This window comes from Corynebacterium lemuris, from assembly GCF_024919295.1.
GTDB lineage: Bacteria > Actinomycetota > Actinomycetes > Mycobacteriales > Mycobacteriaceae > Corynebacterium > Corynebacterium lemuris.
On record NZ_JANWTC010000001.1, the window covers coordinates 621,890 to 670,057 of the forward strand.

The following is a 48,168-nucleotide window of genomic DNA, read 5'->3' on the forward strand; positions in this document are numbered from 1 at the left end:
TCGTCGACGGTGTCCCGGCCCACGGTGGCCCGGCGGGCTCCGCCACCGAACGGGATGTGCTGGCCGACTACGGTGCCTACCTGCGGGGACTGGTGGACCTGGCTGACATCCGCCCGCTGGTCGTCGCCGTCGACGCAGCCAACGGCATGGGCGGGCACACCGTGCCGGAGGTGTTCAAGGGCCTGCCGCTGGACATCCGCCCGCTCTACTTCGAGCTGGACGGCACCTTCCCCAACCACGAGGCCAACCCGTTGGATCCCAGGAACCTCGTCGACCTGCAGAGGTTCACCGTGGAGCAGGGGGCGGACATCGGCCTCGCCTTCGACGGCGACGCCGACCGCTGTTTTGTCATCGATGAAAAGGGCGAGCCGGTGAGCCCCTCGGCGATCTGCGCGATCATCGCGAAGCGCTACCTCGCGGAGCACGCGGGGGCGACCATCATCCACAATCTCATCACCTCGAAGTCGGTGCCGGAGATCATCGCCGAGGAGGGCGGCATCGCCGTGCGCACGCGCGTGGGCCACTCCTTCATCAAGTCCACCATGGCCGAGACCGGCGCCGTCTTCGGCGGCGAGCACTCCGCCCACTACTACTTCACCGAATTCTTCAACGCCGACTCCGGCATCCTCGCCGCCATGCACGTCCTGGCTGCCCTCGGTGCCCAGGACCGCCCGCTGAGTGAGATGATGGCCGAATACAACCGTTACGAGGCCTCCGGGGAGATCAACTCCACCGTCGCGGACCAGGCGGCCAGCACCCGGGCCGTGCTCGACGCCTTCGCGGACCGCATCGTCTCTGTGGATCACCTCGACGGGGTCACCGTCGAACTCAAGGGCACCAGGGCGTGGTTCAACGTGCGTGCCTCCAACACCGAACCACTGCTGCGTCTCAACGTGGAGGCCCCCACCCGCGGTGAGGTCGACGAACTCGTCGCCGAGATCCTCGCCGTCATCCGCGCCTGAGACACGCACAGCCTGTTGACAGACAGGTGAGGATATCCTGGACCGCATGGATAACAGCTCCCTTGAGGCCTACATGGACGGCTCCACCTACAACCGGGAGACGGTGAAGTTCTACGACGTCGCCCACGAGGGCGCGCAGATCCGCGCCGTGGCCGGCGCGATCCCGGCGCTGCAGGGGATCCACGGACTGGCACCACGCAGCGTGGTGGTCATCGCCTCCGACCATGTGGCGGACGCCTCCGCCCGCTTCGTCTCCCGCATGCGTTCCCCCCTGCGCGTGCCGTTGGTGATCACCGACGGCCTGCCCAGCTACGTCGGTGCCCTCGACATGGTGGTGATCCTCGGTGACCGCGCGGATGCCCCGGACATCTCCCAGGCGATGATCAACGCCGACCGCCGGGGTGCAACCACCATCCTCGTCGGCCCGCCCCGCGGTCCGATCCTGGAGGACGCGCCCGATGACACTGTCGTCATCCCGGCACTGCCCACCGTCTACGGGGCCTCCCCGGCGCGTTCCATCACAGCCCTGAGCACCGCGCTGGACCTGCTGGAGGAGAACCCCGACCTCGTCGCCCAGCGGCTGGCGGATACTGCCACCTGTGTCGATGACGAGCTCGAACAACTCTCGCCCGAGCGCGACGCGGTGGTCAACCCCGGTCGGCAGCTGCGTGAATACGCCGACCTGGCGCGCGTGGTGCACACCGGCCAGGGCCGTCCCGGCTTCGCCATCGCTGAACTCATGGCCGTGATCTGGTCGCTCAAGGGCATCCCCTCCGGTGCGGCCGCCCTGGAGGAGATCGAACTGCCCCCGCCGGCGCCCGCGCACGACCTCTTCCATGATCCGCTGCTGGATGGTCCGACTGATTTGCTAGCCTTGAAGGCTGTTGTCTGGGCCGAGGACCCGGAGGTGGCCGCCACGCTGCCCAACGCCCTCGCCGCCAACTGCGACACCCCGGGCACGGGTCCGTTGGCCGCCGCACTGAAACTGATCACCAGGGGCCTTGCGGCAACCGCCTATGACCTGCCCGAAGCACCATCGGAGGACTAAACTAGATGCAGAAGCTGACCGGCACGCTCCGGAGCTACCCCTGGGGATCCCGCACCCTCATCCCGGAGCTGCGCGGACTCCCCTCACCCTCCAGCCGGCCAGAGGCGGAGCTGTGGTTCGGAGCCCACCCGGTCGGATCGTCCACCATCGCTGACCGTGCCCTGACCGAGATCATCGCCGAGGACCCTGTCTCGGCCCTCGGTGAACGCGTGCACCGGCAGTACGGGGACAGCCTGCCTTTCCTGCTGAAGCTCCTCGCTGCCGCCGAACCGCTCTCCCTGCAGGCCCACCCCTCGGCGGAACAGGCCCGGGAGGGTTTCGAGAGGGAGAACGCGCAGGGCATCCCCCTCAACGCCGGCAACCGCAACTACCGCGACCCGCGGCATAAACCGGAGCTGGTCGTGGCGCTCACGGATTTCCACGCCATGGTGGGTTTCCGTCCCCTCGACCAGACTCTCGAGCTCTTCTCCGTGCTGGACTGCCCGCAGCTGGACCGCTACCTGACCATCCTCGACCCGGGGTCCGAGTCCGACAGCCTGCGCGGGTTGTTCACCACGTGGATCACCATCCCCACGTCCGCCCGCACGAAGCTCATCGACGCCGTCGTCGAGGCGGCACGTGGCCGGCTCGACCGCGGGGACTGGATCTCCGGGGTGCTGGCCACGGTGCTGGAGCTGGAGGAGCGCTACCCCGGGGACATCGGTGTCCTGGGTGCGCTGCTGCTCAACCACATCCACCTCAGCCCGGGGGAGGGCGTCTATCTGGATGCCGGGCACCTGCACGCCTATGTCAGAGGCCTGGGGGTGGAGGTGATGGCCAACTCCGACAACGTCCTGCGCGGGGGCCTGACCTCAAAATATGTCGATGTGCCGGAGCTGGTGCGCATCCTCGACTTCGCCTCGGTGGACAGCCCCGTGGTCACCTCCTGCGGAGGTGAGTACACCGTCCCTGCAGAGGAGTTCACTCTCCTGCACTGCCTGGTCTCGGCTGGGTCACCCCGGGAGATCGACCACGATGGTCCCACCATCGCGCTGTGCACCTCCGGCACCGTCCGGATCGGGGATCTGGAGCTGACCCCCGGTGAGGCGGCGTGGATTCCTGCTTCTGCTTCGGCATGCGTTGCCACGTCCACGGGGACGGGCGAACTGTTCATCGCGAGTGCCTGAGGCGGCTCCCGGGACCGCCTAATCCGGGAGGCTGGATCCTGCGGGGGCGGGCTGCGGGGTTGTGGTTGCCGGGGTGGTCGGGGTCTGCGTGGGCGCCGTGGCAGGTGCGGCAGGTTCCGGGGCCGCCGGCTCTGCGGGGGTGGGGGTGCCGGCATCCGGCGTCGGGGTGGTCTGCGTCTGCTCCGGCCCCGGGGGCGTGGTGGTGGTCCCGGTGTCCTCGGGCCTGCCGGAGACGGTCCCCGCCCCGGTGGGGGTCGGTGTCGGCGTCGGCTGAGCGGTGGACGGCTCCGTGGTGGTGGGCGTGTCCATGATGTTGTCCGGCCGGTAGATCACCGTGGGGCCGATGTCGGTGGGTGCTGACTGGACCACCGCGTTGGGTGCCAGATAGGGATCATCGGCGGTGGCTGCGGCTGGCGCGGGTGGGGTGCTCGCCGTGGAGAGTCCGGATTCCCCGGGGTCCGGAGTGGGCACGATCTGACCAGCGGTATCGGAATTTGTGGATACCTCGGCGGTGACCGTGGCAATATCAGAGGCGGAAGGAGTGGAGGGCGTGCTTGCGCGCCATACTCCGTACCCGACGGCGGCCGCAGCGAGCAGGCCAACGGCGATAAAGAGGTAGACGCGACGCTTCTCGGTGTTCACCTGGCCCTTTGTCCCTTCCATGAAACGTACTGGTAACAACTCGGTAACAACATAGCAGAAAACATGTGCGCGGACGCTTATTCCGCGGGATCACCACCGGTCCCGCACGCGCATTCGGAGAGGACGTGGACGAAAATGACCACCTGGGATGTCGCCATCTTCGGCGAGGACGACAACATCGATTTCCTTGATGAGCTCGCGGATCTCGATGACGAGGACATTGTGGAGGCGGTCCGTGACGCCTGCCTGCTGGTGCTGAAACAGCCGAAGGTCACGGAGGTTGAACGGCTGAATGGATTGGCGGCAGCGACGATCGCCGCCATCTGGGCGGGCGCGCCCTTCTCCGCCGGCGAGGTCGCCGATTCCTACCCCTTCATCCGCGAGCTCATCGGCTCCGGAGACGAGACCCTCAACGAGGCTGCGGCCGAGCTGCTGGAGACCGTGGGGGAGGAGGAGGACGTGGAGGCCTTCGTCGAGGCGGTCTCTTAGCGCCGGTGAACAGCGCTAGGGTGTGAGGGACCCGTTTCTTCCCGGAGAAGGAGTTCCCCATGCCCACCCCGCCGCCGGCAACCGACTTCAAGGTCGCCGACCTCTCCCTGGCCGAGGCCGGACGCCACCAGATCCGTCTGGCGGAGTATGAGATGCCTGGTCTGATGGCCCTGCGGGAGGAATACGGCGCGGAACGGCCCCTGGCCGGCGCACGTATCGCCGGTTCCATCCACATGACGGTGCAGACGGCAGTGCTCATCGAGACGCTCACCGCGCTGGGGGCGGAGGTCCGCTGGGCCTCCTGCAACATCTTCTCCACCCAGGACGAGGCCGCTGCCGCAGTGGTCGTGGGCAAGGAGGGCACCCCGGAGAACCCGCAGGGGGTGCCGGTCTTCGCCTGGAAGGGCGAGACACTCGAGGAGTACTGGTGGTGCATCGACCAGATTTTCCGCTGGGGCGACGTCGAAGCCAACATGATCCTCGACGACGGCGGGGACGCCACCATGGCCGTGATCAAAGGCCTGGAGTTCGAGCAGGCCGGCACGGTACCGGAGGCCCAGGAGACTGACGCCGACGAGTACACCGCCTTCCTGGGCATGCTGCGCGGCACCCTGGCGGAGGATGCCGGGCGGTGGACCCGGACCGCGGCGGCGGTCAAGGGCGTGACCGAGGAGACCACCACGGGAGTGCTCCGCCTCTACCATTTCGCTGAACAGGGGTTGCTGCCCTTCCCGGCGATGAACGTCAACGATGCGGTGACCAAGTCCAAATTCGACAACCGCTACGGCACCCGCCACAGCCTCGTCGACGGCATCAACCGTGCCACGGATATGCTCATCGGCGGCAAGAACGTCCTCATCTGCGGCTACGGTGACGTGGGCAAAGGCTCCGCGGAGGCCATGGCAGGCCAGGGTGCGCGCGTGAAAGTCACAGAGATCGACCCCATCAACGCCCTGCAGGCCCTCATGGACGGTTTCCCCGTGGTCACCGTGGAGGAGGCGATCGCGGAGGCGGACATCGTCATCACCGCGACGGGAAACAAGGACATCATCACCTTCGACCACATGCTCCAGATGAAGGACCACGCCCTGCTGGGCAACATCGGCCACTTCGACAACGAGATCGACATGGCCTCCCTCCTGCGCCGGGCGGATGTCTCGCGCACCACCATCAAGCCGCAGGTCGACGAGTTCCACCTGCCCAACGGCAGGGCGATCATCGTGCTGTCCGAGGGCCGTCTGCTCAATCTGGGCAACGCCACCGGGCACCCCTCCTTCGTCATGTCCACCTCTTTCGCCGACCAGACGATCGCCCAGATCGAGCTGTTCACCAGGGCGGGGGAGTACACCAATGACGTCCACCGCCTGCCCAAGATCCTCGACGAGAAGGTTGCCCGCATCCACGTGGAGGCTCTCGGTGGCCGGGTCACCGAACTGAGCAAGGAACAGGCCGAGTACATCGGCGTGGATGTGGCGGGTCCCTACAAGCCGGAGCACTACCGATACTGATGATCATCGCAATTGAAGGAATCGACGGGGCAGGCAAGAACACCCTCGTCCGCGCAATCCGGGAACAGGCGGGTGTCCCCGTCGACGTCCTGGCCTTCCCCCGTTATGAAGTCTCCGCCCCGGCCCAGCTGGCGGCGGAAGCCCTGCACGGCCGGATGGGAGATCTCACGGACTCCGCCTACGCCATGGCCACCCTCTTCGCACTGGACCGGTATGGTGCGCGTGAACAGCTGCTGCCCTACGTGGACTCAGAGCGGATCATCCTGCTTGACCGCTATGTCGCCTCCAACGCGGCCTACTCTGCGGCCCGGCTGCAGGATGATGCGGTGATGGACTGGGTCCATGATCTGGAGTTCGACCGGCTGGGTCTGCCGCTTCCGGATCTGCAGGTGCTGCTGGCCACGGAACCGGTCACTGCGGCGCAGCGGGCGATCTCCCGGGAGGCGCAGGATACGTCCCGGGAACGGGATCGTTATGAAACTGACTCCGGCCTGCAGAAACGCACCTATGATGCATATCAGAGGCTTGCTCAGCGCGGCTGGGCGGGTCGTTGGGTTGTCACCACCGATCCGGCGGATATCCTGCAAGAACTCAGATGATCATCAAAGGACAGTGATTCTCCATGGCGCACAAGATTCTGGTCGTCGACGACGATCCATCGATCTCCGACATGCTCACCCTCGTTCTCGAGACCGAGGGCTTTGAGCCACACGCCGTCATGGACGGCAATGAGGCCGTGCCCGCCTTCCGTCAGCATCAGCCGGATCTCATCCTCCTGGACCTCATGCTCCCGGGTATGAACGGGGTGGACATCTGCCGGGAGATCCGTCAGGAGTCCTCGGTACCCATCGTCATGCTCACCGCCAAGACGGACACCGTCGATGTGGTGCTCGGTCTGGAATCGGGCGCGGACGACTACATCACCAAGCCCTTCAAGCCGAAGGAGCTGATCGCGCGCATCCGGGCGCGTCTGCGCCGGACGGAGGCCACGCCGAACGAGATCATCGAGGTCGGTGACCTGGTCATCGACGTCCCGGAGCACACCGTCAAGCGCGGCAGCGAGGAGATCTCGCTGACCCCGCTCGAATTCGACCTGCTGCTGGAGATGGCCCGCAAGCCCCGCCAGGTGCACACCCGCGAGGAGCTGCTGGAGAACGTGTGGGGTTACCGCCACGCCTCCGACACCCGCCTCGTCAACGTGCACGTGCAGCGGCTGCGCGCGAAGATCGAGAAGGACCCGGAGAACCCGCAGATCGTGCTCACCGTGCGTGGCGTGGGCTACAAGACAGGCATGGGGGAGTAACTCATAGTCCAGAAGCTCGTCGCCTATTTCCAACGGGTGGTTGACCGCATCAGCGAGACGTGGCGGACCTCGCTGCAGGTGCGGGTCATCGGGTCGATCTTCCTCGCCTCGGCGGTGGTCATGTTCATCCTGGGCATGGCGCTGATCTCCGTGGTCACCTCGCGTCTGGTGGATTCGAAGCTGGACATCGCGAACTCGGAGATCGACCGTGCCCGTGTGACCGTCGAACAGCAGATTGACGCGACCGCGGCCACGTCGACGCTGCAGGTGCGCATCACCTCGGCCCGTGCCTCGTTGACGCAGCGCACCTCCCAGTCGGATATTGCGGCTGTCTATGAGCCGGTGCTGCTGGTGGACAACCCCGACGGGACGGTCATCTCCGCGCCGGAGGGTTACCGCATCCCGGAGAAACTGCGGCGCTTCGTCTCCGAGGACCAGGTCTCCTACCAGTTCGCCAACGTCAGCCGCACCGACGGCTCGACCTATAATGCGCTGGTCATCGGCACTCCGACGGACACGGACATCCCGGACCTGCAGGTCTACCTGGTCATGTCGATGGAATCGGACGAGTCGACCCTGGCGCTGCTGCGTGGCCTGCTCTCGGCGGCCGGTGTGGTCGTCGTCGTGCTGCTCGTCGGCATCGCCTGGCTGGCCACACAGCAGGTGACGGCGCCGGTGCGCTCGGCGTCGAGAATCGCCCAGCGCCTGGCCGCCGGGCACCTGCGTGAGCGCATGGCCGTCGACGGTGAGGACGAGATGGCGCGACTGGCCATCAGCTTCAACGACATGGCCGAGAAGCTGTCCAGCCAGATCCACCAGCTGGAGGAGTACGGCGACCTCCAGCGACAGTTCACCTCGGACGTCTCCCACGAGCTGCGCACCCCGTTGACCACGGTGCGCATGGCCGCCGACATGATCGCCTCCGACCCGGACAGCCTCGAGCCGCACACGAGGCGCGCCTCCGGGCTGATGATCCGCGAGCTCGACCGCTTCGAGGAGCTGCTCACGGATCTGCTGGAGATCTCGCGCCACGACGCCGGCGTCGCCGACCTCTCCGAGGCGCGTATCGACGTCCGCTCCTGCATCACCTCCGCCTGGGAACAGACCGAACACCTGGCGACGAAGCTCGAGGTCGACGTCCGCTTCGCCATCCCGGAGGAGCCGGTGCTGATCACGGGCGATTCCCGCCGCATCGAGCGCGTCCTGCGCAACCTCATCGCCAACGCCATCGACCACTCCGAGGGCAACCCGATCGACGTGGTGCTGGCCGAGAATGAGAACGCAGTGGCCATCACGGTGACCGACCACGGCGTGGGCCTCAAACCGGGTCAGGAGGAGCTGGCCTTCAACCGTTTCTGGCGTGCCGACGCCTCCCGCCGCCGCCACTCCGGCGGCACGGGCCTGGGTCTGGCGATCGCCCGCGAGGACGTCATCCTCCACGGTGGACAACTCGACGCCGCCGGCACGATCGGGGTAGGTTCACAGTTCCGGGTGCTGCTGCCGCGGGAGCCGCAGCAGACGATCCTCCAGAGCCCCCTCGAGCTGGAGGCCCCGGCAGCAGAAGCTCCGACAGAAGAGGCTCCGACGACATGAGACGCCTACGGACACTGAGTGCAGGAATGGCCGCCGCCGCCCTGCTCACCGCATGCACCACCCTGCCCACCAACACCGAGCCGCAGGCGTTGCGCTCCTTTGAACCCCAGGTGGTCGAGCAATCCGATCTGGGCCCGGCGGAGGGCCAGGAGCCGGACCTGCTGCTGCGGGACTTCTACACCGCCTCCGCGCACCCCACGCAGGACTACCAGGCGGCGCGTTCCTTCCTCACCCCGGAGGCCGCCGAACGGTGGAATCCGAGCGAGTCGGTGCTGGTGGTTGACCGCATCGACCTGGTCACCCAGCCGGGTTCCACCATCGGGCAGCACTCCTTCAGCGTGCGTGGCGCGGTGGTGGGCAGACTGGCCGCCGGCGGTTCCTATGAGCCGGAGAACGGCGTCTACGAGGCCACGATCGAGATGGTCCGGGAGAACGGTGAGTGGCGCATCTCCGCCCTGCCGGCCGGCGTGGTCCTGGAGCGCACCGAACTGCGCAACCAGTTCCAGCCGCACCGGGTTTTCTTCACAGCGCCCTCCGGTCAGGCCCTCATCAGCGACCGCCGGTGGATCTACTCCGGCCAGCAGGGACTGGACACCGCCCTGATCACCCTCATGATGGAGGGGCCCTCCCCGGCGCTGGCCCCGGCCGTGGACCCCCTGCTGCCCCCGGAGGCCACCTTCGCTGGCGTCGTCGATGGTGCCTACCAGTTCACCGGCTTCACTGATGTGGACGTGGAGGCCCGCCGGCTCTTCTCCGCCCAGCTGGTGTGGACCCTGGCCGTGGCGAACATCCCCGAGCCCTACACCGTGCTGGTCGACGGGGCCCCGCTCTCACCCGGCTATGAGCGTCTGACCACCGATGACTTCGCCGAATTCAATCCGCTGATCAACACGAACGCGATCATCCCGCTCTTCGCACTCACCGACGGCGTGGTCCGCCGTGTGGCCGATGAGCAGGTCCTGCCCGTCGAAGGCGAGCTGGGCAGCCTGGAGAACATCGAGTCGGTCGACATCACCGCCGACGGCGAGGTCGCCGCCGTACAGAAGAACGGCACCGGTCCGGACAGCTCCGTGCTGCTGGCGGGCACCCTGGAGGGGGGCCTGGATGAGGCGTTGCGGGCCGAGACGATCTCACGGCCCACCTTCGAGGTGGACTCGCGGAGCCAGTGGGTCGTCGTCGACGGCGACACGATTGTCCGCGTCGTCTACTCCGGCCCCAGCGGGGAGTTCAGCCGCTCCACGGTCGACTCCTCAGAGCTCGACGGGCTCGAAGGCGACATCTCGGTTCTCCGGCTCTCGCACTCGGGTGCCCGGGTGGCCATGATCATCAACGGCCGCGTCCACGTCGGCGTGGTCCAGCGCGTCGGCCCCGCGGACAAACGCATCGTCAACGTCCGCGAGCTCGCCCCGCAGCTGGGTGGCACCGCCCTGTCCCTGGACTGGCAGCCCGACGGTTCGCTGCTGGTGGGCACCTCCACCCCGGAGACCCCGATCTGGCGGGCGGAGCAGGACGGCTCAGCAGTGACCTCCCTGCCCTCCGGCAACATCACCGCCCCTGTCGTGGCGGTTGCCGCGACCCCGTCGATGATCTACCTGACGGACGCGAACGCGGTCCTCCAGCTGCCGGGCACGGGCGGCGACAACGTCTTCTGGCGTGAGGTCGCCGGCCTGCAGGGCGTGCGTTCCGCGCTGGTCGCCGCCTACTGACCCGCCGCTGACGATGACGGACCTGCTGCTGCCGCGCCGCTGCGCCGGCTGCGGCGCGCCGGGTGGTGATCTGTGCCGGAGGTGCCGGATGATCCTGCGCACCCCGCCGCAGCGGATCCACACCCGCGTTGATCCGCATGTTCCGGTCTGGTCGCTGGGTGCCTACGCCGGCCCCCACCGCCGTGTGGTCCTGGCGATGAAGGAGCACCGGCATCTGGCGGTGCGCCGGTTCCTCGGCCCGGTGCTCGCCGCTGCGGTCACCCACCTGCAGGCGCGTGGTGAGCTTGCTGACGCCCCCGTGCTCGTCCCCGCGCCGACCAGGGCGGCGTCGGCACGCATGCGCGGCGGGGATCCGGTGACCGACGTCTGTGCGGCCACGGGGCTGCCGGTGAGCGTGGCGCTGCGTCACGGCCGACGCATCAGCGACCAGGTCGGACTCGGCGTCGAGGGCCGGCGGGCCAACCTCTCGGGTGCGCTGGAGCTGCGCCGGATCCCCACCGGCCCGGTGCTGCTGGTTGATGATGTGGCCACGACGGGATCCACCCTCGCGGCCAGTTCAGAGGCACTTTTCGCGGCCGGCTGCGAGGTGGTCGGGGCGCTCGTTATCTGCCATGCATGATTCCCGGGGTGGTGGGGCACTGGTTGTGACCGGCGATGTAGCATGGGAGGTGACTTGAGTTGTCCCACCAAATAAGGGAGGAAGCAGATGACATCACCTGCTGAGAACACCGATGTCCTGAGCCCCGAGGCACAGGTCACCATCACCGGTCGGAATGTCGAGGTCCCGGAGCACTTCGCTGAGCGTGTCAACAGCAAGCTCGCCAAGATTGAGCGCCTCGACCCGACCCTGACGTTCTTCCACGTGGAACTCCAGCACGAGCCGAACCCGCGCCGTGACTCGGAGTCCGACCGTATCCAGATCACCGCCACCGGCAAGGGCCACCTGGCCCGGGCCGAGGCCAAGGAGGACAGCTTCTACGCCGCCCTGGAGACCGCTCTGGGGAAGATGGAGCGCTCCCTGCGCAAGGTCAAGGCACGTCGCTCGATCTCCCGTTCGGGACACCGTGCACCCACCTCGACCGGTGTCGCAGCCGCCGAGATGGTCGCTGAGGCTGAGAAGGCCCGTGAGGCCCAGGACCAGTACGACGTCGATCCGTACGCCGATTCCGTCAAGGATGTCGTCCCGGGTCAGGTCGTGCGCAGCAAGGAGCACACCGCCACCCCGATGAGCGTTGACGACGCCCTGTCGGAGATGGAGCTCGTCGGCCACGATTTCTACCTCTTCATCAACGAGGAGAACAACCGCCCGTCGGTGGTGTACCGTCGCCACGCCTTCGACTACGGTCTGATCTCCCTCGCCGAGGAAGAGAAGTAGGAATTCCTGCCTGAGCACCGCCACCGCCGCCTCCACAGGCCCTTCCGGGCCGCTGGGGCGGCGGTGTCGTCGTTGTTGCGTACAATGACGCAGAAACTAGTTTCCATATCGACCACAAAGGACGACTGCACGTGTTTGGACTGTCCAAGCTGCTCCGCGTCGGTGAAGGGCGCACCGTCAAGCGACTCAACAAGATCGCGCAGGATGTTCTCGCCCTCGAGGACGAGTACGCTGCGCTGAGTGATGAGGAACTCAAGGCGAAGACCGACGAGTTCCGGGCGCGCCTCGCCGACGGGGAGACCCTCAACGACCTGCTCCTGGAGGCCTTCGCCACCGCACGTGAGGCGGCCTGGCGTGTGCTGGGTCAGAAGCACTACCTGGTCCAGGTGATGGGTGGCGCCGCCCTGCACTTCGGCAACGTCGCCGAGATGAAGACGGGTGAGGGCAAGACCCTGACCTCGGTGCTGCCCGCCTACCTCAACGCCCTCGAGGGCCGGGGCGTGCACATCGTCACGGTCAACGACTACCTGGCCAGGCGAGACGCCGAGATGATGGGTCGCGTGCACCGCTTCCTCGGTCTGTCCGTCGGCGTGATCCTCTCCGACATGGATCCGGATGAGCGGGAGGAGGCCTACGACGCCGACATCACCTACGGCACCAACAACGAGCTGGGCTTCGATTACCTGCGTGACAACATGGCCCGCTCCCTGGACGACCTCGTCCAGCGTGGCCACCACTACGCCATCGTGGATGAGGTCGACTCGATCCTCATCGACGAGGCGCGTACCCCGCTGATCATCTCCGGTCAGGTCGACGGTTCCTCGCAGTTCTACAACGTCTTCGCTGAGCTGGCTCCGCGCATGCGGGTGGGCATCCACTATGAGCTGGACCAGCGTCAGCGCACGGTGGGTGTGCTGGAGGAGGGCGTGGCCTACGTCGAGGACCAGCTGGGCATCGACAACCTCTATGCCCCGGAGAACTCCCAGCTGGTCGGTTACCTCAACAACGCGCTGAAGGTGAAGGAGCTCTTCGAGCGTGACAAGGACTACATCGTGCGCAACGGTGAGGTCATGATCGTGGACTCCTTCACCGGACGTGTGCTCTCGGGCCGCCGCTACAGCGAGGGGCTGCACCAGGCCATCGAGGCCAAGGAGAAGGTGGAGATCCAGAGCGAGAACCAGAGCCTGGCCACCGTCACCCTGCAGAACTACTTCCGTCTCTACGAGAAGCTGGCCGGCATGACCGGTACCGCCGAGACGGAGGCCGCCGAGCTGCACCAGATCTACAAGCTCGATGTGGTGCCGATCCCGACGAACCGGGACAACCAGCGTGAGGACATGGTCGACCGCGTCTACAAGACGCAGGAGGCGAAGTTCGCGGCCGTAGCCGAGGACATCGCCGAGCGTGTGGAGAAGGGCCAGCCGGTGCTGGTGGGCACCACCTCGGTGGAGCGTTCCGAGTATCTCTCGCAGTTGCTGCAGCGCCGCGGTATCCCGCACAAGGTCCTCAACGCCAAGCACCACGAGGAGGAGGGTGAGATCATCGCCCAGGCCGGTGTGCCGGGCGCGGTGACCGTGTCCACCAACATGGCCGGCCGTGGTACCGACATCGTCCTCGGCGGCAACCCCGAGGTCATGCTGGACATCCGTCTGCGGGCGCGCGGTCTCGACCCCTTCGAGGATGAGGAGGCCTACCAGGCCGCCTGGGACGCGGAGCTGCCGAAGGCGAAGAAGCGGGCCCAGGAGCTGGGTGACCAGGCCCGCGCGGCCGGCGGTCTCTATGTGCTGGGTACCGAGCGCCACGAGTCGCGCCGGATCGACAACCAGCTGCGTGGTCGTGCCGGCCGTCAGGGTGATCCGGGTGCGACCCGTTTCTACCTGTCCATGCGTGATGAGCTCATGGTGCGTTTCGTGGGCCAGTCCATGGAGAACATGATGAACCGTCTCAACGTGCCGGATGATGTGCCCATCGAGGCGAAGATGGTCACCAACTCCATCAAGGGCGCGCAGGCGCAGGTGGAGAACCAGAACTTCGAGGTGCGCAAGGACGTCCTGAAATACGATGAGGTGCTCAATGAGCAGCGCAAGGTCATCTACGCCGAGCGCCGCGAGATTCTCGAGGCCAAGGACATCCGCCAGTACATCCGCAACATGATCGACGAGACCATCGGCGCCTACGTGGATGGTGCCACCGAGGTCGGTTATGTCGAGGACTGGGACCTGGCCTCCCTGTGGAAGGCACTCGAGTCGCTCTACGGCCCGAGCTTCACGTGGCAGGAGCTTGTCGACGGCTCGGAGTACGGCTCCCCGGGTGAGCTCACCGCCGAGCAGCTCCGCGAGGCGCTCACCGCCGACGCCCAGCGTGAGTACAGTCAGCTGGAGGAGAATGTCTCCGCCATCGGCGGCGAGGCGCAGATGCGCAACCTGGAGCGCATGGTCATCCTGCCGGTGATCGACACCAAGTGGCGCGAGCACCTCTACGAGATGGACTACCTCAAGGAGGGCATCGGTCTGCGCGCCATGGCACAGCGTGATCCGCTGGTCGAGTACCAGAAGGAGGGCGGCGACATGTTCAACGCCATGAACGACGCCATCAAGGAGGAGACCGTCCGCCAGCTGTTCATGCTGCGCAAGCAGTTCGAGCCGCAGCCGGCTCCGCAGGTCACCGAGGCCTAGCCCGTCAGAGGACCCGGAAGCTCACGAGCTGCCGCCCGGACATCCGGGCGGTGAAGGCGTGGGCCCGGCCGGCGGAGACGGCGGTGCCGAAGAGTTCTCCGCCGGAACGCAGGTGGAGGGTGTCCACCCGCACGGGCCCGCGGATGCCCTGCCGTTGGCGGGCCGCCGCGTGCAGGCGCACCGGGGTGGCGAACTGCGGGGCCTTGAGCTGGGGGACCGGGCGCATTCCGAAGGCCGTCTCCAGGGCGATGCGCACGAGTGTCTCCGCGCGGTGCCGGGAGCCGTCGACGGCCGGTGGCGGGGGCGGGGCGAGGTCGGCAAGCGGGGGCCGGGGGACGAGCACCTTCAGGTGTGTGAGACCGGGTACGGGGGACAACATGACTGCTCCAGTGAGGACACTCGGGGCAGACGCGGGATGGGCTGGGTATCATTGTGACACGCAGACAGCGATAACACATCTGAGGGAGCAGCGAGTGCGTGGACTGATCGTCGATTTTGTCGGAGTACTGGACGGGCCGGAGGAGGACCAGCGCCGCTGGAAGAACCTCTTCGCGGCGGCGAAGGCCAACGGTGTGGCCACGGCCATCCTCTCCAACGACCCGGGGGGCCCGGCCGCGGAGCACATCCGTGAGTGGGAGTACCGCGGCATCGTCGACGCCGTCCTGCTCTCCGGTGAGATCGGGGCGGAGAAGCCTGAGCCGGCGGCCTTCGCAGCGGTGGCCGAGGCCATCGACCTGCCGGTCAACGACTGTGTGCTGGTCGACGACTCCATCCTCAATGTCCGTGGTGCCGTCGAGGCTGGTCTGGTGGGCGTGCTCTACCAGGTCTTCGACCGCGCGGTCATCGAGATCTGCGCCATCTTCGACATCGAGGGCGAGTTCTAGGTGCGCGTCTACCTGCCGGCGACCTTCGCCATGCTGACCGGCCTCAACGAGACGGGGACAATGCCCGTCCGTTCCGGCTGGGGTTTCGCCGCCACGCCCGCCCTGGTGGAGTTCTACACCGCCGGTGACGAGGAGGAGATCGGCTACGCCGCCTACCTCGACGCAGCGGAGGCGTCCCTGCGACTGCTGGCCATCGGCGACGAGGAGGCCTTCCCGCACCGCCGGGTGGTCGTCTCCGTCGACGTGGATGACTCAGCGGTGACCCTGGCCCCGGAGAACGGGGAGTCCGTGGTCGCGCTCTCGCCCGCGGTGATTGAGCTGGCCGATGTCGCGGCCATCCACATCGACATCGAGGAATCGGAGGAGGCGACGAAGGCCGCGATCAAGGTCATCGACGCCTCCGACCTCGGTGATGAGGACGCCGAGCTGACAGTGGGGGATGCCCAGGAGAATTTCATGGCATTCTACGATCCCACTGAGCTCCCTTTCCTGATCGAACTGCTCTAGGAAACTGCCGCGGGAATCCTGCGGCGTGGCGATGGACAACAAGGTTACGTTGGCGTAGGCTACGCGATCGTAACCAAATGCTATTCCTTCTGAGGAGGGGTCGATGACCGAATCGCCCGACGGACTCGCCCGCTTCCGCGGCATCCTGAGACGTTTCACCACACCGCTGCTGCCGGACGACTACACCGTCCTGGCCAACCCGCTGTGGTCCCGGCGTGAACTGCGCGGAAAAATCGAGAGCGTCGAACGTTTCCCCGACGACACCATCCACCTGGTCATCCGCCCCGGCTGGGGCGTCCCGGTGCACTTCAAGGCCGGCCAGTACATCGGTATCGGCCTGCGTGTGGACGGGCGCTACACCTGGCGCAGTTACTCCCTGACCAACACCCCCGACACCCGCGACGGACTGTTCTCCATCACCATCCGCGCCGTGGAGAAGGGCAGGCTGTCCACCCACCTCATCGGCACCGCCAGGCCGGGCATCAACGTCCGCCTGGCCGCCCCCGCCGGTGACTTCCACCTCACCGACCCGCTGCCGGAGAAGCTGCTCTTCGTCACCGCCGGTTCCGGCGTGACCCCGGTCGTGGCCATGCTGCGCAGCCTGGAGGAACGCCGCGGGGAGAGCGACATCAAGGTCGTCCACTCCGTGCGCAACCGCGCCGATCTCATCTTCGAGGACGTCCTCGAGGACTTCGACGCCCACACCCAGGTCACCTCCCAGGACGGGCGCGTCTCCCCGAAGGTCCTGGAGCAGCTCGTGCCCGACTACGCCGAGCGCGTCGTCTACGCCTGCGGCCCGGCCACCATGCTCGATGAGCTGGAGACCTGGGCCGAGGAGCGCGGCGTGGAGATCCGTGTCGAACGCTTCACCCTCGACCGCGTCTCCGACGCCAAGGGCGGCACCATCACCTTCGCCCGCCAGGGCGTGGAGACCACCGTCGACGGCGCCACCACCATCCTCGAGGCCGGCGAGGCCGCCGGCGTGCAGATGCCCTTCGGCTGCCGCATGGGCATCTGCCAGACCTGCGTCCGTGAGCTCGTCGACGGCCACGTCCACGACCTGCGCACCGGCGACACAAAGGAACCCGGTTCCCGCATCCGCACCTGCGTCGGCGTCGCCGCCGGCGATGTCACCATCGACGCCTAGGAGACCCACATGGCAATCGACAACATCAAGGCATACTCCCACCTCACCGACGAGGACATCCGCGAAATCGGCAGCCGCCTCGACGCCATCAAGGAGGAGTTCGAGGCCGACCTCGGCGAGAAGGACGTCCGCTACATCAAGGGGCTGATCCGTACCCAGCGCTACATCGAGATCGCCGGCCGCGGCGCCCTCCTCTTCTCCGGGAAGAAGCCCTTCTGGCTCGCCGGCGTCGCCCTGCTCTCCCTGTCCAAGATCCTCGAGAACCTCGAGATCGGCCACAACGTCATGCACGGCCAGTGGGACTGGATGAACGACCCGGAGATCCACTCCACCACCTGGGAATGGGACAACGTCTGCCCCTCCTCACAGTGGATGCACACCCACAACTTCGCCCACCACAAGTACACCAACATCCTGGGCATGGACACGGACGTCGGTTACGGTGTCCTGCGCGTCACCCGTGACCGCAAGTGGTCCGCGATGCACGCCTTCCAGCCGCTGATCAACGTCACCCTGGCTTCCCTGTTCCAGTGGGCCGTGGGCTTCTATGACGTCGAGCTGGGCAAGCTCGCCGCCGGCCGCACCACCTGGAAGGAGACCGCCCCGAAGTTCTGGGAGACCGCCCGCAAGGCCGGCACCCAGGGGCTGCGTGACTACCTCCTCTTCCCGGCGCTGTCCGGCCCCAACTTCCTCCACACCGTCACCGCCAACGCCACCGCGAACTTCATCCGCTCCGTCTGGGCCTACGCCGTGATCTTCTGCGGACACTTCCCGGACGAGGCCGAGACCTTCACCAAGGAACAGTGGAAGAACGAGACCCACGACGAGTGGTACCTGCGCCAGATGCTCGGATCCGCCAACTTCCGCGGTGGCAAGATCCTGACCATCCTGTCGGGCAACCTCAACTACCAGGTCGAGCACCACCTCTTCCCGGACATGCCCTCGAACCGCCTGTCGGAGATCGGCAAGCGCGTCGAGGCGATCTGCGAGGAATTCGACCTGCCCTACAACACCGACTCCTTCCCGGCCCAGCTGCTCAAGGTTCAGCGCACCCTGCTGAAGCTGTCCCTGCCGAACAAGCTCCTGGCCGCCGACCGCGACAACGCGCCCGAGGTCCGCTCCAACGCAGCCTTCACCAAGTACCCCGAGCTGGAGGACAAGGTCTGGGTCGGCGAGAACGAGGCCGGCCAGCGCTCCGGACTGCGCTCGGGCCTGGACTTCCTGGCGAAGCTGCGCCCTTCCGCCAAGGAAGCGGTACTCAACTTCACCGGCCGCACCCCGGAGTGGCGCAACCGCGTCGCCGCACCGGAGCCGCAGAAGGCCGTGTAGTCCACCCCTGAATGATGCAGCCCCCGCCCGGAGTGAATCCGGCCGGGGGCTGTCTGCGTGTCAGACAATAGGCAGAACCCGGCCCCTACATCTCCCACTCATTGTTGGAACTCAGGGCCTCGAGCAGCTTGCGTACCGCATCCCGGCGCCGCGCGGAGGCGGTGTCCGGCTCGAGGTCATCCAGGGCACATTCCGGATCTGCCGGGGGACCGAGGTGGGTGCAGCCGCGCGGGCAGTTCTCCACGGCAGCGGCGAGATCCTCGAAGACACCGACGACGGTGTCCGCGTCCACGTGGGCCAGGCCGAAGGAACGGATACCGGGGGTGTCGATGATCCAGCCGCCCTCGGGCAGCCGGAGCGCGACGGACTGGGTGGAGGTGTGCCGTCCCTTGCCCACCCCGGAGACCACGCCGGTCGCCCGGTCGGCATCAGGAACGAGCCGGTTGACCAGGGTGGATTTGCCCACACCGGAGTGGCCGACCAGGGCCGTGACCTTGCCGGTGACCAGGTCGCGGACCTCGTTGACGGGGTCGTCGACGCCGGCGATGACGACCCGGACGTTCAGGTCGGCGAATTCGGCAGCGAAGGGGGCGGGGTCCGTCAGGTCGGATTTGGTCAGGCAGAGGATGGGCTCGACGTTGCCTACGAAAGCGGCGATGAGGGCGCGCTCCACGAAGCCGGAGCGGGGTGGGGGATCGGCGACGGCGGAGACGATGAGCAGCTGGTCGGCGTTGGCCACGACGATGCGCTCGTAGGGGTCGGTGTCGTCGGCGGTGCGCCGGAGCACGGAGGTGCGTTCCTCCAGCTTGACGATGCGCGCCAGAGTGCCCTCCCGGCCGGAGGTGTCACCGACGAGTCCGACGCGGTCGCCGACCTCGACGGCGGTGCGGCCCATCTCACGGGCCCGCATGGCGATGATCGCCTCCTCCCGTCCGTCGAGCATGACACCCCAGCGACCGCGGTCCTTGGTCACGACCATGCCGAACTCGGCGTCATCATGCGCGGGGCGGTCCTTGGTGCGCGGGCGGGTGCCGCGGCGGTTGGGGCGGATACGGATGTCGGATTCGTCCCACTGTCGGTTAGCCACGCACATCACCCATGGACCATGTCCTCCCACATGTGCTCGAAGCCGGGGAGGGTCTTGGAGGTGGTCTGGACGTCCTCAACCTGAACGCCCTCGACAACCAGTCCGATGATGGCGCCGGCGGTGGCCATGCGGTGGTCGGCGTAGGAGTGCCACACCCCACCGCGGAGGTCGGTGGGGGTGATGCGCAGGCCGTCGTTAAGCTCCCGGCAGTTCCCGCCGAGCTTGTTGATCTCGGTGCTCAACGCTGCAAGGCGGTTGGTCTCGTGGCCGCGGAGATGGGCGATGCCGGTCAACTCGGAGGGGCTGGTGGCCAGGGCAGCCAGGGCCGCGACGGTGGGGGTGAGTTCCCCGATGTCGGACATGTCCAGGTGGATGCCCTTGAGCTGGCCGCTGTCTGGTCCGGTGACCCGTAGGTCATGGCCCGGGCCCTGCTCGGCGGCGACGAGTTCCACCTCGCAGCCCATGCGCTCGAGGATGTCGCGGATGACATCCCCGGGCTGGGTGGTGTCCAGCGGCCAGTGCGGGATGCACACGGTGCCGCCGGTGACGGCCGCCGCGGCGAGGAAGGGGGTGGCGTTGGACAGGTCCGGCTCGACGTGCCAGGTACGGCCCTGGATGGGACCGGGGTGGACCTTCCAGGTGTTCTCGGAGACGTCGACGCGCACGCCGGCGCGGCGCAGCATGGCCACGGTCATCTCGATGTGCGGCAGGCTCGGCAGCTTCGGGCCGGTGTGGTGGACGGTGATGCCCTCAGTGAAGCGCGGGGCGACGAGCAGCAGGCCGGAGACGAACTGGGAGGAGCCGGAGGCGTCGATCTCCACGACGCCGCCGGTGGGGGTGCCCCTGCCTTCGACAGTGAAGGGCAGGGTATCGCCGGTGATCTCCACCCCGAGGGTGCGCAGGGCGTCGAGGATCGTGTTCATGGGCCGGACCCGGGCCTGCGGGTCGCCGTCGAAGATGACGGTGCCGGTGGCCAGTGCTGCCAGCGGCGGGACGAAACGCATCACCGTGCCGGCCAGCCCGCACTCCACTTCACCACCGTGCAGTGGTCCGGGTTCGATGCGGACACCCTCGGAGGTGTCGCGGACACCTGTACCGAGGGTGCGCAACGCTTCGGCCATGAGGTCGGTGTCGCGGGAGCGCAGGGCGTTCTCGATGACCGACGGGTAGTCGGCGAGAGCGGTGAGGATGTAGGCACGGTTGGTGATCGACTTGGAGCCGGGGATGTGCTGGGTCCACCGGATCGGTCCGTGAGCAGTGGGCGCGGGCCAGGGGGCGGTCATGTGGTCCATAATAGATCTTATGTGCGGTCGCTTCGTTCTCTACACCACCGATGAGTCCCTCCTCGCCCACGTCGGCGCCCTTCCCGGGGTCACCGAGGTCCATGCGCCGGAGGGTACGCCGGGGCCCAGATACAATATTGCGCCGACCCAGATGGTGCCCGTGGTGCGTCTGGCGCTGCCGGAGGCCCAGCTCGACCCGGCCCGCTGGGGCCTGCTCCCGCACTGGAAGAAGGACGAGACCGGCCCGCCGCTGTTCAACGCCCGCGGTGAGACGGTGGCCACCAAACCGAGCTTCCGGGACGCCTTCAAACATCAGCGCGGGTTGATCCCCATGGACGGTTATTACGAGTGGCATGACGACGGCACCGGTAAACGCCCGTATTTTGTCAGCCTGGGGGAGGGGCGGATCATGTGGGCCGCGGCGCTGTGGGCGACGGGTCTGGACCGGCTCTCCGCGACGATGGTGACCACGGACTCCACGGGGCCCCTGGCCTGGTTGCATGACCGTCTGCCGCGTTTCCTCACCGAGGAGGAGGTGGAGCAGTGGACCACGGGTACCGCTGAGCAGGCCGCGGAGCTGCTCCACCCCACGCCGGTGGATTATGCGGAGCAGATGGTGGTGCGGCCGGTGGATAAGGCGGTGGGCAACACCCGCAACGACTACCCCGAGCTGATCTCGGAGAACTGAGCCCCGGTCAGCCGCGCCAGGTCCTGCGGCGACAGCGCGATGTCCAGGCCGCGGCGGCCCCCGGAGACGTAGACCTCCGGCTGTTTCTCGACGCCTGCGTCAATCACCGTCGCCAACCGCTGCTTCTGCCCCAGCGGGGAGATGCCGCCCGGTACATAACCGGTGACCCGCTGCGCCTTCAGAGGATCGGCCATGGCCACCGATTTCACGCCCAGGGCCGCGGCGGCCTTCTTCAGGTTGAGCTTCCCGGACACCGGCACGCAGCACACCGCCAGGGATCTCCCGGTGTCGACGATGAGGGTCTTGAGGATGAGTCCCGGGTCGACCCCCAGAGCCGCGGCGGCGGCCGCACCGAAATTGCCGGGACCGGCCTCGAAGGTGACGGGGCGGTGGGGGACGGCGGCGTCGATGAGCAGACGGACAGCGGGTGTGGACACTCCACTACAGTGGAACAGAATGCTTCAGGTTTCAAGAAAGGCGCCGATGTCGGACACTGATCTCGCCACCCGCTTCGAGGAGGAGGCCCTGCCCTTGCTCGACCAGCTCTACGGCGGTGCCCTGCGCATGACCCGTAACCCGGCTGACGCCGAGGACCTCGTCCAGGAGACCTATCTCAAGGCATTCAATGCCTTCCACTCCTTCAAACCCGGCACCAACCTCAAGGCCTGGCTGTACCGGATCATGACGAACACCTACATCAACGTCTACCGGAAGCGGCAGCGCCAGCCCATCCAGTCGCCGACCGAGGAGATCAGCGACTACCAGCTCTACACCACCAGTTCCCACGATTCGACGGGTCTGGAATCCGCCGAGGTGGCCGCGCTGAAGAACATGCCCGACGGCAAGATCGCCGACGCCATGAACCAGCTCTCCGAGGACTACCGCATGGTCGTCTACTACGCGGATGTGGAGGACCTGGCGTACAAGGACATCGCCGAGATCATGGGTACACCCATCGGCACGGTGATGAGCCGCCTGCACCGGGGAAGAAAACAGCTGCGGCAGCTGTTGAAAGAGGTGGCACATGAACAGGGGATCGGACTCAACCACCCCGACATGGACATCACGACCCGGGAAGAGAGCAAGAAGTGAAGGAACCCTGCGGCTGCAGCTGCGACGACATCCAGTCCCAGCTCTGCGAACTCGTGGACCCCGGCACCACCCCGGAACAGGCCCGCGAGCTGATCGCATCGATCTCCGACTGCCCCCGGTGTTACGGGCGCCTCCAGTCGGAGCAGGAGATCCGGGCGATGCTGCAGCGTTGCTGCACCGCACAGGTGGAGGCCCCGGCTGAGTTGCGCGAGCGCATCACCATGCAGATCCGGGTGACGCGCTTCCGGGCGTAGCCTGCCCTCTCCGGCGAGGTCGAGATCGCCCCGTCGGGAGGGGCGTCCGCACCGCCATTTTCCGCGCCCTCTCGACGGGGCCCTTTCGGGGAGTTGATCTCGACCCCGGCGGCAGGAAGAGCAAAGGACCGCCCCCGCAAATGCGGGGGCGGTCCTTTTCGCCGTTCTACGATCCTGATTTAGGAGTTCGGGCGCTTGCCGTGGTTTGCGCTCTTCTTGCGGCGGGCACGACGCTTGCTACCACGCTTGCTCATGTGATTCTCCTTGGGTGAGGTGATGGACAGATCCCACCAACTCTAGCGCTCGGGACCGGTGGCGGAAAATTCAGGTGTGTGCTCAGGCAGCAACACGGGTGCGGCCGCGGCCACGGGAGTTGCGGCGCTTGAGTGCGCGGCGCTCGTCCTCGGACAGGCCGCCCCACACGCCGGCGTCCTGGCCGGACTCGAGGGCCCACTTGAGGCACTGGGAGGTGACGGGGCAGCGGTTGCAGACGATCTTGGCCTTGGCGATCTGGGTCAGGGCGGGGCCGGAGTTGCCGACGGGGAAGAAGAGCTCGGGATCCTCGTCGCGGCAGATGGCTTCGTGGCGCCAGTCAGACATGGTTGATTCTCCTTAAATGGCAGTACGTGAAATACGGGCGATCAAATGCGCACCAGATGAGGCCTCTGCTTGAGGGGCCGTCGTTAAAATTGCAGTCGCTACGGTGTCGGGCCGGGACCTGTTGGCCCCTACCTCGGTTCACATTGCGTTAACCCTCTGGTGTCTCAGGGTTAAGTGCCGGTTCATTGCCCGGCTGTTTTTGCTACCTGAGAATAATGACATGTGAACGCGAAGTGCGCTAGAGGTAAACCATCAAATGTGATGGAACTCACCCAATTATATGCTTTGTGAAGGTTGTAAAGTGTTCTGTGTCACTGTTTGGACACTTTTCAACAATGCTCCTGACCTGCGGTAATCTGCGTTTCCCCTGAGGCATGACTCCAGCTGGAACGTCAAATCTGTTTTCGACCGATGCCCCCTGAACAGGGCCCCTGACCCCGGTGTCACCACTGTGTATAGACTCAGGTGCCGTGACCGACGTGAACAGCCGCCCCCAGCCGCCCGCCCAGATCCGATGGGCCGGCATCATCGCCATCGTGCAGTCGGTGATCGCCCTCGCGTTCGCCGCCTTCCTCGTCTTCCGTGACATCACGGGAGCGGAGGAGCATTCACTCGTCTCTGACACCTCCAACATCGGGTGGGTGGGCACGGGCACGGCGATCTTCATGCTCATCATCTTCGGCACCGTGCTGGCTGGCGCGATATCGATGCTGCGCGGGAACAAGTGGGGGCGCGGGCCGATCGTCCTCCTGGAGATCATCCTGCTGGGTGTCGCCTACTTCATGTTCACCGGCGGCGCCTGGCTCTTCGGCGTGTTCACGGCCGTCAGTGCCGCCCTCGCGCTGTACTTCCTCTTCAACCGGAACTCCTTCGAGTGGTCAGAGGCCCGCTACCAGGCCTGACGCAGGCCGACGGTCAGTCCGCCCCGCTTCTCGACGACCGTGTCACCAACCACACCCAACGTCACCATCCCGTCGTGGCCCCCGCGGTCGACCAGGATGGTTTTTTCTGTCCCACCCGTGTCCCAGTTGACCACCGCGATGCCCTCAGCGGTAGGCATGAGCAGCCGGCCGTCGACAGCCACCCCGGTGCCCACGGCGTCCTCCAGGACATGCCGGACCGTGAGGTTGGCCGGGGACAGTAGGTAGAGCCGCTGACCGTCGAAGAAACTCATGTGGTGCGGTAGATCGGCGGTGGCCGGCGCGAAGGGCAGGTCCTGATCAACCCACGGGACCTGCGGCACAGCACGTCGTTCGACCTCCCGGCCGTCCTCCGCGAAAGAGATGAGCTCACCCTGCTGGTACACCGCGGCCCCCTCCTGGCCGATGGCCATGAGACGGGCCCCCGGGTGGTCCAGCTGCACGTCCGCGCTGATCTCCGGGGCGCGGGCCTGCTCCGGGGTGGTGTCCTGGAAACGCAGCCAGGTGCCCTGCTCGTCGGGGCAGACCTCGGTGACCGCCAGCAGGTCGGTACGCGTCAGCGCGGAGGTGATCCGGCAGTCCGGGTGAGGCTGCAACCTGGGTTCCTGGAAGCCCTCGACCTCGCCGTACTCGACGGTGCGGACCATGTCGGAACGCCACAGCTCCAGCCGCTGGCCGGCCGCCGTGCCGACCCGGTCGTTGGAGGTCACCGCCACGACCTCATCGGGTGAGACCGCGCTGCGGGTGGCGTTGTAGGTGCCGGAATCAGCATCGAGGGCCACGACATCACCGCAACCGTTCGGTGCCCGCCAGGTGGTGACCACCCGCCCCCACGCCGCCCCCAGGGAGCACAGGTCAAGGTCCCGGCGGTAGGTCCACACCGTCTCACCCGCCGGGTCGGAGGCGGTGACGGTGCGGTCGGCGTGGGTGACCACGAGTCCGTCGACGATGACGGGGCGGTGGACGCCGGGCAGGGGGGTGTCGGTCAGCGCCCACATCTCGGTGAGGCTGTCCGGGATGGCCGACAGCCCCGGGGCGGCGACGTACTCGGTGGTGGCGGGGGTCAGTTCGGACCCGCGGATGGGGGCGGTGGCCCACACCCCCGCGACCGCCGCGAGCGAGACTGCGGCGATCACCCCGGTGGCGATGAGATCGCCGCGGGTCCGCCGCAGGGGCCGGACCATCAGTGCCGGGGCTTCCGCCGGGGCGGGCGAGGGGAATGGCCCCGCACGGCGGCGGGACCACCGAAGACCCGCCGCGGACGGCCGACGGAGTCCTGGGCCCCCTCGGGGATGGAGAGGGCGTCGAAAAGCTCGGGTGAGGTGGAGAACCACTGCGGCGGCTCCGGGGTGTCCAGGCCGAGCTCGTCGTTGATGACCTTCCACTTCGCCAGCTCGTCGTAACCGACGAGGGTGATCGCCGTACCCGAGTGGCCGGCGCGGCCGGTACGCCCGATGCGGTGGACGTAGGTCATCGGGTCATCCGGCGTCTGGTAGTTGACCACGTGGGTGACGTCGTCGATGTCGATGCCGCGGGCGGCCACGTCGGTGGCCACCAGGATGTCGATCGTGCCGTCCCGGAAGGCCGCCAACGACTTCTCCCGGGCGGGCTGGCCCATGTCACCGTGGACGGAACCCACCGCGAAACCGCGCCCGGCCAGCTCGGTGGCGACCTCGGCGGCGGTGCGCTTCGTGCGGGCGAAGATGATCGTCTTCCCGCGCCCCTGCGCCTGCAGGATCCGGGTGGTCACGGCCGCCTTGTCCATCCGGTGCGCCTGGAAGGTGACCTGCCTGGTCGTGGCGTGGGTCTGGGCGGAACCGACCTCCTCCGCACGGATGTGCACCGGCTGCTTCAGGAAGCTGCGCGCCAGAGTGATGATCGGCCCCGGCATCGTCGCCGAGAACAGCATCGTCTGGTGCTCGTGCTCCAGGGCCCGGAGGAGTTTCTCGATATCGGGCAGGAAACCCAGATCCAGCATCTCATCGGCCTCGTCGAGCACGAGCACCGCCACCCGGTCCAGCCGCAGGTCCCCGCGCTGGTGGAGGTCGAGGACACGGCCCGGGGTGCCGACCACGACGTCGATACCCTCCCGGAGCGCCTCGATCTGCTCCTCATAGGGGCGGCCGCCGTAGATGGTGGTCAGGCGCACAGGGAGTTTTGCGGCGGCCCGGGTGAGATCATCACCGACCTGCACCGCCAGCTCACGGGTGGGGACGATCACGAGGGCGCGCGGCGTGCCGTCGAGTTCCTCCACTTCCGCCGAGTCGAAGACCCGGTCGAGGAGGGGGACACCGAAACCCAGGGTCTTGCCCATGCCCGTGCGGGCCTGACCAATGAGGTCGGTCCCGTCGAGGGCGAGGGGGAGCGTGAGCTCCTGGATCGCGAAGGTCCGGGTGATGCCCTCGGCAGCGAGCGCCTCACAGATTTCCACCGCCACACCGAGTTCGGCGAAGGTCGGGGAATCCGGCTTGGACGGAGTATGTGCAGACACAACATAGATACTATCGGCACCCGTCTATGATGGGGCCCATGGATATCAAGATCGGATTTGTAGAATCCCCGCGTGAGCTCGTGATCACCACCGACACCAACCAGGACGAGGTGGCCGGGCAGGTCACCGAGGCCCTGTCCAACGACGCCGCGACTCTGCAGCTGACCGATGCCAAGGGCGTGAAGTACATCGTCCGGGCCCGCCAGATCGCCTACGTCGAACTCGGAACCACCACCCAGCGTTTCGTCGGTTTCGCCGGCGCCTGACGCCCAGGGGCGCAGGCCCGGCCACCACCCACCCCGTTCCACCGAAAGACCCCATGAGTCCTGGTTCCCGCGTGACCCCCATGGTCCGCTACGCCCGTGAACTGGGGTGGCGCGCCTATGCCATCCCTGTGCTCGTCGTGATCACCGTCTGGGTGCTGATCGACGTGTTCAGCGCACCCGCGCAACAGGACGCCCAGGATCCCGGTGCGGTGAACGTCACCTCGGAGTCGGCCGACCATCCGCAGAACACGGGCCGCCCTGGCCCTGACCCTGCGGATGACCCCGAACAACATCTGGCCCCCGACCAGCTGCCGCCCGGTGGCCCCTACGCCGAACAGGGTGCGGGTACCTACCGGGTGGTGGGGGCCCCCGGCCTGGCGGCCGGCGAGGGTCACGAACGGGTCTTGCGCTATGTCATCGAGGCCGAGGACGGGGTGGACACATCTGGCTCGGGCGGCGATGACGCCCTCGCTGCGATGGTCGACGCCACGCTGGCCAACCCCAAAGGGTGGATCAATGACCCGGCCTTCCGTTTCGAGCACGTCGGACCGGAGGACCACCCGGACATGCGCATCCAGCTGACCAGCGTGGGCACCACCCGGCAGATCTGCGGCGGGGAGGATCTGGCCATGGAGACCAGCTGCCACATCCGCCTCGGCGAGGAGAGCCGGGTCATCATCAACGAGTCCCGCTGGGTACGCGGAGCCGCCCCCTTCGAGGGGGACCTCGGTTCCTACCGCCAGTACCTGGTCAACCACGAGGTCGGCCACGGGCTGGGCTTCGCCGCCCATGAAGCCTGTGGCGGGGAGGGTGAGCTCGCGCCGATCATGATGCAGCAGACCCTCTCCCTCAACAACGCGGAGCTGAATTCCTTCAGCCCCGAGGAGGTCTACCCGGATGAGAACGTCACCTGTGTGTACAACCCGTGGCCGTACCCGCGGCCCGCGGTGCTCTGACCTGGACGGCCGGAACACCTGGAGTGTCCGGGCATGATCCAGGAGACCGTCCCCAACCACGTCGTCAGTGCCTTCCAGGGCGAATCCGGCGTGCCGGAACCCGCCGGCCATGCCTGGGACAACGGCTGGCGGATCGGCCCGGTCGTCTACTCCCGCGCCAGCGGCGTGGCAGCCGGCTGGTCCGCCAAGCTGCGGGGCACCCTGCAGATCGACGGGGTGCGCCTGGCCCGGCCGGTGCGCTCCACCGACGGCCGTTTCATCGTCGCCGGGTGGAAGGCCTCCACCTGGATCGACGGGGAACTCTCGCGCCGGGTGGATGAGACCGTGCTGGTGGCGCTGCGCCTGGCCGATGCCCTGGCAGACAAACAGGAGCCACCGGAACCGGAGCAGGCCGACCCCTTCGTGCTCGCCGACCAACGGGCCTGGGAGGAATCCGCCCCGGAGTACCGGGAGCTCACCGGCCCCGTGCAGGTCGGGCATGCCGACCTGCTGGCCTGCACGCTCTACCACGGCACGCAGGCGCCCGCGGTGACGGAGCTGGTGCCTTTCTCCGCGCCCCGCCCGCACGGCTACACCGCGGCGCTGGTCATCGTGGACGGGCTGATCGCCGGGGCGGTGGATGACGGCATCATCGACCGTTTCCGCCATCTGCCCGACATTGACCAGCTGCTCCTGCGGGCGGTGGCCTACCGCCGGCACATCAATGACCTGCACCCTGCCTCCTCCTCGAACGCCCGTGCCCACATCAGGCGGGTGGAGGATCTGCTCATGTCGCGGGTTGCTGACACAATCTAGGCATGATCACTCCGGCCACTCTTCCACCGATCCCCGAGGTCCGGCTCGTCCCCCGTGACATGCACCTGCCCCAGCGCAGCTGGGGGACGGACCTGCCCGGCACCGGCATCTGGCGGGTGACCGGCCCAGCGGGCTCGGGGGTGACCAGCCTGCTCATCGACACGGTCCTGACACGCATCAACGCCGGCCAGGACCCCACCGGCATCCTCGTCGTCGCCTCATCCAAGGAGACCGGGGCGCGCATCCGCCGGGAGATCACCGGCCGGCTGGCGGGCACGGACTTCGCCTCCGAGGCCCCGCTCGTACGGTCCGTGCACTCCCTGGCTTTCGCCCTGTTGCGCGACGCCTCCGAGGAACCGGTCCGCCTGATCACGGGTGCCGAGCAGGATGCCGTCATCCGCGAACTGCTCACCGGCCACGCGGAGGAGGGCCGCGGCACCTGGCCGGCTGAACACCGCCCGGCGCTCACCTTCGTCGGTTTCGCCCGCCAGCTGCGCGACTTCCTCCTGCGTGCCGCCGAACGCGGACTGTCCCCGGAGCGTCTCGAGGAACTCGGCCACCGCTACGGGCGCCCGATCTGGACCGCCGCCGGGGGGTTCCTGCGGGAGTATGAGCAGACCATGGCCTTGTCCTCCGCCTCCAGCTACACCAGTTACTCGGCTTCCGAGCTGGTGGCCGCCGCCCTGGAGAAGCCGCTGGCCTCCCGCTGGCACACCCTCATCGTCGACGATGCCCAGCACCTTGACCCGACCTCCGCGGAGCTGGTCCGCCGGCTCATTCCCGGCACGGAGCTGGTTGTGGTGGGCGGTGACCCGCAGCAGTCGATCTTCCACTTCCGTGGCGCCTCCCCGAAATTCCTCACCGGACTGCCCGTCGACGGCGAGATCGTCCTGCCCGCCACCCGCCGGAACCCGGAGCGGGAGGTGGTCGTCGTCGATTCGCCGCCGACCCAGAATGCGCTCATCGCCGACCGGATCCGCCGCGCGCATCTGCTCGAGGGGGTGGCCTGGTCCGACATCGCCGTCATCGTCCGTTCCACCGGCCAGCTGGCTGCGGTGCGCCGGGCGCTGCTGGCCGCCGGCGTGCCCGTGCACATCAGCCCGACGGATGTGGTGCTGACCGAGCAGCGCATCGTCTCCAACCTGCTGCTGGGCATCCGCGCGCTCACCGAGGAGCTCAACCCCGCCGAGCTGGAGGACCTGCTGCTCGGTCCCGTGGGCGGCGCCGACCCGGTGACGCTGCGCCGGCTCATCCGCGGGCTGCGGCGTTTCGACCCCACCACCCGCGGCATCGACACCCTGCGCAGCCTGCTGCTGCCCGACGCGGAGATGCCCGACTTCGGGGGCCTGCTCACCGAACGCGAACAGGCCATCCTCGCCCGCATCTGCGGCGTGCTCGGTGCCGGCCGCGCGGCCCTGCCGGGGGGCAGCGTGGAGGAGGTCCTGTGGGCGGTGTGGTCCGCCACGGGCCTGTCCGACCATCTACTCGCCGCCTCCCTGCGCGGTGGCGCCGGTGGTTCCCAGGCTGACCGCGACCTCGACGCCATGATGTCGCTTTTCGACGCCGCCGGCGACTACGCCGAGCGCCGCCCCACCGGCTCCATCCACGGTTTCATCGCCCACATCGCCGAGCAGGAGCTGCCCACCGGTGTGCGTGACCGTCGTTCCGCCACCCCGGAGGCGGTCACCCTGCTCACCGCCCACGGCACCGTCGGTGCCGAGTGGGGGTATGTCGTCCTCGCCGGGGCGCAGGAAGGGGAGTGGCCCTCACTCGGGGAGACCGGTTCACTCTTCGACCAGGAGGAGCTCGTCGAGCTTCTCGACGCCGGTGTCGACCCCGATGCCATCGTCTCCCACACCGCCGACCGGCTGAAGGAGGAGCGCCGCCTCTTCCACGTCGCCGCCACCCGCGCCACCACCCGGCTGCTGGTCACCGCCGTGTACTGTCCGGACGCCGACGAACCCACCGAGCCCTCCCGCTTTGTGGGGGAGTTCGCCACCACCCATGACCTGGAGATCCAGCGTTTCTCCGCGGACCCGGCCGGCGAAGCCGCAGACTACGAACCCCTGCACGTGCGCCTGCTGTCGGTCCCTTCCCTGCTCGCTGAGCTGCGCCGGGTGGTCTGCGACCCGGCCGCGCGTGCCGACGAACGCACCCAGGCCGCCCGCCAACTCGCCCGCCTGGCCGCCGCCGGGGTCCCCGGGGCCGACCCGAGGGACTGGTGGACCACCACCCGGCCGTCGACGATGGAGCAGTTGCCGCAGGCCGAGGCACTCTCACCCTCCCGCATTGAGGGCCTGCTGGCCTGCCCCCTCCAGGAGGTGATCCAGCGGCTGATCACCGAGGAGGACACCCCCGCTGCGCTCACCCGGGGCACCCTCGTCCACGCCTACCTGGAGGCGGTGGGAAGCGGTGTCGACACGCAGCAGGCGAAAGACCTGACCCTGGCCTCCTGGGGGCAGCTGCAGGACAACCCTGCCTGGCGGGTCGCCCTCGAACATGAGTCCGTGGCACGCCTGCTCGACCGCACCAGCCAGTGGCTGGCCCAGTCACGCAGCACCTACACCCAGGTCGGCGTCGAGCTCGACCTGGATGTCCAGGTCGCCGAGGGCGTGCGCATCCGTGGACGCATGGACCGGCTTGAGAAGGACGCCTCCGGCGAGCACTGGGTTGTCGACCTGAAGACCGGCACCACCGTGCCCAGCAAGGACGCCGCCCAGCGGCACATCCAGCTCACCGCCTACCAGCTCGCCCTGCGCAACGGCGTGCTGGACGGTGACCGGATCACCGACCCCGCACCGGGGGAGGAGGGCCTGCCCGTCGGCGGCGGCGTGCTGGTCTATCCCGGCAGCAGCACGAAGACGGCGAGCACCCGGGAACAGACCGCCCACTCCCCGGAGGAACTCGCGGACTTCGCCGCCCGGCTGCCCGGCCTCGTCACCGAGCTGGCCGGCCCGACGCTGACCGCCCGCATAAACGACAACTGCGAACGCTGCGCAGTGCGGACAATCTGTCCGCTCCAGCCCGAAGGAAAGGCCACCACCCGTGTCTGACATCTCACCCCTCCTGCTCTCCCGGGTGCTCGGGCAGGCGCACGGACCCACGGACCAGCAGTCCGCCATCATCGGCGACGCTCCCGGCCCGCTGCTCGTCGTCGCCGGCGCCGGCGCCGGCAAAACCGAGACCATGGCCTCCCGCGTCGTGTGGCTCATGGCCAACGGCTACGCCACCCCGGACCAGATTCTCGGCCTGACCTTCACCCGTAAGGCCGCCCAGGAACTCGGTCGTCGTATCCGGCAGCGGCTGCAGACCCTCGCCGGCACCCCGAAGGTCCGCGACCTCGACCCCAGCGGTCAGCTGGCGGACAAGCTGGTCAACCAGTCGCCAACGGTGTCGACCTACGACTCCTATGCCGGCCAGCTCATCCGCGAATACGGACTGCTTGTCCCCGTCGAACCCACCGCGCGGATCATCACCGATGCCGAGCGCTACGCCATTGCCCACGAGGTGGTGACGAACTACCGCGGGAAGCTGACCGCCACGCAGACCGTGGGGAATGTGACGAAGAACCTCATCGACCTGGTCGACGAGATGAACAACCAGGTGATCACCGCCGAGGAGATCGTCAGCGAGTCCCGCGCACTGGTGGACACCGTCGCCGACCTGCCCAAGGGCAAGGGACAGAGGGACGCCCTGAACAAAACAGTCCAGGGCTGGCTGGACACCCAGGAGACCCGCCTGGAGTACCTGCCCCTGGTCGGAGCCCTCCGGGAGGAACTCGATCACCGTGGCGTGGTCACCTTCAACGAGCAGATGTCCGTCGCCGCGGCACTCGCCCGCGACAACCCTGCTGTCGGCGCCGGACAGCGGCGCCGCTTCCGGGTGATCATGCTGGACGAGTACCAGGACACCTCCCATGCCCAGCGCGTCCTGCTGCGCAGTCTCTTCGCTGCCGAGGACCCCGGCCTGACCGTCACCGCCGTCGGTGACCCCATGCAGTCGATCTACGGCTGGCGCGGCGCTACCGCCGCCAACCTCACCGCCTTCGTCGAGGATTTCCCCGTCGACGACGCCCCGGCCCCCAAACGTGAGCTGACCGTCTCCTGGCGCAACCCCCCGGAGATCCTCACCCTGGCCAACGCCGTGTCCACCGAGGTCCTCGGGCACGGTGCCGACCGGGCCGTCGCTCCCCTCGACCCCCGCCCCGGCGCCCCCGCCGGTGACGTCACCCTCGGCTGGTGGCGGGACCCGGACGACGAGGTCAACTACGTCGCCGACCGCCTCGCCGCCGAGTATCACGCGAAGCAGGAGGCGGGGGAGACCTTCTCCGGGGCGGTGCTCGTGCGCAAGAACAAACACACCGGCCCCATCGCGGAGGCCCTGGCCGCCCGCGGTATCCCCTATGAGGTGGTGGGGCTGAGCGGGCTGCTCAACGAACCCGAGGTCGCCGACATCGTCGCGGTGGCCACCATGCTCATCCGGCCGGGTGACACCACCGCCGCTCTGCGGGTGCTCACCGGCCCGATGGTCGGACTCGGCCTGGCGGACCTGGTGGCCCTGGCCCGCCGCGCCCGCAACCTCTCCGGCCACGGGCAGCGCATCGAGCACCCCGGAGAACCCCTCGAACGGCTGGTGTCCCAGCTGGCGGAACTTACCGCCGACCCGCCCGAGCAGATCAGCGGGCTCACGGACGCTGTCGCCGACCTGGGGGAGCGTTCCCGATATTCGCCGGACGGCGTACGCCGCCTGGAGCGGTTGTCCTCCCGCCTGCGCCGGCTGCGCACCCACAGCCTGGGTAAGTCGCTACCGGACCTCTTTGCGGACATCGAGCAGGTCTTCGGTGTGCGCACCGAGGTCCTGGCCCGCCGCAGTGACACCGGGACCGTGCATCTGGACCGGTTGGCCGGTCACGTCGCCGGCTACTCCGGTGATGCGTTGGGCGGACTGCTCGACTACTTCCGCCTTGCGTCAGACCATGAGAAGGGGCTGGCAGCAGGCGAGGTCACCCAGCGCGGCGACCGCGTGCAGATCCTCACCTCCCACAAGGCCAAGGGCCTGGAGTGGGACATGGTCTGTGTCCTGCACACCGATTCCGGCACCTGGTCGGCGAAGGCCTCCACCTTCCTCAGCAACATCACCAGGGTGCCGGACCCGGATTTCGGAGCGCTGGCCGCGGATGACCGGAAGGAATTCCAGGACCTGGCGGAGGAGTACATCGGCGACCGCCGCGCCGCCGAGGCCGAAGAGGCCACCCGGCTGTTCTACGTGGCCATCACCCGTACCGAGCGGGTCCTGCTGGTGACCGGTTCCGCCCAGTCCACCAGCGCCCGGCCCTATGAGCACCTTGAACGTCTCCGGGATCTGGCCCCCGATACGGTCGTGGCCTGGGAGGACGAGTCTGAGACCACCGAGACGCAGGAGCAGGAGTCACCCCGGGAAGGCAGCTTCCCGGACCTGCACCCTGATCCGGACGCCCTGGCCGGAGCGGAACTCGTCCGGGAGGCAATGATCCGGCTGCCGGAGGCCAGCGCCGGCGAGACCTATGAGTTCTGGGAGGCGGAGACCACGGCGCTCATGGCGGAACACGAGGCGATGCTCGCCCCGGTCGTGGAGGTGGCCCTGCCCGCCGAACTCACCGCCACCGACCTGGTCGCCCTGCGGCAGGACCCCGAGCAGTTCGCCCGCCGCCAGCGCCGCCCCGTGCCCTTCCGTCCGAACCAGTACGCCAAGCGCGGCACCGCCTTCCACCAGTGGCTGGAGGACCGCTTCGGCGCGACTGCCCTGCTGGATGAGGACCAGCTGCCCGGCATCGACGAGGAGGTCGTCGACGCCCACGAACTTGAGCACCTCAAGGAGAAGTTCCTGGAGAGCCCGTGGGCCGACCGCACCCCGGCGCATGTGGAGCAGCCCTTCGAGGTCACCATCGGCGATGCCGTGGTCCGCGGCCGCATGGATGCGGTCTTCCGCGACCCGGACACCCCGGGCGGCTGGCTCATCGTCGACTGGAAGACCGGCCGGCCCCCGAGCGGGCCGGACCGCCGCGCGGCGATCATCCAGCTGGCGGTCTACCGGGAGGCGTGGAGCCGGATCATCGGGGAGGGCTCCGTGCGTGCCGCCTTCCACTACGTCGGCTGGAACGAGACGCTTGAGCCGCGTGACCTGCCGGGACATGATGAACTCGTGGAACTGCTCACGCATGCCACGGCCCCGAGCCAGTAGAGTCTGAAGCCAGACAGGGCGGTACGTCACGGCAGGAAGGAGTCAGGCATGCGCAACCGCATCCGGGAGCGGTTCCGTGGTGACACGGAGCTGAGCCTGCTTCCTGACCATGCGCTGCTGGGGATCATCAACATCCCCGGCGCGGTGGCGGCCAGCCCCTGGTCGCTGATCGGGCGGCGGGTGCTCTACGCCTTCCTGCTGCTGTTCGCCGTGGCCTTCATCGTCTACGTGGACAAGGGCGGTTACAGCGAGGAACTGACGTTCATCGACGCCTTCTACTACTCGGCGGTGTCGCTGTCCACGACCGGCTACGGCGACATCACCCCGGTGACCCAGTCGGCGAGGCTGATCAACATCGTGATCATCACCCCGATCCGGATCAGCTTCGTCATCCTGCTCGTCGGCACGACCCTGTCGGTGCTGACGGAGAACTCCCGGAAGACCCTGCAGATCCAGCGTTGGAGGAAGACCGTGCGCAACCACACCATCGTCATCGGCTACGGCACCAAGGGCCGCTCGGCGGTCTCGGCCCTGCTGGCCGACGGGGTGTCCCCCAACCAGATAGTGGTTGTCGACACCGACAAGTCAGCGCTCTCCCGGGCCGAGAACCAGGGCCTGGTCACCGTCTACGGTTCCGGCACCAAGGCGGACGTGCTCAAGATCGCCGGCGTCACCCGGGCGCGCGCCGTGGTGGTCGCCCCCAACATGGACGACACCGCCGTGCTGGTCACTCTCTCGGTGCGTGAGCTGGCGCCCTCGGCGATGATCGTGGCCAGCGTCCGGGAATCGGAGAACCAGCATCTTCTGGAGCAGTCGGGTGCGGATTCGGTGGTGATCTCGTCGGAGACCGCCGGCCGTCTGCTCGGCCTGGCGACGGTCACTCCGACGGTCGTGGAGATGATGGAGGACCTGCTCAGCCCTGACGAGGGTTTCTCCGTGGCGGAACGGCCCATCGCCGAGGACGAGGTCGGCGCGAACCCCCGCCACCTGGCGGACATCGTGCTCGGACTGGTGCGTTCCGGTGAGCTCTACCGCATCGACTCACCCGAGGCGGAGACCGTCGAACCGGGCGACCGGCTGTTGTACATCCGCCGCGTCACCGGGGAGGAGGTGAGGCGCCCGTGATGAGTTACCTGCCCATCGCTCCGGGCGGACAGGTGCCCGTCACGGCCGCGGGGGAGCTGCTGCTGTTCAGCACCCCGCCGGCCCCTGATGCCGTGCACACAGTCCTCGTCAGTGCGGAGCTGACCGCGGTGAGTGTGGAACGCGAGGTTGTTGCCGCCCTGGCGGAGGCTGCCGGCGGAAGACTCGTCGAGCCCCGCCACTTCGGGGAGGACCGACTCGTGTCCCGGGCTGTGGCGCTGCTGCGGCACCGCGGACAGCTCCTCTACGATCCTGTGGACGGCAGCCCCCTGAGCTTCAGCGAGGACGGGGTGGTGGCCATCGGCGGGGAGGGCCGGCAGATCTTCCCCCGGGTGGACCCGGCGGTCATCGGCCTGGTGGAACTCGCGGGCGAGGAACGCATCCTGCTGGGTCGTGACGCCACCCGCGGACACTTCTTCTCCCTCATCGCAGGCTACGTCGACCCCGGGGAGAACCTCGAGGAGGCCTTCATCCGGGAGGTGCGGGAGGAGACCGGCCGCCGGGTCTCGCAGGTGGCCTACTGGGGCAGCCAACCGTGGGCGGTCACCGGCTCCCTCATGGTCGGCTTCACCTCCGTCACCGAGGACGAGGACGCCGTCAGTGAGACCGACGGGGAGCTGATTGAGACACGCTGGGTCTCCCGCGGGGAGCTGGATCAGCTACCCCTGGCCCGTCCCGGTTCGATCGCGCATGCGATGATCACGGCATGGAGGAACGCCCTGTGATTGACCTGAACGACCTCGATGATGACCAGCGCGTCGCCGCCACCGCCCCCCGGGGCCCGGTGTGCATCCTGGCCGGAGCGGGCACCGGCAAGACCCGTACCATCACCTACCGCATCGCGCACCTCATCGACCAGGGCTTCGTCAGCCCCAACCGCGTGCTGGCCGTGACCTTCACGGCCCGCGCCGCCGGGGAGATGCGCCACCGCCTCGGAATCATGGGGGTGGGCGGGGTGCAGGCCCGCACCTTCCACGCTGCCGCCCGCCGCCAGCTGGCCTATTTCTGGCCCCAGGTCGCCGGCTCCCTGCCCTGGCGGCTGGTGGACAACAAATTTCCGCTCGTCGGCCGCGCCGCCCGTGGAGTGGGTGTGCAGTCCACCACCGAAAACGTCCGCGACCTGCTCGGGGAGATCGAATGGGCCAAGGCCACCTTGATCACCCCGGACCAGTACCCGGCCCGGGTGGCCAACTCCACCCGCACCCCGCCGGTGCCGGCGGAGAAGGTCGCCGAGGTCTACCGCCGCTACGAGGCGGCCAAGACCACCGACGAGGGGATGCTGCTCGACTTCGACGACCTGCTCCTCCACGTCGCCGCCGCCCTGGAGAACGCACCCGGGGTGGCCGATGAGTTCCGCGAACAGTACCGCACCTTCGTCGTCGACGAGTACCAGGACGTCACCCCGCTGCAGCAGCGGGTCCTCGACGCCTGGCTCGGCGACCGCGACGACCTGACCGTCGTCGGCGACGCCAACCAGACGATCTACTCCTTCACCGGAGCAACCCCGGACTTCCTGCTGGACTTCCCCCGGACCTACGACAACGCCACCGTGGTCAAGCTGCAGCGCGACTACCGTTCCACCCCGCAGATCACCGACCTAGCCAACACCGTCATCGGCCGGGCCACCGGACGCGTCGCCGGCACCCGCCTGGAACTGCAGGGCATGCGCCCGCCCGGGCCGGCACCGACCTTCAACGCCTACGACGATGAACCGACGGAGGCCCGGGAGGTCGCCGGCCAGATCCTCAGCCTGCTCGACCACGGGGTGCCGGCCAGTGAGATCGCCGTGCTCTACCGCATCAAAGCCCAGTCCCAGGCCTTCGAACAGGCGCTCGCCGACGCCGGCATCGTCTACCAGGTCCGCGGCGGCGAGGGCTTCTTCAACCGGGCGGAGATCCGCCAGGCCATCAGCGAACTGGTCCGCGTAGCCCAGCGCACCGACCTGCCTGATGATCCGGTCGCCGTCACCCGGGCCGCCCTGGCCCCCTTCGGTCTGACCCCCACCGAGCCGGAGGGCGCGCAGGCCAGGGAGCGCTGGCAGTCACTGTCCGCCCTGGTCGACCTGGTGGAGGAACTCGTCCGCGCCACCCCGGACCTGGATCTGACGGGCGTGCTCCGGGCGCTGCGCCAGCGGGCAGAGTCGAAGCACCCGCCCACCATGGAAGGCGTGACCCTGGCAAGCCTGCACGCAGCCAAGGGCCTGGAATGGGACGCTGTATTCCTCATCGGACTCGTGGAGAACACCCTGCCCATCAGCCACGCCATCAAGGCCGGTGACCATCAGATCGAGGAGGAACGCCGACTGTTCTACGTCGGCATCACCCGCGCCCGCGAACACCTCCACCTCTCCTGGTCCCTGGCCCGGCAGGAGGGCGGCCGAAAATCCCGCACCCGCTCCCGCTTCCTGGACGGCATCGTGCCGGAGCTGGAGATCGAGAAGGTGCCCGCCCGCACGGTCCGCCCGAAACGTTGCCGCGTCTGCGGCGGGGAACTGGACGCTCCCGCCGAGAAGACCATGGGCAGGCACGCGGACTGCCCCTCCGGCGCCGATGGGGAGATCTTCGAGACGCTGCGTGCCTGGCGCGCCGAGGCCGCCCGCGAGGCCGGCGTGCCCGCCTACATCGTCTTCTCCGACGCGACCCTCATGGCCCTCGCCGAGACGCTGCCGGGCAGCCGCACCGAGCTTCTCGACGTTCCCGGCGTCGGCCCCGTCAAGGTCGAACGCTACGGCGTCCAGCTCCTCGGCGTCCTGGCCTCCTTCCGCTGAACCCTCAGCCGTAGGTGAAACACACCGGGCAGCGCGGATGCACCGCCATCGTCTCCCGGTGCACCCCGGCCCAGGGGTCCACGGTGTGCACCGCGCCGGGCAGGAGCACAGGTGGGGCGTGACCCGGTGGGGGAGGAATACCCACCAGCTCCGCGACGAGGACCGCGGCCTGTGCGGCGGTGGCCGCCAGCACCGCCGGGTCGGGGCGGGCGGGACCACCGGGGAGCTGGGTGACCACCCGGTGCCAGAAGACATCCGCGTCGGTGCGGTGCAGGTCGGCGCACAGGGGGCAGGGGCCGTGGGCGTCGATACGCAGGGGGCCGATGACTCCCCGGTGGTCGATCACCGAGCAGCTCACCCACGTCCGGGCGAAACGGGTGAGCATCGGCGCCATTGCCTTCGAGTGGGCGAGCCGGTCCACCACCACGACGGGGACCCCGACCCGGGTGGCCGCGAGGTAGGCGAACTCGGATTCGCCGCGGATGGGGGAGCGGACCGTGATCCCCTTGCCCGCGAGCAGCTCCGTGAGCGTCTGTGCCAGCAGGCCCCGACCCAGGAGGATGATCTCCCGCTCCACGGATGCCACGAGGATGCGGTAGGTGATGAGGTCGTCGAGGAGGCTGGCGGCCGCCTCCCGACCCAGGCCGGCGGCGACGAGGCCGTCGAGAAGCTCATCGCGCGGGCGGGGCCGGCGGGCCGAGAGCAGCGTGGCCATGAGCACCGGCGCACGGGAGGTCTCGATGATGCCCGCACGCGTGGCATCCAGACCGAACTGCAGGGCGTCGTGGCCACGCAGGAAAACATGCGCGCCGGCCGCCAACTCGAACATGGTGCATCCCCCCTGCAGACAGTTGAACACAGATACAATCCCGTGTCATGCCGTCCGAGATAGAGGTCATCCGCTCCCCCCGCCGCCACCGCACCGTGCAGGCCCGCGTAGTGGAGGGGCGGATCGTGGTGCGCATCCCCGCCCGGATGAGCCGGGCCGAGGAGGAGAAGGCCGTCGCCGACATTGTGGCCAGGCTGCGGAAGAAGACGACGTCACAGGCCACCTCGGACGAGGATCTGCTGGCCCGGGCCGAAAAACTAAACCGCGAACACCTCGGTTCACGCGCCACCGTCGGCTCGATCCGCTGGGTGGGCAACCAGCAGAGCCGCTGGGGTTCCTGCACCCCCTCGACCGGGGACATCCGTCTGACTGACCGGTTGCAGCACGTCCCCGACTACGTGCTCGACGCGGTGCTCCTGCACGAACTGGTGCACACCTTCATCCCCGGCCACGGCCCCGAGTTCTGGGAGTACGCTGACCGGGCGCCGAAGGCCGAGCGGGCCAAAGGTTATCTGGAGGCCTACCAGCGCTTCGGCGGGTAGGGCTCAAGCCATGCCGTTGCGGCGGGCGGCCTGGACGGCACGGCCCGCCCCACGGCTCCAGGGGTTGCCGTGCCCGGGCAGGACGTGGCGGGCACCGGTGGCGGCGATCGTGTCCAGGGAGGCCAAGGCCCGGTCTTCATCGGCGGTGGCGGCACCGGCCACCAGCCTGGGACCGCGCAACGCGGTGTAAGGGTCGAGGGTGACCAGTGCGTCCCCCGAGATGACGGCATCCCGCTCGGGCAGATGCAGGGCCACATGACCGTAGGTGTGTCCCGGGGTGGCGATCACCCGGGGCCGGCCCGGCACCTCAAGGCGGGCCTCCACGGTCAGGGACTGCAGCTCGTGGATGCCCCGGGTGAACGGGGCCCCGGCGAGGAGCATGGACAGCAGGCCGGGGAGGGCGCGGGGGTGGCGCAGCGGGTAAGGTGCGATCCTGTTCTCGTGGTCGTACCGGAAGGGGTGGGCCGCCAGCTCCCGTTCGTCAGGATGCGCATGGACCGGCAGGCCCAGTTCTCGGATCAGGCGGCGGGCCATGCCCACGTGGTCGAAATGGGCGTGGGTGAGCACCAGGGCGCGGATGTTCGTCAGCTGGTGGCCCAGGTGGTTGACTGCGTCCACCAGCTCCCGCCAGGTGCCGGGCAGGCCGGCGTCGACGAGGGTGAGACCGTCGTCGTCCTCCAGGAGCCAACAGTTGACGTTGGCGTGCTGGATCAGGTGCACGCCCTCGGCCACATCGGGGAATAACATGGTGACCTCCGGGATTCGGTGTGTCCGCCATGGTACCCGTGGCCGGGGGCGCAGAGGTTATTTTCCGGCGTCGGTGCCGCTGTCGTCCTCGTCGTCGGTGCCGCTGTCGTCCTGCTCGCGCAGCATCTCCTCGAGCTTGGCGAACTCCCGGTTGAAGTCATCCATGTCGTCTTCGCCGAGAAGACCGTCGATGAAGTCGGCGGAGTTGTCCAGATGTTCGGCGGAAGGCAGCAGGTCAGGGTGTTCCCACACGCTGTCGCGGCGCTGCTGGCCGACGGCGACATCCACGCGACGCCACAGCTCCGCGGCTTCGGCGACCTTCGGGGCGGCCAGTTCGATGCCGACGATCTTGGCGAAGGCCTGCTCGGCGGAACCCCCGGTGGCACGGCGGCGTCGCCACGCCTCGGTCATCGCGCCGGTGGAGGGGATGCGCTCACCCATGGCCTGGGTGACCACATACTCCACCCAACCCTCGACGAGGGCGAGCAGGGTCTCCAGACGGGAGACGGCCTGGGCGTTACGGGAGCTGATCCGCGGGGAGAGGTCCATGCCCTGCAGACGCTGCATCGCGTCCTGGATGGCCGCCGGGTCACCGGACTCCAGGTTGAGCTCCCGGGTGGCCTCCTCAATATGGGAGGTGTCGATGACCAGCCCGGCGGCATACTCCTCCACGGAGGAGACCAGCTGCTCCACCAGCCACGGCACGTGGTGGTAGAGACGCTGGCGGGCGGATTCGCGGGCGGCGATGTAGACCATCAGCTCCTGGCCCGGGACATCGAGCTCGCCCCCGGCTGCCGTGATGTTGGTCGGCAGCAGGGCGGTGACATCCGTCGGCGCCACCGGCAGGCCGAAATCGGAACCGGTCAGGGCCTGCTTCGCCAGGTCACCGAGGGCGTTGCCCAGCTGCATGCCGAAGTTCATGCCGGACATCTGGTTCATCATCTGCATCATCGGGCCGACCATCTCCCGGGCCTCCTCCGGCAGGGAGGCGAGCTGGGCGTCGTTCATGTGCTCGGCCACCGGTGTGACCAGACGCTTCCACATGGGCAACGTCTCGGCCAGCCAGTCCTCGGGGTTCCACGCCACGACCCGACCCCCGGAGGTCGGCAGCTCGGTACTCCCGTCCAGCCACAGGTCCGCCAGTCGCACGGCCTCCTCGACCGCGGAGGTCTCCTGCGCGCGGACAGCCGAGACCTGTCCGATCTGCTGGCGGGCGATGCGCTCCGCCAGCGCGTAGTTCACGGGCCCCTGGCCCTCGGGGGAGTTCATCGAGGAACCCATGCCGGAGAGCATCTGACCGAACTGACTGAGCATGTCGCCCAGCCCGCCCGATCCGTCCGCCCCGCCGAAGCTGAACGGGCCGAAGGGATTCTGGTCGCGACGCGACTTGTCGTCGTCGTCATCGTCGCCTGGTCCGAAGGAGAAGCCGAATCCGCCTGTATTCATGGCTCCCAATCTACCGGGCGGCATGCGCCACAAGCCATGAGGTGGGCAACGCTGACAGCGAACACAGGTACCCTGATTCACCGTGAATGCAACGCCGACCCGTGCCAGCCGTCGAATCCGGACCCTCGTCTGGGGGGCCGTCCCCGTCCTCCTGCTCACCGCCCTGGTGTCCATGGACCGGATCCCCGGCACGGACATCTCCCTGACCGTGCCCTATGCGGCGGAAGGACCGGGCCCGATGTTCGACACCCTCGGCGCCGTCGAGGGCATTCCGGTCGTCGAGATCGACGGTGCCCCCGTCGACGACACCACCGGCGAGCTGCGCATGACCACCGTGTCAGTGCGTTCCAACATGACCCTCGCCCAGGCACTCAGCCGGTGGTTGACCACCGACGACACGCTCGTCCCCGTCGAGCAGGTCTTCCCGCCGAACATGAGCCCGGAGCAGATCGAGCAGGCCAACCGGCAGGCCTTCACCTCCTCCGAGGCCGCGGCGACGGTGGCCGCGATGAACCACCTCGGCCGTCCGGTGGAGATCACGGTCGTCGATGTGCTGCCCGACACCGCGGCCGCCGGGCGCATCGAGGCGGAGGACGTCATCGTCGCCGTCGACGGGCAGACGGTGGACCAGCCCGGCCAGGTGCAGGAGATCGTGCGTGCGAAGGAACCCGGCGAGCCGGTCACCCTGGAGCTGCTGCGCAGTGGGGCGCAGGTCAGTGAGGAGATCGAACTGGGGGCCAACCCGCAGAACGAGCAGATGGCCATGCTCGGTGTGCTCATGGGATCGCAACCCACCGACGGGGTGGACGTGAACTTCAACCTGCAGGACATCGGGGGACCGAGTGCGGGCATGGTCTTCTCACTCGCGGTGATCGACAAGCTCTCGCCGGGTGAGCTCAATGCCGGGCGGAAGGTCGCCGGCACCGGCACCATCTCCGAGGACGGCGCCGTCGGTTCCATCGGCGGCATCGAGCACAAGGTCCGGGCCGCCGCCGCTGACGGGGTGGAGCTTTTCCTCGCGCCCGCCCCCAACTGCGCCGAGGCGGTCAGCGGGCTCGGCGGTGACAACGACATGGTCGTGGCGAAGGTCGCCACCCTGGACGAGGCGATCACCGCGATGGCCGACTTCGGGGCCGGCCGCGACGTCGAGACCTGCTCCTAGTTCTCGGGGTCTGCGGTCTCCTCGGGTTCCTCCTCGACCGCGGGCGGCTCCGCAAGGCCGAGTTCGTAGATCTTCTCCTCCGGGTCCACCCGATCCGAGGAGACCATCTGCTGCATGACCAGACCCTTGTCGTTGTCCACGACGGTGATCACGGCGGTGGTGCCCAGCGTCGACCAGCCGACGACCTTGCGGCCGGTGTCCTCCACCACCCGTGAGCTGCGGAGTTCGGTGATCAGCTGGGTCGTCGACGCCGCCTTCGACATCGACTCGAAGAACTGGAACTGCCCCACCTCCCGACCCGAGCACTCCCAGGCGTTGTCCAGTCCGCTGGCGTTACAGGAGTCGAACTCCTCGAACAGGCTCGCCGGCGCCATGGAGGAGAAGATCTCCTGCACCTCGGCGACGTCCTCGGGCAGCCCCGCCCTGCTTGTCGACGTCGCCGTGGTCTCCGTCGCCTCCGATGTCTCGACCGGTGTGGTGGTCGTCGTTGAGGCGGCGGTAGGGGAGGGGGCCGGCGAACTGGTGGCCGGCTCCGGCTGATCCCCGGAGGTACACGCCGTCAGGCCGACGCTGAGCAGAACCGCTGCGGATGCGGCGGTCAGGCGGGCAGGGCGTGGGAATCGCACGGGGGCACAGGCTCCTTGGAAGTGATGGTCCAGGACAGTCTAGTCGAGGTGCTCCGGGTCCTGCTCAAGTCCGTAACGCAGTGCCTGGAGCACCCCGGGGGCGACTTCCGGGCCGCCGCGCAGCTCGATCTTGTCCTCGGCAAACGGGCCGGCCTCGGCCAGCTCCTCCTCGGTGGGGCGCAGCTGGAGCAGCGTCAGTTCGACGTCCTCGGCGCGCAGCACCCCGGAGAAGAGTCGGGCGGGGCGGGCCGGGGCGTCGCCGAGCGCGGCGTCCCGGAACATGATCTCCTGGGCGAGGACGACGCCCGCGATCTCCTCGGGCCAGGCCAGGCGCGACATGTAGTCACCGAGTTCCTCTGAACCCGGGAGGATGTGTTCCGGCAGGTCCTGGACCACCAGCGTCAACGGCGCGGCCTCATCCGGATCTGACAGCTGATCGGCGAGCAGTCGCGTCGGGACCAGCGCAAACAGTGTCGGGGCGGCATCCCAGCCCTCGGCGTGGACGAACTCCACCGCCTCCAGCATCGCCTGGTTGAGTGCCTGCGGGGTGGTCTCGGGAACTGTCATGGTCAATCCTTCGTTGGAAACGCAGAGGTGTACTTCTCTAGGCTAAGGACAGTACACCGGCAGAAAACTAGACCTCATTGCTTAGGAGAAGGATTTGGCCACCGGCCTCTCACAACCCTCCCCATCCGTAAACAGACCACCCAGGGTACTGAGCTGGATCATCGGCATCATCGCCGCACTGTTCATTCTGGCTCCCCTGGCGATCGGTTTCTACACCGACTGGCTCTGGTTCGGTGAAGTCGACTTCCGGGGCGTATTCACCAAGGTGCTGCTCGTCCGCATCGCCCTCTTCTTCGTGTTCGCGCTCGTCGCGGGCTTCGTCGTATGGCTCGCGGGCTTCTTCACCTGGCGCAACCGCCCGGACAGTCTCGAACACATGGACCTCAACTCACCGGTCCATCAGTACCGCCAGGCCCTGGACAAATCTGTCCGCGGCATCCTCATCGGCATCCCCGTCGTCGTGGGCATCTTCGCCGGCTTCATCGGCCAGGGCACCTGGCGCACCGTGATGATGTTCATCAACGGCGAATCCTTCGGCGTCGACGACGCCCACTTCGGTAACGACCTCGGCTTCTACGCTTTCACCCTGCCGATGCTGCGGATGGTCGTGGACACCTTCTCCATGCTCCTGATCGTGGCCTTCGTCATCGCCCTGATCGGCCACTACCTGCTGGGCAGCATCCGGATCGGCAACCAGGCCATGGGGATCAAGGGACACATCTCCCGCGGGGCCCGTGTCCAGCTCGCCGTGACCGGTGGCCTGTGGATGCTGCTGCAGGTCGCCTCCTACTTCCTGGACCGCTACACCCTGCTCTACTCCAGCCAGGACACCTTCACCGGTGCCAGCTACACCGACATCCACGCTGTCCTGCCCGCCAAGATCATCCTCATGATCATCGCCGTCTTCGTCGCCGTGGCCTTCTTCTCCGCCATCGTGCTCAAGGACCTGCGGATCCCGGCGCTGGCCGTCGTCCTCATGCTGCTGTCCTCCTTCGTCATCGGGGTGGCCTGGCCGCTGATGATGGAGCGCTTCTCCGTCCAGCCCAACCGTGTGGCCAAGGAATCGGAGTACATCTCCCGCAACATCGAGGCCACCCGCCACGCCTATGGTCTGACCGACTCGGAGGTCAGCTACCTGCGCAACTGGGGTGCGGAGGGCGCCTCCGACGACGAGGTCGCCGCCGATGAGGCCACCATCTCCAACATCCGCCTGCTGGACCCGGAGGTCCTCGCTCCCACGTTCACCCAGATGCAGCAGCTGCGTAACTTCTACGGCTTCCCGGAGACCCTCGCCGTCGACCGTTATGAGGTGGACGGTGAGCTGCGCGACTTCGTCGTCGCGGCCCGTGAACTCGACCCGAACGCCCTGAGTGAGAACCAGCGCGACTGGATCAACCGCCACACCGTCTACACGCACGGCAACGGCTTCATCGCCGCGCAGGCCAACACCGTCGATGAGGCGGCCCGGGACGCGGGTTCCACCCGCGGTGGTTTCCCGGTCTTCACTGTCTCCGATCTGCAGACCAATGCCGCCCGTGAGGCTGTCGAGGATGCCGAGGAACTGGGCATCAAGGTCGATCAGCCGCGCATCTACTACGGCCCGGTCATCGCCAACGCCGCCGACGGTGCCGACTACGCCATCGTCGGTGACAACGGCTCCGACCCGGTCGAGTACGACACCGACAACTCCTTCTACACCTACGACGGTTCCGGCGGCGTCGACATCGGCAACATGTTCAACCGTGCCGCCTTCGCGCTGCGCTACCAGGAGATGAACCTCATTCTCTCCGACCGTGTCCACGGTGACTCGAGGATCCTCTTCGAGCGTGACCCGCGTGCCCGCGTGGAGAAGGTCGCCCCCTGGCTGACCACCGACTCCAAGACCTACCCGGCCGTCGTCGACGGCCGCGTCAAGTGGATCGTCGACGGCTACACCACCCTCAACGCCCTGCCCTACACCGAGCAGACCTCGCTGACCGAGACCACCGTCGACGCCCTCAACCCCGACGGCACCAGCCAGCGACTGATCACCGACAACGTCGGCTACATCCGCAACTCCGTCAAGGCCACCGTCGATGCCTACGACGGCACCGTCGAGCTCTACGAGTTCGACACCGAGGACCCGGTGCTCAAGGTCTGGCAGGGCATCTTCCCGGACACCGTGAATCCGGAGAGCGAGATCTCCGACGAGCTCCGCCAGCACCTGCGCTACCCCGAGGATCTGTTCAAGGTCCAGCGTGACCTGCTCGCCCGCTACCACGTCTCTGACCCGGGCGTCTTCTTCACTAACGACGCCTTCTGGTCCGTTTCTGAGGATCCGACTGCCCCTGAGGGCCGGGACGCCCTCAACCAGCCGCCCTACTACGTCGTCGCGGCTGATCCGGAGACCGAGGAATCCAGCTTCCAGCTGATCACCCCGTTCCGTGGCCTGAACCGACAGTTCCTCTCCGCGCACATGGCCGTCAGCTCAGACCCGGAGACCTACGGCAAGATCACCGTCCGTGTCCTGCCCACCAACACCCAGACCCAGGGCCCGAAGCAGGCGCAGGACGCCCTGATGTCCTCCGACCAGGTCGCCCGCGACCGCACCCTGTGGGAAGGCACCAACGAGCTGCACAACGGCAACCTGCTCACCCTGCCGGTGGGTGGCGGTGAGATCCTCTACGCCGAGCCGATCTACTCGCAGCGCAAGAACCAGGAATCGGCCTTCCCGAAGCTCCTGCGTGTCCTGGTGTCCTACAAGGGACGCGTCGGCTACGCCCCGACGATCTCTGAGGCACTGGCACAGGTCGGCATCGACCCGCGCGCCGCCCAGGACATCGCCGGCGCCGAGACCCCGACCGTGCCTGAGCCGGAAGGTGAGGAGGCGGCCGAGGAAGAGACCACCACGGACCAGCCGGCCACCGCCGCCGGCACCGAGGGTGAGGCCATCGAGCGCATCAACGAGGCACTGCGCAGCGTCGAAGGCGCACGCTCCGGTTCCTTCGAGGACTACGGCCGGGCACTGGACGAACTCGACCGCGCGGTCGAGGAGTACCAGACACTCAACGAGGGGAACTAAACCCTGGTTGGCCGGGAGATTTGCAAGAATCTCCCGGCTCTGGGTATAGTTCAACATCTGCAGCAAAGCGGCCGGAAGGTTGCGGAGTTGCACGGTGAAGTGAATATCACCCGACGCGGGGTGGAGCAGCTCGGTAGCTCGCTGGGCTCATAACCCAGAGGTCGTAGGTTCGAATCCTGCCCCCGCTACCAATTCCGACAGCCCCCTGGACCTTATGGTCCAGGGGGCTTCGTCGTGTCCGGAAGTGGGGCGGATTCTGAGGGTCGTTGCAACGCTCGTGCTTTTCAGGTGAT

General features: G+C 67.8%; 45 protein-coding genes and 1 tRNA gene (1 of these 46 running past the window's edge). 32 read left to right on the plus strand and 14 right to left on the minus strand.

Translation table 11 applies throughout. The features are described 5' to 3' along the window. The 3 genes in view from NYP18_RS03140 to manA are tightly spaced (at most 46 nt apart) and all read left to right on the plus strand, a layout consistent with a single transcriptional unit that may run on beyond the window. On the plus strand, nt 1–962 hold the 3' portion of the coding sequence (locus NYP18_RS03140) for a phosphomannomutase/phosphoglucomutase (RefSeq protein WP_259426770.1). It extends 406 nt beyond the left edge of the window; the window shows 962 of its 1,368 coding nt (coding positions 407–1,368); its start codon lies beyond the left edge, outside the window; the stop codon is at nt 960–962. Between the two features lie 46 nt (nt 963–1,008). Next, entirely contained in the window at nt 1,009–2,010 is a 1,002-nt protein-coding gene (locus NYP18_RS03145) for a hypothetical protein (RefSeq protein WP_259426699.1), read from the plus strand. Between the two features lie 5 nt (nt 2,011–2,015). Next, nucleotides 2,016–3,176, plus strand: a complete 1,161-nt coding sequence (gene manA / locus NYP18_RS03150) for a mannose-6-phosphate isomerase, class I (protein WP_259426700.1) — start codon at nt 2,016–2,018, stop codon at nt 3,174–3,176. Between the two features lie 18 nt (nt 3,177–3,194). Here manA and NYP18_RS03155 read toward each other — a convergent pair whose 3' ends face one another. Then, the gene (locus tag NYP18_RS03155) at nt 3,195–3,839 is read right to left on the minus strand and encodes a hypothetical protein (protein WP_259426701.1); all 645 of its coding nucleotides are present in this window, start codon (nt 3,837–3,839) and stop codon (nt 3,195–3,197) included. Between the two features lie 114 nt (nt 3,840–3,953). On the opposite strand from NYP18_RS03155, the gene NYP18_RS03160 reads away from it, so the two are divergent. The 9 genes from NYP18_RS03160 to secA all read left to right on the plus strand — a co-directional run bounded on the left by NYP18_RS03160 (nt 3,954) and on the right by secA (nt 14,467). Then, a complete protein-coding gene (locus NYP18_RS03160) occupies nt 3,954–4,307 on the plus strand; it encodes a DUF4259 domain-containing protein (RefSeq protein WP_259426702.1) in 354 nt (117 codons plus the stop codon). 59 nt (nt 4,308–4,366) lie between these two features. Further along, nucleotides 4,367–5,815: an adenosylhomocysteinase gene (gene ahcY, locus NYP18_RS03165; protein ID WP_259426703.1), complete on the plus strand. Its 1,449-nt coding sequence runs from the start codon at nt 4,367–4,369 to the stop codon at nt 5,813–5,815. After that, on the plus strand, nt 5,815–6,414 hold the full coding sequence (locus tag NYP18_RS03170; RefSeq protein ID WP_259426704.1) for a dTMP kinase: 600 nt from the start codon (nt 5,815–5,817) through the stop codon (nt 6,412–6,414). The genes ahcY and NYP18_RS03170 overlap by 1 nt, the downstream gene beginning before the upstream one ends. A gap of 23 nt (nt 6,415–6,437) precedes the next feature. Then, nucleotides 6,438–7,118 (plus strand): MtrAB system response regulator MtrA, encoded by a 681-nt coding sequence (gene mtrA / locus NYP18_RS03175; RefSeq protein WP_126121431.1) that lies wholly within the window; start codon nt 6,438–6,440, stop codon nt 7,116–7,118. 36 nt (nt 7,119–7,154) lie between these two features. Further along, nucleotides 7,155–8,711: an MtrAB system histidine kinase MtrB gene (gene mtrB, locus NYP18_RS03180; RefSeq protein ID WP_369415235.1), complete on the plus strand. Its 1,557-nt coding sequence runs from the start codon at nt 7,155–7,157 to the stop codon at nt 8,709–8,711. Beyond that, nucleotides 8,708–10,417, plus strand: coding sequence for an MtrAB system accessory lipoprotein LpqB (lpqB, locus tag NYP18_RS03185; protein ID WP_259426705.1), 1,710 nt, complete (start codon nt 8,708–8,710; stop codon nt 10,415–10,417). The genes mtrB and lpqB overlap by 4 nt, the downstream gene beginning before the upstream one ends. A gap of 88 nt (nt 10,418–10,505) precedes the next feature. Then, nucleotides 10,506–11,036, plus strand: coding sequence for a ComF family protein (locus NYP18_RS03190; RefSeq protein WP_259426706.1), 531 nt, complete (start codon nt 10,506–10,508; stop codon nt 11,034–11,036). An 87-nt stretch (nt 11,037–11,123) separates the two neighbouring features. Continuing rightward, the gene (gene hpf / locus NYP18_RS03195; RefSeq protein WP_259426707.1) at nt 11,124–11,792 is read left to right on the plus strand and encodes a ribosome hibernation-promoting factor, HPF/YfiA family; all 669 of its coding nucleotides are present in this window, start codon (nt 11,124–11,126) and stop codon (nt 11,790–11,792) included. 131 nt (nt 11,793–11,923) lie between these two features. Continuing rightward, the gene (secA, locus tag NYP18_RS03200; RefSeq protein WP_259426708.1) at nt 11,924–14,467 is read left to right on the plus strand and encodes a preprotein translocase subunit SecA; all 2,544 of its coding nucleotides are present in this window, start codon (nt 11,924–11,926) and stop codon (nt 14,465–14,467) included. 4 nt (nt 14,468–14,471) lie between these two features. Here secA and NYP18_RS03205 read toward each other — a convergent pair whose 3' ends face one another. Continuing rightward, nucleotides 14,472–14,846 (minus strand): hypothetical protein, encoded by a 375-nt coding sequence (locus NYP18_RS03205; protein WP_259426709.1) that lies wholly within the window; start codon nt 14,844–14,846, stop codon nt 14,472–14,474. Between NYP18_RS03205 and NYP18_RS03210 the strand changes: the two genes are divergently transcribed. The 4 genes from NYP18_RS03210 to NYP18_RS03225 all read left to right on the plus strand — a co-directional run bounded on the left by NYP18_RS03210 (nt 14,845) and on the right by NYP18_RS03225 (nt 18,334). Beyond that, entirely contained in the window at nt 14,845–15,351 is a 507-nt protein-coding gene (locus NYP18_RS03210; protein WP_369415236.1) for an HAD-IA family hydrolase, read from the plus strand. The two genes, NYP18_RS03205 and NYP18_RS03210, sit on opposite strands and share 2 nt — an antisense overlap. Then, nucleotides 15,352–15,858 carry a DUF6912 family protein gene (locus NYP18_RS03215; RefSeq protein ID WP_259426711.1) on the plus strand — a complete coding sequence of 169 codons (507 nt, stop codon included), beginning with the start codon at nt 15,352–15,354 and terminating at the stop codon, nt 15,856–15,858. A gap of 103 nt (nt 15,859–15,961) precedes the next feature. Next, nucleotides 15,962–17,005, plus strand: coding sequence for a ferredoxin reductase (locus NYP18_RS03220; RefSeq protein ID WP_259426712.1), 1,044 nt, complete (start codon nt 15,962–15,964; stop codon nt 17,003–17,005). A 9-nt stretch (nt 17,006–17,014) separates the two neighbouring features. After that, nucleotides 17,015–18,334 carry a fatty acid desaturase family protein gene (locus tag NYP18_RS03225; RefSeq protein ID WP_259426713.1) on the plus strand — a complete coding sequence of 440 codons (1,320 nt, stop codon included), beginning with the start codon at nt 17,015–17,017 and terminating at the stop codon, nt 18,332–18,334. An 85-nt stretch (nt 18,335–18,419) separates the two neighbouring features. Here the strand turns inward: NYP18_RS03225 and rsgA are convergent, their stop codons facing one another. Both rsgA and aroA read right to left on the minus strand, forming a co-directional pair. After that, nucleotides 18,420–19,421: a ribosome small subunit-dependent GTPase A gene (gene rsgA, locus NYP18_RS03230; RefSeq protein WP_259426714.1), complete on the minus strand. Its 1,002-nt coding sequence runs from the start codon at nt 19,419–19,421 to the stop codon at nt 18,420–18,422. 5 nt (nt 19,422–19,426) lie between these two features. Beyond that, nucleotides 19,427–20,704, minus strand: coding sequence for a 3-phosphoshikimate 1-carboxyvinyltransferase (aroA, locus tag NYP18_RS03235; protein WP_259426715.1), 1,278 nt, complete (start codon nt 20,702–20,704; stop codon nt 19,427–19,429). 19 nt (nt 20,705–20,723) lie between these two features. On the opposite strand from aroA, the gene NYP18_RS03240 reads away from it, so the two are divergent. Then, on the plus strand, nt 20,724–21,392 hold the full coding sequence (locus NYP18_RS03240) for an SOS response-associated peptidase (protein WP_259426716.1): 669 nt from the start codon (nt 20,724–20,726) through the stop codon (nt 21,390–21,392). Here NYP18_RS03240 and ybaK read toward each other — a convergent pair. After that, nucleotides 21,365–21,829: a Cys-tRNA(Pro) deacylase gene (ybaK, locus tag NYP18_RS03245; RefSeq protein ID WP_259426717.1), complete on the minus strand. Its 465-nt coding sequence runs from the start codon at nt 21,827–21,829 to the stop codon at nt 21,365–21,367. The genes NYP18_RS03240 and ybaK overlap by 28 nt on opposite strands. Before the next feature lie 46 nt (nt 21,830–21,875). Here ybaK and NYP18_RS03250 point away from each other — a divergent pair, with 46 nt between their 5' ends. Then, nucleotides 21,876–22,484 (plus strand): sigma-70 family RNA polymerase sigma factor, encoded by a 609-nt coding sequence (locus tag NYP18_RS03250; protein WP_259426718.1) that lies wholly within the window; start codon nt 21,876–21,878, stop codon nt 22,482–22,484. Then, on the plus strand, nt 22,481–22,738 hold the full coding sequence (locus NYP18_RS03255) for an anti-sigma factor (protein WP_259426719.1): 258 nt from the start codon (nt 22,481–22,483) through the stop codon (nt 22,736–22,738). Before NYP18_RS03250 ends, NYP18_RS03255 begins: the two co-directional genes overlap by 4 nt. Nucleotides 22,739–22,917: 179 nt before the next feature. On the opposite strand, the gene NYP18_RS15595 is transcribed toward NYP18_RS03255, so the two are convergent. After that, complete coding sequence (locus NYP18_RS15595; protein ID WP_373277303.1) at nt 22,918–22,992, minus strand: 50S ribosomal protein bL37; 75 nt, start codon at nt 22,990–22,992, stop codon at nt 22,918–22,920. Nucleotides 22,993–23,074: 82 nt separating this feature from the next. Then, the gene (locus tag NYP18_RS03260) at nt 23,075–23,338 is read right to left on the minus strand and encodes a WhiB family transcriptional regulator (protein ID WP_259426720.1); all 264 of its coding nucleotides are present in this window, start codon (nt 23,336–23,338) and stop codon (nt 23,075–23,077) included. A gap of 470 nt (nt 23,339–23,808) precedes the next feature. Between NYP18_RS03260 and NYP18_RS03265 the strand changes: the two genes are divergently transcribed. After that, the gene (locus tag NYP18_RS03265) at nt 23,809–24,240 is read left to right on the plus strand and encodes a hypothetical protein (RefSeq protein ID WP_259426721.1); all 432 of its coding nucleotides are present in this window, start codon (nt 23,809–23,811) and stop codon (nt 24,238–24,240) included. Here NYP18_RS03265 and NYP18_RS03270 read toward each other — a convergent pair. Both NYP18_RS03270 and NYP18_RS03275 read right to left on the minus strand, forming a co-directional pair. Then, complete coding sequence (locus NYP18_RS03270; RefSeq protein WP_259426722.1) at nt 24,228–25,442, minus strand: Rv3212 family protein; 1,215 nt, start codon at nt 25,440–25,442, stop codon at nt 24,228–24,230. The genes NYP18_RS03265 and NYP18_RS03270 overlap by 13 nt on opposite strands. Then, complete coding sequence (locus tag NYP18_RS03275) at nt 25,442–26,749, minus strand: DEAD/DEAH box helicase (protein WP_259426723.1); 1,308 nt, start codon at nt 26,747–26,749, stop codon at nt 25,442–25,444. Before NYP18_RS03275 ends, NYP18_RS03270 begins: the two co-directional genes overlap by 1 nt. Before the next feature lie 38 nt (nt 26,750–26,787). On the opposite strand from NYP18_RS03275, the gene NYP18_RS03280 reads away from it, so the two are divergent. The 8 genes from NYP18_RS03280 to NYP18_RS03315 all read left to right on the plus strand — a co-directional run bounded on the left by NYP18_RS03280 (nt 26,788) and on the right by NYP18_RS03315 (nt 38,895). After that, entirely contained in the window at nt 26,788–27,015 is a 228-nt protein-coding gene (locus NYP18_RS03280; protein WP_259426724.1) for a DUF3107 domain-containing protein, read from the plus strand. 80 nt (nt 27,016–27,095) lie between these two features. Continuing rightward, complete coding sequence (locus NYP18_RS03285; protein WP_259426772.1) at nt 27,096–27,971, plus strand: DUF3152 domain-containing protein; 876 nt, start codon at nt 27,096–27,098, stop codon at nt 27,969–27,971. Nucleotides 27,972–28,007: 36 nt separating this feature from the next. After that, nucleotides 28,008–28,766 (plus strand): TIGR02569 family protein, encoded by a 759-nt coding sequence (locus tag NYP18_RS03290; RefSeq protein WP_259426773.1) that lies wholly within the window; start codon nt 28,008–28,010, stop codon nt 28,764–28,766. Between the two features lie 2 nt (nt 28,767–28,768). Next, nucleotides 28,769–31,819: an ATP-dependent DNA helicase gene (locus NYP18_RS03295; RefSeq protein WP_259426725.1), complete on the plus strand. Its 3,051-nt coding sequence runs from the start codon at nt 28,769–28,771 to the stop codon at nt 31,817–31,819. Then, nucleotides 31,812–34,985 (plus strand): ATP-dependent helicase, encoded by a 3,174-nt coding sequence (locus tag NYP18_RS03300; protein WP_259426726.1) that lies wholly within the window; start codon nt 31,812–31,814, stop codon nt 34,983–34,985. Before NYP18_RS03295 ends, NYP18_RS03300 begins: the two co-directional genes overlap by 8 nt. Nucleotides 34,986–35,033: 48 nt before the next feature. Beyond that, entirely contained in the window at nt 35,034–36,110 is a 1,077-nt protein-coding gene (locus tag NYP18_RS03305; protein WP_259426727.1) for a potassium channel family protein, read from the plus strand. Next, nucleotides 36,110–36,853, plus strand: coding sequence for an NAD(+) diphosphatase (locus NYP18_RS03310; RefSeq protein WP_259426728.1), 744 nt, complete (start codon nt 36,110–36,112; stop codon nt 36,851–36,853). The genes NYP18_RS03305 and NYP18_RS03310 overlap by 1 nt, the downstream gene beginning before the upstream one ends. Beyond that, nucleotides 36,850–38,895 (plus strand): ATP-dependent DNA helicase UvrD2, encoded by a 2,046-nt coding sequence (locus NYP18_RS03315; protein ID WP_369415237.1) that lies wholly within the window; start codon nt 36,850–36,852, stop codon nt 38,893–38,895. The genes NYP18_RS03310 and NYP18_RS03315 overlap by 4 nt, the downstream gene beginning before the upstream one ends. A gap of 4 nt (nt 38,896–38,899) precedes the next feature. On the opposite strand, the gene NYP18_RS03320 is transcribed toward NYP18_RS03315, so the two are convergent. Next, complete coding sequence (locus tag NYP18_RS03320; protein WP_259426730.1) at nt 38,900–39,724, minus strand: hypothetical protein; 825 nt, start codon at nt 39,722–39,724, stop codon at nt 38,900–38,902. Nucleotides 39,725–39,771: 47 nt separating this feature from the next. Between NYP18_RS03320 and NYP18_RS03325 the strand changes: the two genes are divergently transcribed. Beyond that, on the plus strand, nt 39,772–40,266 hold the full coding sequence (locus tag NYP18_RS03325; protein ID WP_259426731.1) for a M48 metallopeptidase family protein: 495 nt from the start codon (nt 39,772–39,774) through the stop codon (nt 40,264–40,266). A 3-nt stretch (nt 40,267–40,269) separates the two neighbouring features. On the opposite strand, the gene NYP18_RS03330 is transcribed toward NYP18_RS03325, so the two are convergent. Together NYP18_RS03330 and NYP18_RS03335 are read right to left on the minus strand one after the other, a co-directional pair. Then, nucleotides 40,270–41,013 (minus strand): MBL fold metallo-hydrolase, encoded by a 744-nt coding sequence (locus NYP18_RS03330; protein ID WP_259426732.1) that lies wholly within the window; start codon nt 41,011–41,013, stop codon nt 40,270–40,272. Between the two features lie 57 nt (nt 41,014–41,070). After that, entirely contained in the window at nt 41,071–42,459 is a 1,389-nt protein-coding gene (locus NYP18_RS03335; RefSeq protein WP_259426733.1) for a zinc-dependent metalloprotease, read from the minus strand. A gap of 82 nt (nt 42,460–42,541) precedes the next feature. On the opposite strand from NYP18_RS03335, the gene NYP18_RS03340 reads away from it, so the two are divergent. Continuing rightward, nucleotides 42,542–43,621: a YlbL family protein gene (locus tag NYP18_RS03340; RefSeq protein ID WP_259426734.1), complete on the plus strand. Its 1,080-nt coding sequence runs from the start codon at nt 42,542–42,544 to the stop codon at nt 43,619–43,621. On the opposite strand, the gene NYP18_RS03345 is transcribed toward NYP18_RS03340, so the two are convergent. Both NYP18_RS03345 and NYP18_RS03350 read right to left on the minus strand, forming a co-directional pair. Next, the gene (locus tag NYP18_RS03345) at nt 43,618–44,247 is read right to left on the minus strand and encodes a hypothetical protein (protein ID WP_259426735.1); all 630 of its coding nucleotides are present in this window, start codon (nt 44,245–44,247) and stop codon (nt 43,618–43,620) included. The genes NYP18_RS03340 and NYP18_RS03345 overlap by 4 nt on opposite strands. A 39-nt stretch (nt 44,248–44,286) precedes the next feature. After that, the gene (locus NYP18_RS03350) at nt 44,287–44,814 is read right to left on the minus strand and encodes a PPA1309 family protein (RefSeq protein ID WP_259426736.1); all 528 of its coding nucleotides are present in this window, start codon (nt 44,812–44,814) and stop codon (nt 44,287–44,289) included. Between the two features lie 94 nt (nt 44,815–44,908). Between NYP18_RS03350 and NYP18_RS03355 the strand changes: the two genes are divergently transcribed. Continuing rightward, nucleotides 44,909–47,875: a UPF0182 family protein gene (locus NYP18_RS03355; RefSeq protein ID WP_259426737.1), complete on the plus strand. Its 2,967-nt coding sequence runs from the start codon at nt 44,909–44,911 to the stop codon at nt 47,873–47,875. A 114-nt stretch (nt 47,876–47,989) separates the two neighbouring features. Beyond that, nucleotides 47,990–48,066 (plus strand) — tRNA-Met (locus NYP18_RS03360). Nucleotides 48,067–48,168: the final 102 nt, after the last annotated feature.

Coding starts and splice junctions, on each gene's coding strand:
- NYP18_RS03155 (WP_259426701.1), bottom strand. CDS start 3,839: ATGGAAGGGACAAAGGGCCAGGTGAACACCGAGAAGCGTCGCGTCTAC.
- NYP18_RS03240 (WP_259426716.1), top strand. CDS start 20,724: ATGTGCGGTCGCTTCGTTCTCTACACCACCGATGAGTCCCTCCTCGCC.
- NYP18_RS03295 (WP_259426725.1), top strand. CDS start 28,769: ATGATCACTCCGGCCACTCTTCCACCGATCCCCGAGGTCCGGCTCGTC.
- NYP18_RS03220 (WP_259426712.1), top strand. CDS start 15,962: ATGACCGAATCGCCCGACGGACTCGCCCGCTTCCGCGGCATCCTGAGA.
- NYP18_RS03170 (WP_259426704.1), top strand. CDS start 5,815: ATGATCATCGCAATTGAAGGAATCGACGGGGCAGGCAAGAACACCCTC.
- NYP18_RS03270 (WP_259426722.1), bottom strand. CDS start 25,442: ATGGTCCGGCCCCTGCGGCGGACCCGCGGCGATCTCATCGCCACCGGG.
- NYP18_RS03225 (WP_259426713.1), top strand. CDS start 17,015: ATGGCAATCGACAACATCAAGGCATACTCCCACCTCACCGACGAGGAC.
- manA (WP_259426700.1), top strand. CDS start 2,016: ATGCAGAAGCTGACCGGCACGCTCCGGAGCTACCCCTGGGGATCCCGC.
- lpqB (WP_259426705.1), top strand. CDS start 8,708: ATGAGACGCCTACGGACACTGAGTGCAGGAATGGCCGCCGCCGCCCTG.
- NYP18_RS03330 (WP_259426732.1), bottom strand. CDS start 41,013: ATGTTATTCCCCGATGTGGCCGAGGGCGTGCACCTGATCCAGCACGCC.
- NYP18_RS03285 (WP_259426772.1), top strand. CDS start 27,096: ATGGTCCGCTACGCCCGTGAACTGGGGTGGCGCGCCTATGCCATCCCT.
- NYP18_RS03210 (WP_369415236.1), top strand. CDS start 14,845: ATGACTGCTCCAGTGAGGACACTCGGGGCAGACGCGGGATGGGCTGGG.
- NYP18_RS03205 (WP_259426709.1), bottom strand. CDS start 14,846: ATGTTGTCCCCCGTACCCGGTCTCACACACCTGAAGGTGCTCGTCCCC.
- ahcY (WP_259426703.1), top strand. CDS start 4,367: ATGCCCACCCCGCCGCCGGCAACCGACTTCAAGGTCGCCGACCTCTCC.
- NYP18_RS03260 (WP_259426720.1), bottom strand. CDS start 23,338: ATGTCTGACTGGCGCCACGAAGCCATCTGCCGCGACGAGGATCCCGAG.
- NYP18_RS03250 (WP_259426718.1), top strand. CDS start 21,876: ATGTCGGACACTGATCTCGCCACCCGCTTCGAGGAGGAGGCCCTGCCC.
- NYP18_RS03310 (WP_259426728.1), top strand. CDS start 36,110: ATGAGTTACCTGCCCATCGCTCCGGGCGGACAGGTGCCCGTCACGGCC.
- NYP18_RS03335 (WP_259426733.1), bottom strand. CDS start 42,459: ATGAATACAGGCGGATTCGGCTTCTCCTTCGGACCAGGCGACGATGAC.
- NYP18_RS03350 (WP_259426736.1), bottom strand. CDS start 44,814: ATGACAGTTCCCGAGACCACCCCGCAGGCACTCAACCAGGCGATGCTG.
- NYP18_RS03145 (WP_259426699.1), top strand. CDS start 1,009: ATGGATAACAGCTCCCTTGAGGCCTACATGGACGGCTCCACCTACAAC.
- NYP18_RS03305 (WP_259426727.1), top strand. CDS start 35,034: ATGCGCAACCGCATCCGGGAGCGGTTCCGTGGTGACACGGAGCTGAGC.
- NYP18_RS03190 (WP_259426706.1), top strand. CDS start 10,506: ATGATCCTGCGCACCCCGCCGCAGCGGATCCACACCCGCGTTGATCCG.
- NYP18_RS03280 (WP_259426724.1), top strand. CDS start 26,788: ATGGATATCAAGATCGGATTTGTAGAATCCCCGCGTGAGCTCGTGATC.
- mtrA (WP_126121431.1), top strand. CDS start 6,438: ATGGCGCACAAGATTCTGGTCGTCGACGACGATCCATCGATCTCCGAC.
- NYP18_RS03325 (WP_259426731.1), top strand. CDS start 39,772: ATGCCGTCCGAGATAGAGGTCATCCGCTCCCCCCGCCGCCACCGCACC.
- NYP18_RS03320 (WP_259426730.1), bottom strand. CDS start 39,724: ATGTTCGAGTTGGCGGCCGGCGCGCATGTTTTCCTGCGTGGCCACGAC.
- aroA (WP_259426715.1), bottom strand. CDS start 20,704: ATGACCGCCCCCTGGCCCGCGCCCACTGCTCACGGACCGATCCGGTGG.
- NYP18_RS03160 (WP_259426702.1), top strand. CDS start 3,954: ATGACCACCTGGGATGTCGCCATCTTCGGCGAGGACGACAACATCGAT.
- hpf (WP_259426707.1), top strand. CDS start 11,124: ATGACATCACCTGCTGAGAACACCGATGTCCTGAGCCCCGAGGCACAG.